Genomic DNA, 54281 nt, shown 5'->3' with positions numbered 1-54281 from the left:
TCCATGTATTTACCATAGACGTCGAGCATGCCGGGGCCATGACCAAGCGAATCGCACTCACCCGCGCGCTGCGCGCGCTCCCGATCCTCGCCCTCGCCGCCGCGGCGAGCGCGACCCTGCCCGCGCCGGACGCCGCGGCGCATACCGATTTCCGCTCCTGCCTCGCCGAGTTGCGCAGCGCCGCCGCCCGCGAGGGCGTGTCCGGCGCGACCTTCGACCGCGCCACGGCGGGCGTCGAGCCGGACATGAGCCTGCTCGAGCTCCTGAACTTCCAGCCCGAGTTCCGCACCGCGATCTGGGACTACATCGCCGGGCTCGTCGACGAGGAGCGCGTCGCCGACGGACGGCGCGCCATGGCGCGCTATCCGAACGCGCTCGCCGTCGCCCAGCAGCGCTGGGGCGTCGACCCGCACGTGATCGCCGCGATCTGGGGCGTCGAGTCGAACTACGGCCGCAACATGGGCAAGCGGCCGCTGATCCAGTCGCTCACCACCCTCTCCTGTCACGGCCGCCGGCAGAGCTTCTTCCGCGGCGAGCTGATGGCCACGCTGAAGATCCTGGAGCGCGGCGAGATCCCGCAGGAGCAGCTCGTCGGCTCCTGGGCCGGCGCCTTCGGGCAGACGCAGTTCATCCCCTCGACCTACCAGCGCATCGCGGTCGACTTCGACGGCGACGGCCGGCGCGACATCGTCGGCTCGACGGTGGACGCGCTCGGCTCGACCGCGAACTACCTCGCGCGCTCGAACTGGCGCGCCGGCGAGCCCTGGGGCTACGAGGTGCGCCTGCCGGCGGGCTTCCCGGAGAGCCGCACCGGGCGCACCAAGCGTCGCGCGCTGTCCGACTTCGCGTCGTGGGGCGTGCGCAAGGTCGACGGCTCGCCGCTGACGGGGCCCGGCCAGGCGGCGCTGCTCGCGCCGGCGGGCGTGAACGGGCCGGCCTGGATCGTCTTCCGAAACTTCGACGCGATCTATTCCTACAACCAGGCGGAGAGCTACGCGCTCGCCATCGCGCTGCTCTCGGATCGCCTCGCCGGCCGCCCCGGCATCCAGACGCCGTGGCCGACGAACGACCCGCCGCTCTCGCGCGAGGAGCGCCGGGAGGTGCAGCGGCGCCTCCTCGCCATGGGCTACGACATCGGCGACGTCGACGGCATCATCGGCTCGAAGACCCGTGCGGCGATCAAGGAGGTCCAGAGCCGGATCGGCCAGGAGCCGACGGGGCGCGCGGGGCTCCTGTTCCTGAACGCGCTGCGCGGGGGCTGAGGGGCGGCTCGCGCATGCCCCGCCCCACCGCCTACGCCATGTGCGGCCTCGCCTTTTCCGGCAAGTCGACCGTCGCGCGCCGGCTCGCCGCGGCGCTCGACCTCGCCCTCATCTCGCTCGACGCGATCAACGACGAGCGCGGCTTCGATGGGGGCGGCGTGATCGACGATTCGGAATGGGAGCGCACGAGCCACCTCGCCATGGATCGGCTCGCGCGCGCCCTCGCCGCCGGACGCTCCGCCCTCGTCGACGATACGTTCGCCATGCGCTTTCTGCGTGACCGCGCCCGGCGCGTCGCCGAGGCGCACGACGCACGCTTCGTGCTCATCCATGTCGAGACGCCGATCGAGACGATCCAGGCCCGGCGCCGACGCAACGACGAGACCCGCGCGCGCATGGCGATCACGGACGCGGTCTTCGACGATCACGTGGCGCGCTTCGAGCCGCCGGGGCCGGACGAGCCGGTGCTGCGGATCGCGAGCGAGGCCGATCTCGCGGCGCTGATCGCCGCCGAGCGCGCCGCGCGCTGATCAGAGCTCGTCGTCGTCCTCCGGCGGGGGCGCCATCGGCTCCGCCGCCTCCGAGATGCCGTCCGCCACGGGCGCGTCCTCCGCCGGGGCGCGCTCGCGCACGTCGACGATCTGGGCGCCGGGGAAGCGCGAGAGGATGCTCTGGACGAGGGGGTGGTTCGCCGCGTCGCGCTTGCGTTCGCGGGCGGCCTCGGCCGCGACCTCGGCGAGCGGCGGGGCGCCCTCCTCGCGGGAGAGCGCGACCATCCAGCGCTTGCCCGTGAGCTCGGCGAGCTTGCGGGAGATCTCGTTGGGCAGGTCGCGCCGGCCGCTGTCGGCGAGAGCGAACTCGAGCCGGCCGTCCTCGTAGTGGACGAGGCGCACGTCGCATTCGAGGGCGCGCTTGAGGCCGATGTCGCGACGCTCGCCGACGAAGGCGACGAGGTCCTCGAACCGCGCGAGCCGGATTGCGGGGGCTGCCTGCGCCGCCGCGGCCGGGCGCGGGGCGGGCGCGGCGCTCGGCTCGGGCCGTGGCTGCGAGGGGACGGCGGAGAGGAGCGCCTTCGCCGCGGGCAGCGGCGCGCGCCCGCCGCCGCCGCCGATGGCGGCCTCGCGCGCCGGCGGCGGCGCGTCGCGCATGGCGCTCGGTCCCGCGCCGCTCGCGCTGCCGCCCGAGGAGGGCGCCGGCGCGCCGCCGCCGGCGGCGATCGCGCCCGAGCCGTCCTTCAGCATGCGCAGGGCCTCGTCCGGCGTCGGCAGATCGGCGGCGTAGGCGAGGCGCACGAGCGCCATCTCGGCCGCCGGCATGGGCCGGGGCGCCTGCGAGACTTCCGGGATCGCCTTGAGCAGGATCTGCCAGGCCCGCGACAGCACGCGCACCGACAGCCGCCCCGCGAAATCCGCGGCGCGGGTGCGCTCCTCCTGCGAGAGCGTCGGGTCCTGGTCGGCCTGGGGGACGAGCTTCATGCGCGTCGTCAGGTGCGTGAACCCGGCGAGCTCCTGGAGCACCATGGCCGGATCGGCGCCGTTGTCGTACTGGTCGCGCAGCTGCGCGAAGGCGGAGGCGACGTCGCCCTTCATCACCGCCTCGAACAGGTCGATGATCTTGGCGCGGTCGGCGAGGCCCAGCATGTCCCGCACCGTCTCGGCCGTGACCACCCCCGCCCCGTGCGCGATGGCCTGGTCGAGCAGCGAGAGCGAATCGCGCACCGAGCCCTCCGCCGCGCGCGCGATGGCGGTGAGCGCCTCGGGCTGCGCCTCCACGCCCTCGAGCCCGCAGATCTTGCCGAGATGCGCGACCAGGGTGTCGCCCGGCACGCGCTTGAGGTCGAAGCGCTGGCAGCGCGAGAGGATGGTGACGGGGACCTTGTGGATCTCGGTCGTGGCGAAGACGAACTTCGCGTGCGGCGGCGGCTCCTCCAGCGTCTTCAGGAACGCGTTGAAGGCCGCGTTCGAGAGCATGTGCACCTCGTCGACGATGTAGACCTTGTAGCGGGCCGACACCGGCGAATAGCGCACCGCGTCCGAGATCTGGCGGATGTTCTCGACGCCGTTGTTGGAGGCCGCGTCGATCTCCAGCACGTCGATGTGCCGGCCCTCGACGATCGCCTCGCAATGGCGGCCCATCGCCTTCAGGTCGATGGTCGGGCCGCCCCCGCCGTCCTCGGGCTCGTAGTTGAGGCCACGCGCCAAAATGCGCGCCGTCGTCGTCTTGCCGACGCCGCGCACGCCGGTGAGCATCCAGGCCTGGGGGATGCGCCCGGTGGCGAAGGCGTTCGAGAGCGTGCGCACCATCGCTTCCTGGCCGATCAGGTCGTCGAAGGAGCGCGGACGGTACTTGCGGGCGAGGACGCGGTAGGGCGCGGGCGCGGCGGACGCGTTCACCGTCGGCGCGGGCTCGAGGCCGGGAAAGGCCGGCTCGTCGGCCGCGGGGGGAAGCGTCTCGGTCTGCGTGTCGTCGGTCATCGTCTCGTCGTCTTCGCGGCGCTGGCGGAGATGGCGCGAGACGCGTGCGAGCCGCGCGGAGAGAAAGAGGTGGGAGGCTGGTCGAGAACCCGTTCGGTCTCGTTAGGGCTGCTTCCTTCCGGACCTGACCCGGTTGGCGAGCGAGACGTCCCTCGCCAACCTCCCGGTTCCGTATATGGACCGGCGGGACGGGGGATGCAAGCCGGGTGACGGGGGATTTCGGCTTCCGAGATCCTGCCTCAATCGGGATCGCTCAGCCAATCCTCGCGGGCGTGGCGGATGCGGACGATCAGCACGCCGTCGGCGTCCAGGACATAGATGACGACGTGCGCGCTGTAGGGGTGGACGCGAACGGGAGGCTCGATCTCCAGGCGCTCGCGCGCGGCTCTCGGATTTTCGCAGAGGAAGCGAAAGATCGCTTCGAGCCCGCGGACATAGGCGTCGGCGTGGTCGTATCCGAACAAGCTCGCGCTGTGGCGATGAATGCGGACGACGTCATCCTCCGCCGCACGCGACAGACGCCAAGCCATCGGCGCTCAGTCTCCAGGCGTGGATGGATCGCGGGCGGCCGCGATCAGCTCCTCGATGGAGCGGTCGCCGACGCCGCTCTCCAACCCCTCCCGGACGAGCTCCTGCATCGCCGCGATCTTGGCCTGCCGCTCCTGATCGCGCCGGATGAGGTCACGGACATAGTCGCTCGCGTTCGCGTAGCGACCGCCGCGCGCCTGCGCTTCGACCCAGTCCTTCATCGGATCGGGCAGGGATACGTTCATGGTCGCCATCGGGTCCTCCGAGCCAGGATGACAGCGCCTTTGGCAAAGCCTGTCAAGAACCGCGGGCCGGCTCCTCACACCCGCCAATACCGCGCCGCGTAGTCGATCACGAAGCGGTCCGGGTCGGCCCCCACCGCCGCCATGGCGCGCAGGATCACGGCGTCGGAGGGCAGGAGCGACAGGGGCACGGCGCGGGCGAGCGCCTCGACGGGGGCCTTGTCGTCGAAGCGGGCGCGGAACAGGTCCTCGTCGGCGAGCGGGGCGATCGAGTTCGTCACGCCCCCGCGGATGACGACGCCGCCGGTGGCCGAGAACAGGATGCCCATGTCGCCGCAGAAGCGCGCGAGGTGCTTGAGGAAATGCTGCACGGTCGCCGCGCAATGCGGGCAGGCGCCGTGGGCGCGGGCGACGAGCTCGGGCGGGTCGTCCTCCACCGCCGCCGGGTCGCGGCCGAAATCGGGGGCGAGCGCCCGGTGGAGCCGCAGCATGCCGGGCCCGGACAGGATCGTCTCCGGCGTGAGCCGGCCGAAATGCCGCTCGATCCGCGCGAAGACGGGCACGTCCTCCTCGTCCAGCGGCCCGAAGCCGATATGCCCCGCCTCGCCCGGCAGCGGCGCCGCGCGCCCGCCGACGACGACGAGCGCCGCCATGCCGAGCCCCGTGCCCGGACCGAGCACGAGCTTCGGCCCCCCGCCCGGCGGCACCGGCCGGCCGATGGGCCGCACGTCGGAGGGCTCGAGCACGGCGAGCGCCAGGGCGGCCGCCTCGAAATCGTTGAGGAGAAGCCCCTGCGCGAGGTCGAAATGCCGGGCGAGGTCGGCCCCGTCGAAGGTCCATTGCGCGTTGGTCAGCCGCGCCTCGCGCCCGAGCACCGGCCCCGCGGCGCACAGGATCACGCTCTTCGCCCGCACGGGGCTCGCGGAGAGCGCCTGCTCGATGGCGTCGTAGGCCGTCGGCGTCTCCTTCGTGCGCAGCCGGCATACGGGCGCGAGCGCCGCCCCCGGCTCCTCGGCGAGCGAGAAGCGGGCGTTGGTGCCGCCGACATCGGCGACGAGGAGGGGATGCGGGACGGGTCTCATGTCCTCTCAACGCGCGAGGCGGGGAAGCGGGTGCGCCCCCCCGGGAGAGGAATAGGCGAGAGGGCGGGGCGGGGGCAACACGGGAGGGGAGAGCGATTCGCTCAACGCCTCAAGCTCGCCAGGATGAGTGGGACGTACAGCACGACCAGAATCATCGGCAGGTACAGCGGGCTCGTTCCGTCGAGGAGGAGGCCGGTCAGCGGCAGGCCGACGATGGTGGTGAGCCCCCAGGTGAGCGCCAGGACGGCGCTGCCGGTCAGCAGCGGGGCGCCGGTGTAGCGGTCCCCCAGCTCCTTTAGCGCCATCGTGTACGTCGCGAACGCCACGCCGCCCCAGACGAACGCGAGTACGGTCAGCAGCGTCGCCGATTCGATCCGTGCCATCGGCACCGAGAGCAGCACCGTCGCGATGGAGAACACGAGAACGACCCGGCGATTGGGGAACCTGTCGGCGAGCGCCCCGATCAGCGGCTGGAAGCAGGCTCCGCCGATGATGATCGCGCCCAGCACGCGGCTGGCCTCGGCGACCTCGAGCCCGCGCGCGCTGCCGAAGATCGGCTTCATCGACATGGCGACGTTGTCGAAGAAGGCGATGCTGGCGAAGCACAGGACGAGGTAGGGCGCCATCAGCGCGAAGCGCAGCATGTCGCGTGCGCCGCCGTCCGACCCGGGCTCGGGCGCGAAAGTGAGGCCGGAGATCGTCGAGCGGAAGGCCAGTAGCGGCAGCGCTGCGGCGACGAGCAGGCCCAGGCTCGTCGCCTGGATCACCAGCGCGTCGCCTGCGGCGAGCGACAGGAGGATCGGCCCGACGCCGTAGCCGGCGATCAGCGCGGTCGTATAGACGCCAAGGATCCGCCCCCGCGCCGCATCGGGCGCCAGCCTGTTGATCCAGGCTTCGCCGACGACGAAGAGCCCATTGATGAAGATGCCGAGCGAGATGCAAAGCGGCATCAGCAGGAACGGGAGCATCGCATCGTCGGCGACGGCGTACCAGGCGTAGAGGGCGGCGAGGGTCGCGAACGAGGCGGTGATCGAGCAGAGCGACAGGACGTACGGCCCCGTCACCAGGGCGATGCGGGGCGTCAGCAGGCTGCCGACGACGAGTCCGATCGGAATCATCGCCGCGTTGAGCCCGACGAACGAGGTGGAGAACCCCCTCGCCTTCAGGAGCACCGTGAGATACGGATAGTTTATCCCCAGCGTCACAGTGAAGACGCTCACGGCTCCGATCACAGCCAAAGCGGGCCCGATTTTGGCGGGCGTTGTCGCCAGTGCCTTGCTCTTCATGGGCGCGCCTCTCCAGCGTTTCGCCTCGTTCGCCGCCTGGAGAAACCGGGAATGCGCGTCTCGAGGAATTTCGCGCAACGTGCCGCCGATCGATGCGCAGGTCAAGCCTCGCTCGCATTCTATCTGTTTTACAATTTGAGATAGGGCCTTCATCACGCGTCGGCCTCAAGCGTCCCCCGCGACCGCCCGCCCCCTTCACAAGTCCCCGCCCCTGCCGTAAGCCGGTCCGCATGACACGCTCCGGCCTCGTCAAGATCTGCGGCCTGAAGACGCCCGAGACGCTGGATGCGGCGCTCGCGGCGGGCGCCGACATGGTCGGGCTCGTGCATTTCCCCAGGAGCCCGCGGCACGTCGAGGTGGACGCCGCCGCCGACCTGGCGGAGCGGGCCCGCGGTCGGGCGGAGATCGTCGCGCTCGTCGTCGATCCGGACGACGAGCTCCTCGCCGCGCTCGCCGAGCGCGTGCGCCCGGACCTGATCCAGCTTCACGGCAAGGAGCCGCCGGAGCGCGTCGCCGCCATCCGGGAGCGCTTCGGGACGCCCGTGATGAAGGCGGTCGGCATCGCCGAGGAGGCGGATCTCGCCCGCGTGCCGCCCTACGCCGCCGTCTGCGACCGGCTCCTGTTCGACGCCAAGCCGCCGAAGACCACGGACGCGCTGCCCGGCGGCAACGGCCTCTCCTTCGACTGGCGCCTCGTCGCGGCCCTTGACCCGGGACGCCCGGCCATGCTGTCAGGTGGGCTCACCCCGGGGAATGTCGGGGCGGCGATCGCGGCGACCCGCATGCGCGCCGTCGACGTCTCCTCCGGGGTGGAATCCGCGCCGGGGGTCAAGGACCCGATCGCCATCGCGGCCTTCACGGCCGCCGCCCGCGCCGCCTGGCGCACGCTCGACGAGGCAGACACGCCGTGACCGCTCCGCAGAAGCCCAATTCCTTCCGCAACGGACCCGACGAGACCGGGCATTTCGGCATGTTCGGCGGCCGCTTCGTCGCCGAGACGCTGATGCCGAACATCCTCGAGCTCGAGGCGGCCTACGAAGCGGCCAAGGCCGACCCGGAGTTCGAGCGCGAGCTGCGGTCCTACGCCAAGCACTATGTCGGCCGGCCGAGCCCGCTCTACTACGCCGAGCGGCTGACCGAGCACGTCCGCGAGACCGCGGGCGCGGACAAGGGCGCCAAGATCTACCTCAAGCGCGACGAGCTCAACCACACCGGCGCGCACAAGGTGAACAACGTGCTCGGCCAGATCCTGCTCGCCCGGCGCATGGGCAAGAAGCGGATCATCGCCGAGACCGGCGCCGGCCAGCACGGCGTCGCGACCGCGACGCTGTGCGCGCGCTTCGGCCTCGAATGCATCGTCTACATGGGCGCCGTCGACGTCGAGCGGCAGCGCCCCAACGTCTTCCGCATGGAGATGCTCGGCGCCACCGTCGTGCCCTGCCATTCCGGCTCGAAGACGCTCAAGGACGCGATGAACGAGGCGCTGCGCGACTGGGTGACCAACGTCGAGACGACGTTCTACTGCATCGGCACCGTGGCCGGCCCCCACCCCTACCCCGCCATGGTGCGCGACTTCCAGTGCGTCATCGGCGACGAGGTGCGCTGGCAGATGCAGGAGGCGGAAGGCCGCCTGCCGGATTCCCTCATCGCCGCCATCGGCGGCGGGTCGAACGCCATCGGCCTGTTCCACCCGTTCCTCGACGACGAGGGCGTCGAGATCTACGGCGTCGAGGCGGCCGGGCGCGGCATCGAGACCGGCGAGCACGCGGCCTCGATCACCGGCGGCAAGCCCGGCGTCCTGCACGGCAACCGCACCTACCTCCTCATGGACGGCGACGGCCAGATCACCGAGGCGCATTCGATCTCGGCGGGCCTCGACTATCCCGGCATCGGCCCGGAGCATTCCTGGCTCGCCGATGTCGGCCGCGTGACCTACATGTCCGCCACCGACCAGGAGGCGCTCGCCGCCTTCCAGCTGATCTCGAAGCTCGAGGGCATCATCCCCGCGCTCGAGCCCTCCCACGCCATCGCCCGGGCGGTGGAGATCGCCGCCGACAAGCCGCGCGACCACCTGATGGTGATCAACTTGTGCGGCCGCGGCGACAAGGACATCTTCACGGTCGCCGAGCACCTGCGGGGCGGGTTGTGAGCGCAGCCTTTCGCAACTTCGTCTTCTGCGCGATCCTCCGTCGTCGGGTGACGAAGGGGGGATGACGATGGCGAACGGGTCCGAGCAGACGTTGCGGGAACTCACCGGCGCGATGGATCAGCTGGGTCGGCACGTGTCGACTGTCATCGGGCAGGTGGATCGCCTCGCGGGCGTGGCCGGGGACGTCGTCGGCGAGGTCCGAGTGGGCTTTCGAGCCATGGACGCCCGGATCGACGGGCTGGAGATTCGCATCCACGACCGCTCCGAAGAGCTGCGCCGGGAGATGAACGAGCGCTTCGCCGCCGTGGGACGCCGCTTCGACGAGGTCGAGCACCGGATGGACCGGCTCGAGACGCAGATGCGGACCCTCCACACCGTCATGAGCCGCGTCGAGCAGAACGTCCTCGACGCCACCCGCTCCGCGCTCCACGCGCACGCCCGCATCGACGGCGTCGAGCGCCGCATCGCCCCCTCGCCCGACAACCCACCGGACCCGTCATGACCGCCCGCATCGAAGCCCGTTTCGCCCGCTGCCGTTCGGAAGGCCGCGCCGCCCTCGTCACCTACGTCATGGCCGGAGACCCGGACCCGGAGACCTCGCTCGAGATCCTGAGGGCGCTGCCGAAGGCCGGCGCCGACATCCTCGAGTTCGGCCTGCCCTTCACCGACCCGATGGCCGACGGCCCGGCGATCCAGGCGGCGGGCCTGCGCGCGCTCCGCAAGGGCCAGACCACGGCGGGAACGCTGGAGCTGGTGCGCCGCTTTCGCGCCGAGGACGCGGACACGCCCGTGATCCTGATGGGCTATTTCAACCCGATCTACCAGTACGGCGTCGACCGCTTCCTCGCCGAGGCAAAGGACGCCGGCGTCGACGGGCTCATCGTCGTCGACCTGCCCCCGGAGGAGGACGCGGAGCTGTGCCTGCCGACGCTCCAGGCCGGCCTCGCCTTCATCCGCCTCGCCACCCCCACCACCGACGACAGGCGCCTGCCGGCGGTGCTCGCGAACACGGCGGGGTTCGTCTACTACGTCTCGATCACCGGGATCACCGGCGCGGCGACGCCGGATTTCGGCAAGGTCGAGACGGCGGTGGCCCGCATCAAGGGCCATACGAACCTGCCGGTCGTCGTCGGCTTCGGCGTCAAGTCCGGCGCCCACGCCGCCGCCATCGCCAAGGGCGCGGACGGGGTCGTCGTCGGCTCGGCGCTGGTCTCGGCGCTCGAGGGCACGCTCGCCGACGGCGCGGCGACGCCCGAGACGGTGCAGACCGTGGCGCGGCTGGTGTCGGAGCTCGCCGAGGGCGTGCGCTCCGTGGCGAAGAGCGCGGCCTGAGGACCGCGCTCACCCGAGCGTCGCGCAGGCCCCCTCCAGCCAGTCGCGCGTCGCCGCATCGACGAGCGGGCCGATCGTCTCCAGCACCCGCGCGTGATAGGCGTCGACGAAGGCGCGCTCCTCCGGCGTCAGCAGGGCGAGGTCGATCAGCTCCCGCGCGTAGGGCGCGAGCGTCAGCGTCTCGAAGCCGTACATCGTGCGCTCGGCCCCGACGACCTCGCGCGCCTCGACCAGGATCAGGTTCTCGATGCGGATGCCGTAGGCGTTCGTCTTGTAGTAGCCCGGCTCGTTGGAGAGGATCATCCCCGGCTCGAGCGGCGTCGTCCCGGTCTTGGCGATGCGCTGCGGCCCCTCGTGCACGGAGAGGAAGCTGCCGACCCCGTGGCCGGTGCCGTGGTCGAAATCGAGCCCCGCCTCCCAGAGCGGCGCGCGGGCGAAGCCGTCGATCTGCGCGCCGGACGCGCCCTTGGGGAACACGGCGCGGGTGATGGCGAGATGCCCCTTGAGCACCCGGGTATAGCGATCCCGCATCTCGTCCGACGGAGCGCCGACGGGCAGCGTGCGGGTGATGTCGGTCGTGCCGTCCTCGTATTGCGCGCCGGAATCGATCAGGAAGAGCTCGCCCGCAGCGAGCGCCCGGTTCGAGGCGCGGCTCACCCGGTAGTGCACGATGGCGCCGTTCGGCCCCGCCCCGGCGATGGTCGGAAAGGAGACGTCGCGCAGCGCGCCGGTGTCGATCCGCTCGGCCTCGAGCCGCTCGACCACGTCGATCTCGGTGAGCCCGCCGGGCGCCGTGCGGGCGAACCAGGCGAGGAAGCGGGCGAAGGCGGCGGCGTCGCGGACATGCGCGGCGCGGGCGCCGTCGATCTCGGCGGCGTTCTTGCGCGCCTTCATCAGCGCGACCGGGTCGGCGCCGACATCCGCCACGCCGCCGGCCTGGGCGACGACGTCGCAGAGCGCCTGCGCCGCCGTGGCGCGGTCGAGCCGGATCTTGCCGCCCCGCGCGGCGAGGTCGGCGAGCGCCTGCGGCAGGGCCGCGGGATCGCGGAAGGCGGCGAGATCGCCCACCGCGTCGCCGGCCTCGTTCGTCACCTTGGCCGGATCGAGGAAGAGCGTGGCGCGCCCCTCGCGCGGCACCAGCGCGTAGCCGAGGGGGAGCGGCGTGTGGGCGACGTCCCCGCCGCGCAGGTTGAAGGCCCAGGCGAGCGCGTGCGGATCGGAGATCACGAGCGCTTCGAGCTTCTCCTTCGCCATGGCCTCGCGGATGCGCCCGAGCTTCGCCTCGCGGCTCTCGCCGGCGAGCGCCTCCGGATGCGGGCGCACCGGCGCCTTCGGCGGGGCGGGACGGTCCGTCCAGATCGCGTCGATCGGGTTCGATCCCGCGGGAACCAGCCGCCCGCCCGCGGCCTCGGCCGCCTTGGCGAGACGCGCGACCGCATCCGCCGTGTGCAGCCACGGATCGTAGGCGAGGACGGCGCCTTCGGGCAGGTTCGCCGCCACCCAGTCCGAGGGGCTGGTCTCGCCGGAATTGAGCACGGCGATCGCGCCGGTGTCGGTCTGCGCCGGGGCCTGGAGCGTGTAGCGGCCGTCGACGAAGAGCGCGGCGCGGTCGGCGAGAACCACCGCCATGCCGGCCGAGCCGGTGAAGCCGGTGAGCCAGGCGAGGCGCTCGGCCGAGGGCGGGACGTATTCCGACTGGTGCTCGTCGGAGCGGGGGACCACGAAGCCGTGCGCGCCGCGGGCGGCGAGCTCGGCGCGCAGGGCCGCGACCCGGCCGGCCACGCGGCTCGGATCGGCGACGTCGTCGAAATCTTGGAAGCGGCTCATGCGAGAAGGCGTACGCGCAAGTGCGCCGGCGCGCAACGGGGCCTGCGCGCGGCCGCGGCGGATCGGCTCCAAACCATGCAGGAAACGGGCAGCTCCGCCCAAGAATAGGGCAGCCCTTGCACCCGATGCATGGCGGCCTTGAGACTTTCGTCGTAGCTAGGACAGGCCTGCTGACCTATATTGCGCTGCAACAACGGACATCGGTCGCACGCCGAACGCGGCGTCGACCCTGAGCAGGAGCCCCGTCCCATGGCCCACGCCATCAACTATCCCCACGTCGCCCGCGACGTCGTCCCCGCCACCGGCGAGACCCGTCCGAGCCTGTTCGCCCGCATCCTGCGCCGCATGCAGGAGGCGCAGATGGCCCGCGCGCGGCGCGAGCTGGCGCTCTACGCGCCGCATCTCGAGGCGCAGATGGAGATGGGCGAGTATCGCAAGCTCGGCCTCTCGAACGACGAGCGCCTGCCCTTCGTGCGCTGATCAGGCGCGCGGCCGCGCCGCCGCCCCGCCGCGCTTCAAGGTGAGCGCCGCCCAGCCCTCGAGGTCGCGGCGCTTCGTCAGCGCGAAGCCCTGAGCCCGGTAGGCCGAGAGCACGCCGGGCACGTCCTGCGCCAGCAGGCCCGACAGGACCAGCGTCCCGCTCGGCGCCACCACCCGCGCGAGCGTGGGCGCGAGCCTGCGCAGCGGCTTCGCCAGGATGTTGGCGAAGACGAGATCGAAGGTCCGCGCCCGGTCCGCCTGCGGCGCGCGCACGCCCGGCCCCACATAGAGGTCGAGCCACGGCGCGACGCCGTTGAGGCGCGCGTTCTCGCGCGCCACCGCGATGGCCACCGGGTCGATGTCCCCCGCCACCACGCGCCGCTTCACCGCCTTCGCCGCCGCGAAGGCGAGGATGCCCGTGCCCGTGCCGACGTCGAGGACGCGGGCCGGGCGGCGGCGCTTGAGCTCGTCGACGAGCGCGAGCAGGCAGCCGCGCGTCGTGCCGTGGTGCCCGGTGCCGAAGGCGAGCGCCGCCTCGATCTCGATGGGGACGTCGTTCGGCTGCACCGCCGCGCGGTCGTGCGACCCGTGCACCAGGAAGCGCCCCGCCCGCACGGGCTTGAGCCCCTCCAGCGAGGCCGCCACCCAGTCCTTCTGGTCGATCGCCTCGAACACGGCCGCGTCGGCGTGCTCGCCGAGAACCGGCCGGATCATGTTCCGCACGGCCGCCTCGTCCGGCGGCGAGGCGAAATAGGCCTCGAGCAGCCAGGTCTTGCCGTCCTGCGCCTCGAAGGCGGCGACGGCGGTCTCGGCGGGGTCGAACATCTCCCCGATCACGTCCGTGGTGGCGCGCGCCGCGCGCTCGCTGGTGGCGAGCCGCATGACGTGGGTGGGGCGGTTGGGGTGCAGGCCTTCGAGCATGGCGCGCGGTGTAGCACCGGCGCGCGCAGGGGGGAAGCGGGACGAGGGTGGGGAGCGCTGTCATCCGCGCGCAAACGCGCTCCGGCCGGGGACGACACCGTGGCGCGTTCCGCCGTCTAATCCGGCCGGCATGCCTGATGGCACGACGGCTCCGGAGGGATACGGCGCCCGACTCTCCAGAGGGATAGGACGGTCGAAAGGCGAGAAGAGGAGAGCGACGACACGTTCGCCCGTCGTCTTCCCGCAGGGAAGGCGGGCCGGGCGCCGCCCGGCCCGGAGGGGCGGTCGCCGCCGCCCTCGTGCCTCAATGCACGCTCACCGCATCGAGATCGTTCGCCTTGGCGTTCATCACGGCCGCCTCGCGGGAGGCGGTGAGCAGGATCGGCGCGCCGGAGGCGGAGAGCAGCGCGTAGAGCTCGAGGCCGGGCTGCAGCTCGGGCGCCTGGGGGAAGAGCTTCTTCACCTCGTCCGACGACATCGCGCGGACATAGGCCACCTCGCCCTCGCCCATCGCGGCGAGCGCTTCGGAAGCGGGGTTCTCGAAATCCTGGAATTGTGTGGTCGTCATGGTCTCGCGCCCTCCTCTCGAGCGGTGCGGAAATCAGCCGGATGTCAGCCTTTGGACGCCTTCAGCGCGATGTCGATCTTGCGGATCACCCGCTCCGGCTCGGGGCGGACGAGGTCGATCGACAGAAGACCGTTCGTCAGGTCGGCGCCGACCACCTCCATGCCGTCGGCGAGGAGGAAGGAGCGCTGGAACTGCCGGGCGGCGATGCCGCGGTGAAGGTAGTGGCGCGTCTTGTCGTCGGTCTGCTTGCCGCGGATGACGAGCTGGCTCTCCTCGAGGGTGACCTCGAGCTGGTCCCGGGTGAACCCCGCGACCGCCAGCGTGATCCGCAGCTTCTCCGGCTCGTCCGCCGTGCGGGGCAGCCGCTCGATGTTGTAGGGCGGATACCCGTCCCCCGCCGCCTTGGCGACGCGATCGAGCGCCTGCTCGATCTCGTCGAAGCCGAGCAGGAACGGATGAGCGAACGGCGACTGACGCGACATGGTCGAAGCCCTTTTGAGAGGCACTTCTGGATGGGGGCCCGCCGAGGCGCGGCCCTTAGGGGAGGAAGATGGGGGGGATGGGGGTGGGGGTCAAGGGATTGGGGTGGTGTGTCGGGTGTGGACGGAACTGCAGCTTTTTGGACGAGTGCGGCTTGCTATCTCCTGCTAGAGCTGCTATTCAGCGCTCGAGACAGCCTTCGGTCGCAGCGCATCTCGTGCGCGCAATGCTGTCTGATGGCCGGCGCGTAGCGGAGGAGCAATGCCGACCGTGCTCCGAATCCATGGTATGAGGGTGATAATCTACACGGACGATCACTCGCCAGCCCATGTCCACGCTTTCGAGCAAGGCGGCGTCGCGGTCGTCGTATTGAATTGCCCAGACGGACCTCCCGAGGTGAGGGAACGTTCGCGAATGCCAAAGCGTCGAGCGGATCGGATCGCTGGTGAACTCGCGCCCTGGGTGCGCCAGCTTTGCAGAGAGTGGGAGACTCTCCATGGCGAGGCCTGACGCCGAGTACGAGGACGACGAATTCGACGAGGCCGCGAGGCGCACGGAGGAACTCCGCGCTGCCGGTTATGCCGTGTCGGCGCACTACGATCACGTGCGAGAGCAGATCGTGGTGTCGCTGAGCGACGGGACGGTCATGCGCATCGATCCGACCCGCACCCGCGCGCTGAACGGCGCCGCGGCGGAGGACCTCGCCGAGATCGAGATCATGGGCGCCGGAGTGATCCTCTACTGGCCGCGGCTGGACGAGGGCGTGTCGCTGTCGGTGATGCGGGAGCGGTTTCCGCCGGAGGGTGGGGTGAGGCGGCATGAAACCGGGCAATGACGATTTCCCTAGGCCGAGCGGCGCTCATTCCTGCGCAGTGGGGGCACTAGGCTCTGGCCCCATAAACGGCAAAGCGGATTTGATCGCTCGAGCGTAGGATGATTCAACCTTCCTGATCGAGGGAGGATTCGATGCGCCGCCATGAGCTGACCGACGAGGAATGGGCGATCATCCAGCCGCTTCTGCCGAACAAGGTGCGCGGCGTGCCCCGGGTGGACGACAGGCGGGTGATCAACGGGATCGTCTGGCGCTTCCGGACGGGTGCGCCCTGGCGCGACGTGCCCGAGCGCTACGGCCCGCGCACGACGCTCTACAACCGCTTCGTCCGATGGCGGAAAGCAGGCGTCTGGGACCGAATTCTGGACGCCGTCTCAGAGGCTTACGACGGCGACATCGTGATGATCGACAGCTCCTGCGTCCGCGTCCACCAGCACGGGGCCGCGGGAAAAAGGGGGATTCGGAGGCCGCCGGAGATGGTCGCATGGGACGTTCCCGCGGCGGCCTGACGACCAAGATCCACGCCCTCGTCGATGCGGAAGGGCGGCCGGTTCGCCTCCTGCTCACCGCAGGGCAGGCAAACGACGCACCGGCCTGCGAGCAGCTCCTTCCGCTCGTCGCGAAAGACGCCATCCTGATCGCCGACCGCGCCTACGACACGAACGCGATCCGCGCGACGGTGACCGAACGCGGCGCCTGGGCGAACATCCCGCCCCGCGCGATCCGAAAGGGCAGCTTCCCGTTCAGCTCCTGGCTCTACCGCCAGCGAAACCTCGTTGAGCGCTTCTTCAATCGCATCAAGCACTTCCGCGGCCTCGCCACGCGCTACGACCGCTCGCCCGACAACTTCCTCGCCGCGCTCAAGCTCGCCGCGATCCGGATTTGGCTTGCCGCGAAATGAGTCCGCATCCTAGATGCCTTCCGTCATCGCCAGAACAAAGCATACCAGGATATCGCTGCTAGCGATTTTTATCGTTGACAGCGATGTGCGAATCGGCGCATAGGAGAATCGTCGTCGTTTCGGCTTAAAGGAGAACCCCGATTTGAGCTGGGGCCGGTTTTGGCCCTGTGGGAGTGCTTCGGCTCTCCCGAAAAAACCCCGCCTCCGACGCCGGGCCCCGCGCCCGCGGTCGGGCCGCGGGCGCGGTCGGTGTCCAGGTTAAAACCGTCGTTTCTGCTTGCTCTGGAGCTAGTCGGGGCCCGTTGGATCGGGTTGCTTCAGAGGAGACACACCAATGTGTGAAAGTCGAAACGACAAGCGACGGGCGCGGAACAGTAAGAGGAAACCTTGGTACCTGCGACGTGTTGTGTGGAAAGTCGTGGTATCGATAGCCCGCTTCATCGCGACGCTCTGGGTCCTCTACTCCGGTTAATCCGGGAGCTGTGATGCGAACCTGGGTATCAGCGAGGTTGCCGCAATGAACGTAAAAATGATTAACGAGAGCCTGCGCCTAGTCAGGTTGTACTGGGGAAAGTCGCAGTCTGAATTGGCTGCGGAACTCAATATCTCCCAGAGCTATCTCTCTGAAATCGAGCGGGGGCACAAAGATGTCACGCTGGAACTACTTTCCAAGTACAGTGACGCTTTACAGGTCAAAATGTCTGATCTCATGTTCTTCGCGGAAGAAGTTGAGAATCAGCCGCCACCAAGCAAGGGCCGCATCTTCATCGCAGGAAAGGCTGTGGAGCTTCTGAAGAGGATGATTCCAGATGAAATCGAGGGATCAAGAGAGATATCCGATTGAATCCTCACCATTCTTCAAATGCCCGCGACAGTCTGATCTTGCCCGGACCCTTGGACTTTCGAAAAAAGATCTTCATAATTTGGTGCGCTGGCGCGAATATAATTATCGTGATTGGGTTGACGATGTAAATGGAAAACGCCGCCGCATCGCAGTTCCTGTCGGTGATTTGCGCCGCGTGCATGAGCGCATACAGAAGCTCCTGGGTCGCGTTATCTTGCCGGAGTATGTCTTCTCGCCGAGGAAGGGCAAGAAGCAGCCGGACAATGCTGCTTTCCATGCGGACGCAAAAGCGTTTTTTCAGTTAGATATTAAGCAGTTCTATCCTTCTACAACAAGGGAGCACGTTTTCCGATTTTGCAAATATCGATTGGGTATGAGCGATGACGTGAGCGGGCAGTTCGCCAAGTTGACGACTTTTGAGGGGCGACTTCCCTTTGGGTCGCCTCTGAGCCCAATCCTCTGCGTTTTAGTTCACATGGACATGTTCGACGAGATCGCCTCATTGTGCACCACAAAGACATGCAAGCTATCGGTGTGGGTTGACGACCTCACTATTTCGGGAGCTAGCATCGACGGTGAACTAATCGCTGGCGTCAAGGCTGCGATAAGGAGAAAAGGCTTCCGTTATCACAAGGTGAAGAAGTCGCGGAGCGAGTACGGCGTCGAGATCACCGGCATCTTCATGAGAAACGGGGATTGCGTCCCGAAGGCAGCATTTCACAGAAAGCTGGCATTGAGGAGGGCCGAATACGACGCAGAGACGTGCCCCGCGAAAAAGATGTCGATACTTCATTCGCTGATCGGGATGAACCGACACGCGCATTTGATTTCCACCCAGGAGTCACCGGTCGCGATTCGGGCCGCTAAGCGGCTTCAGTGGCTAGACGGCGAGCGGCGCAGGCTTGAAGCATTGCTCAGCCGACTGCAGCCCGAAAGAGAAGAGCCGCTCTTCATCCCGGCTTCTCAAGACGTTCCTTGGTAGTCTGGACGACCGCCCTTTCTCCCCCGAAACCGCACCCCCTCCCCCTTCTCCCCCTCCTCCGGCACGAACTCCACCCCGGCCTTCTCCAGCGCGGCCTGCAGCTTGTCGGCCGTGCGCGCCCATGCCGCGAGGGGCCCCGGCTGCAGCTCCAGCCGGGCGATGGTCGGGTGGGAGACGCCGGACTCGCGGGCGAGGTCGCGCTGCTCCCAGCGCAGGAGGGCGCGGGCGGCGCGGAGCTGTTCGCTGGTGATCCGATCTTTCGCCACGCCGCACCCAGAATTTAATAACGGGGTTATTGAACTCTCCCGCGATTGCGAGTATAAGGGTCCTACCACCACCCAAGCAACGGAAGACCCATCATGACCGACGGGGATTGCCCGCTCGCGCGCCTGTGCGCGGAGGCGGAACGGTTGATCGTGCGCCGGAACGCGGCGGAGGAGGCGGAGCTGCGGCTCGACGGGGCGCGGGAAGCGGCCGCGAAGCGGGCGGCGGAGCGGGTGTTCGAGGAGGCGACGCTCTCCCTCGACCACATCGCCGCCCGGGCCAGCGACCACCGCCCGCGCAGCCGCACCGGCGCGCTGTTCTCGATCGCGCTCGCCGCGGCGGAGGCCGAGCTGCTCGCCTTCCCCGATCTCGAGCAGCGCGAGGACCACGCCGCGCGCCTGCGCCGGCGGCTTTACGGCCTGCGGGCTTATCTCGAGGACGGCGTCCTCACTCCCGACGCCGTCTCAAACTTCTACATGTGCGCCGACCGGGACCCGCTGGCGGCGCTGCGCGGGTGAGACCGCGCTCCCCCGCTTGCCGATCGTTCACATCCGAACTACTCCTTTCGTCGAAAGGAGCCCCGTCATGCCCTATCGCGCCCCCGTCTCCGAGATGCTGTTTGCCATGCGCGCCGTCGCCGGCCTCGACGACAAGATCGCGCGCGGGCTCTATCCGGATCTCGGGCCCGATCTCGTGGCGCAGATCCTCGACGCGGCGGCGGAGTTCGCGGGCGAGCGGCTCGATCCGCTCAACCGGCCGGGCGATCTCGCCGGGCTCGGCCGGGACGGCGCGGTCGTGCGCACGCCGCCGGGCTTCGCCGAGGCCTATCGCGACTGGGCGGCCGGGGGCTGGAGCGCGCTCGCGGCCTCGCCGGAGCACGGCGGCCAGGGCCTGCCGACGCTCGTCGCCAGCGCCTGCACCGAGATGTGGAACGCGGCGAACCTCTCCTTCGCGCTCTGCCCGCTCCTCACCATGGGCGCCATCGAGGCGCTGGAGGCGCACGCCGCGCCCGAGCTGAAGGAGCGCTACCTGCCCAGGCTCGTCTCCGGCGAGTGGACGGCGACCATGAACCTCACCGAGCCGCAGGCGGGCTCGGACCTCTCGGCTTTGCGCACCCGCGCCGAGCGCGCGGCCGACGGCTCCTACCGGATCTTCGGCCAGAAGATCTACATCACCTACGGCGAGCACGACTGGACCGACAACATCGTCCATCTGGTTCTCGCCCGCCTGCCCGACGCGCCGCACGGCACGCGCGGCATCTCGCTCTTCCTCGTGCCGAAGATCCTGCCCGACGGGCGGCGCAACGACCTCGCTTGCGCCGGGCTCGAGCACAAGCTCGGCATCCACGCCGCGCCCACCTGCACGATGGCCTACGGCGAGGGCGAGGGCGCGGTGGGCTGGCTCGTCGGCGAGGAGAATCGCGGCCTCGCCTGCATGTTCACAATGATGAACAACGCCCGCCTCGCGGTGGGCGTCCAGGGCGTCGCCCTGGCGGACCGCGCCACCCAGCACGCGCGCGCCTACGCGGCCGAGCGCCGGCAGGGCCGCACGGCGGACTATACCGGGCAGGGCATGGTCGCCATCGCCGGGCACCCGGACGTGCGGCGCATGCTCGCGACCATGCGCGGCCTCACCGATGCCGCGCGCGGCATCTGCTTCCTCACCGCCGCCGCCCTCGACGAGGCGGCCCGCGAGGCGGACCGCGAGGCCCGCAAGGCGGCCTACGAGCGCGCCTCGCTGCTCACGCCGCTGGCCAAGGCCTTCTCCACCGACATCGCGGTGGAGGTCGCCTCGCTCGGCGTTCAGGTGCACGGCGGCATGGGCTTCGTCGAGGAGACCGGCGCGGCGCAGTTCTACCGCGACGCGCGCATCCTGCCGATCTACGAGGGCACGAACGGCATCCAGGCGATCGACCTCGTCCTGCGCAAGCTGCCGCTGTCCGGCGGGGCCACGGTCCGCGCCGAGATCGCCCGCATCCGCAAGGTCGCGACGCGGCTCGTGAAGGAGGCGGACGCGCGCTTCGGTGCGCTCGCCGCACGCCTGCGCGAGGCGACGGCGCGGCTCGACGAGACCACGTCGTGGATGCTCGCCGCGCTCGCGGAGGGGCGGCAGGACGACGCGCTCGCCGGCGCGACGCCCTACCTGCGGCTGTTCTCGCTCGCCCGCGGCGTCGCCTGCCTCGCCGAGGAGGCGCTCGTGGCCCGGGCCGCGCTCGCGGCCGGCGAGACCGACCCGGCGCACGCCGAGCGCATCGCGCTCGCGCGCTACATGGGCGAGGCGCATCTCGGCGAGACGGAGGGCCTCGCCCGCTCCGCCACCGCCGGGATCGACGCGCTGCCCGCCGCCGAAGCGTCCTGAGCGGCGGCACGCCGGGCGCCTCGCCGGCACGGACGGACGGACGGATGCGGCACGCGGAACGGGAGATCGCGCCATGTCGGAGACCATCGCCCTCGTCGCCGGCGCCTCCCGCGGGGTGGGGCTCGGCATCGCGCTCGGGCTGGCGGAGGCCGGCGCGACGGTGATCGTGACGGGCCGCTCCAGCGAGGGCGGGCCGCGCACGGAGGGCCGGCGCGAGACGGTGGAGGGCGCCGCGCGCGCGGTGGAGGCCGCCGGCGGCAGGGGGCACCCTTATGTCTGCGACCACACGAGCGAGCGCGAGGTCGACGGGCTCGTCGCCTGGGCCCTGCGCCGCTTCGGGCGCATCGACGTGGCGATCTCGTCCGTCTGGAGCGGCAACGAGGGCTTCGACGGCGAGACCTTTCCGGACGGATCGCGCTGGGGCACGCCGTTCTGGCGCCGGCCCGCGGGGCTGATGGCGCGCTTCTCGGAGGGCGGCGTGATGCCGGCGCTGCTCCTCGCCCGCGCGGTGGCGCCGCCGATGGTGGCGGCGAAGCGAGGGCTGATCGGCTTCGTCTCGTTCGACACGAGCCGAGGCTATCTCGGCGACGTGTTCTACGACGGCGCGAAGCACGCGCTGAACCGCCTCGCCTTCGCCTGCGCCGAGGAGCTGCGGCCCCACGGCGTGGCGGCGCTGGCGCTCTCGCCGGGGCATGTCGCGACGGAGCGCGTGCACGAGGCCGGCGCGGCGGACGAGGCGACGGAGACGCCCCTCTTCGTCGGCCGCGCCGTGGCGGCGCTCGCCGCGGACCCGGACGTCGCCCGCCATGCGGGCCGGGTCGTCGCGACCGCGGATCTCGCGCGCGCCTACGGCTTCACCGACGTGGACGGGCGCGTGCCCGAGCGCTTCGAGCCGAGCTGACGCGCCGCGCGAAAAGGGGCGCCGGCTCGCGCCGACGCCCCTCGGACCGCCGTGGCGGGCCGCGTCACTGGTCGGTCTGGCCCTGGCCCTGCTGGTTCTGCATGCGCTGGCCGTCGCCCTGGCTCATGCCGCCGGTCGCGCCTGTCGTGTCGCCCGGCTGCATGCCCGGCTGCATGCCCATGCCCTGGTTCATGCCCTGGTTCATGCCCTGTCCCATGCCCTGCTGCATCATGCCCTGCATCAGGCCCGACGGGTTGACCACCATCATCACCATCTCGCCCGACGGCGCGCGGGCGGAGACGAGATAGGCCGCGTCGAGCAGCGTCACCTCCTCGAAACCGGCCTCGTTCAGCGCGTCGCGGACCTGGCCCTGGCTGGCGATACGGCTGCGCAGCTGCTCCTCGGTCATCTCCCCCTGCTGCGCCTGCATCTGCTGCTGGCCCTGCTGCTGACCCTGCGTCTGCGTCGCGTCCTGCTGGGCGAGGGCGGGGAAGGCGGCGGCGCCCGTGAGGGCGAGCGCGGCGATGAGCGTCTTCGTCATTGCGTCTCTCCTGATGCGGTGTTTGCTCGAGAGGTGGCGGCGGACGCATGCCCACCGCGCAACCCCGGCAAGCCGGCCGCGCGGTTTGTGTTCCCCGGTTTCGCGCGGCGCGGGACGGGGTCCTCTCGCCTTGCAATCGTCTCCCATCCGCGGCGCTCCCCTCGGAACGAACGCCCCCGCGCTCCCGTTGGGGGGGCGAAGCGACCGGCGGCGCTCGCCGGTCCCGCGTGCCCGGCACGCACCGAAATTTCGAAAGGAAGGAGTCCGCTCATGCTCAAGCGCACCTCCACGATCGCCATCATCGCCGCCATGGCCGCGGCGCCCGCGATGGCGCAGGACACCACCACGGTCGACCCGGTCTCGCAGGCCGGCACGCTCACGGCCGAGAACGTCGTCTCGCTCGAGGGCTGGGCCTACGACGACCTGTACGCCGGCGGCATGAGCGCCGAGGAGTTCATCGACGAGTACGACGTCTACGGCGCGGCCGGCGAGGACATCGGCGACGTCGAGGACGTGATCGTCGGCGCCGACGGATCCATTCTGGCGGTCGTCGCCGAGATCGGCGGCTTCATCGACATCGGCGACACGCACGTGGCCGTGCCCTGGGGCGAAATCGAGATGAACGCCGCCGAGCAGGCGATCACCATCCCGGTCACCGAGGAGAACGTCGAGAATTACGGCCTGTACGGCGAAGGCTACGCCTTCCGCGAGGACGTGGCCGCGACCGGCTCCGTCGGCGAGGAGGTCGTCGCCGGCCTCGACGACGCCGAGCTCGGCCCGCGCGCCTATCGCGTCTCCGAGGTCATCGGCGACTACGTCCGCATCCGCGACGAGGACGGCGAGACCACCGACGCCGCCGCGGCGGACGACGCCATGATGATGGGCCGTCCGGGCTATCCCGGCCGCGCCGGCTATCGCGACTACGGCTACGTCAACGACGTGATCATCGCCGACGGCCGGGTGCAGGCGGTCGTGGTCAACCCGGACCTCGCCTACGGCCGGGGCTACTACGCCTATCCGTACTACAGCCCGTACAATTACGGCTACGGCCCCTATTACGACCTTCCCTACGGCGAGGACGAGGTCGGCGCGGTCGAGCCGTTCGAGTACGAGCGTATGCGCGGCGAGATGTAACAGCGTTCCCGCGCGACGGTACGAGGGGACCCGGCCCAGGCCGGGTCCCCTTTTTCATGGTGCGCGGGGTGCGCCCTCGCGCGCCTTGACAACACGGCCCTCTCGCCACAGGACAGTGCGGATGACGAAGCCGCCTCTCGAGATCCTCCTGTGCGCCCCCCGCGGCTTCTGCGCGGGGGTGGTGCGCGCCATCGACGCCGTCGAGCAGGCGCTCGCCCAGCGCGGCGCGCCGGTCTACGTCCGCCACGAGATCGTGCACAACAAGTACGTGGTCGAGAGCCTGCGCAAGAAGGGCGCGATCTTCGTGCGTGAGCTGGAGGAGGTGCCGGACGGGGACGCGCCGGTGATCTTCTCCGCCCACGGCGTGCCGAAATCGGTGCCCGAGGAGGCGATGCGCCGGCGCATGCACGCCATCGACGCGACCTGCCCGCTCGTCACCAAGGTGCATCGCGAGGCGCAGGTCCACGCCAAGAAGGGCCGGCACGTGCTGCTCGTCGGCCACGCCGGCCATCCCGAGGTGGTCGGCACGATGGGGCAGCTGCCGCAGGGCTCGATCACGCTGATCGAGACGCTCGACGATGTCGCCGCCTTCGCGCCCGCCGATGCCGAGGCGCTCGCCTTCGTGACGCAGACGACGCTGTCGGTCGACGACACCAGGGAGATCGTCGACGCGCTCAAGGCGCGCTTCCCGGCGATCGTCGGGCCGCACAAGGAGGACATCTGCTACGCGACCACGAACCGCCAGGAGGCGGTGAAGAAGGTCGCGCCGATGGTGGACGCGCTCATCGTCGTCGGCTCGCCCAACTCCTCGAACTCGCAGCGCCTGCGCGAGGTGGCCGAGCGGGCCGGCTGCAAGGTGGCGCGCCTCGCCAACCGCGCCGAGGAGATCGACTGGGAGCTCTTCACCGGCATTCGCCGGCTCGGCATGACCGCCGGCGCCTCCGCGCCGGAGGTGCTCGTCGAGGAGATGATCGACGCCTTCGCCGAGCGCTACGAGGTCACGGTCGAGACCGTGACGACCACGAACGAGGACGTGTTCTTCCCCCTGCCGCGCGGCCTGCGCGGCGAAGCCGCCGAATAGCCGTGGCCGTCTACACCGACGTTCCCGAGGAGGCGCTCGTCGCCTTCGTGGAGGGCTACGACATCGGCGAGGTGCTCTCGTTCAAGGGCATCGCCGAGGGCGTCGAGAACACGAACTACTTCCTGCACACGAGCCGCGGCTCCTACATCCTCACCCTCTACGAGAAGCGGGTGGCGGAGGCGGACCTGCCGTTCTTCCTGGGCCTGATGGAGCATCTCGCCGACCGCGGCATCGTCTGCCCGCAGCCGGTGCGGGACCGGCGCGGGGAGGCGCTCGGCCGGCTCGCCGGGCGCCCCGCGGCGATCGCGACCTTCCTCGAGGGGCTCTCGATCCGCCGGCCGAACCCGAAGCGCTGCGGGGCGCTGGGCGGAGCGCTGGCGCGGCTGCACGAGGCGGGGCGCGACTTCGGCTCGCGCCGCCCGAACGCCCTCTCGCTGCCGGCCTGGCGTCCGCTCTTCGCCCAGGCGGAGGCGCAGGCCGACACCGTCGCACCGGGCCTCGCCGCGCGCAGCCGCGCCGAGCTCGACCATCTGGAGCGGGTCTGGCCGCGGGAGCTGCCCGAGGGCGTGATCCACGCCGATCTCTTCGTCGACAACGTGTTCTTCATCGGCGAGGAGGTCTCGGGGCTGATCGACTTCTACTTCGCCTGCAACGACGTCCTCGCCTACGACCTCGCCATCTGCCTCAACGCCTGGTGCTTCGAGGCGGACGGGTCGTACAACGTCACGAAGAGCCGGGCGCTGATCGCCGGCTACGAGGCGGTGCGGCGGCTCGAGCCCGCCGAGGTCGCCGCGCTGCCGACGCTCTGCCGCGGGGCGGCCCTGCGCTTCCTGCTCACCCGCCTCGTCGACTGGCTGAACGTGCCGCCGGGCGCGCTGGTGCGCCCGAAGGACCCGCTCGAATACGACCGCAAGCTCGCCTTCCACCGCCGCGCCGACACGGCCGCCGATTACGGGCTCGACCGATGACCGCCGAGAGGCCCGCGCCGCGGGTGACGATCTACACCGACGGGGCCTGCAAGGGGAATCCCGGCCCCGGCGGCTGGGGCGCGCTCTTGATCTTCGGCGAGCGCGAGAAGGAGATGCACGGCGGCGAGCGGGTGACGACAAACAACCGGATGGAGCTGATGGCCGCCATCCAGGCCCTCGAGGCGCTCAAGCGCCCGTGCTCCGTCGACCTCTATACCGACAGCCAATACGTGCGAAACGGCATCAGCACCTGGCTCGCCGGCTGGAAGGCCAAGGGCTGGCGCACGGCCTCGAAGCAGCCGGTGAAGAACGAGGACCTCTGGCGCCGCCTCGACGAGGCCCGCAACCGCCACGAGGTGCGCTGGCACTGGGTCAAGGGCCACGCCGACGACCCGCTGAACCATAGGGTCGACGCGCTGGCGAATGCCGGGGTGCCGCGGGGGTGAGGCGTCAGGTCGCCCGCGCGTGAAGAACGCGCCGGGCCCCGTCGGCCAGTCCCGCGACGGGCACCAGCTCGGCGACCTGGCGCATCAGCAGCGCGTCGGCTTCATCGAGAGGTCTGTCGAACACGGCGAAGTGCACGCGGCGAGCCGCCGATGCTCTTTGCGTGTCAGAGAACGCGACGTAGCTCGAAGCGATCGAGACGGGGTGGGGCGCCACCGCGTCGATCAGCAACGTCTCGCCCCGCGGTCCCGTCAGCGCCAGGTCGAAACGGTGCGTCTTCCCGCTCTGTCCGACAACAGGCACTTCGCGCTGAATCTCGACCTCGCGAAAAGCGCTGGCGAGCGCCTCCGTGATCCGTTCCACGAGGCGACGCTCGCTCACCGGACGCCTGTCCAGCGCCATGGTCGCGGCAAAGGCGGCTCCGTTCGCGACGGACAGGATTCCCGACTGCAGCCACTCTGCGGAAGCGATCTCGGCGACGAGAGTCGAGTCGACCACCTGCAGGGAGAAGCGGTCCGCCGCAATGGTAAGCCAGCGCTTGATAGCCGGCTGGTCGCACCCGTGCAGCCATGCTTCGCGATACGCGCCACCGTCGTCGTGAACAAGAAAGCCGTCGCCATGGCCAACGACGTGGATCTCCACGGGGTCGAAGGACGGGTAGAGGCAGTGCGTCGCGATCCGCGCGCCCGAAGTGGTCGGCTCGCAGGAAGCGAGGGGGGCGAGGGCCGACCGGATCTGTTCGCATATCATGGCGTCACCATCACTCGAAGAGCGCCGACTGAGGCGGCACGTCGAAATCGGCCTGCTCGGGAGTTAACCTCAGAGTTGCGGCTTGCGCCAGCCAGCGCAAGGCCTGCGGAAGCCGTCTCATCCGCGCCCCGAGAGGTCGCCGGACCGGCAGGCGCCCGAACCCCGATCGTGCGACGATCTCTCGGTTGTCGCTCCAGCCGTGACTGTGCGACCCGCAGACCGTCGCGGGAAGGCCCAGGTGGGCGGCCGCCAACGGATTCGGCTTGCAGTCACGAGGATCGACGATGTCGACCCGCCAGATCGGCCGGTCACGGAAAATCACCGAGACGCTCGGGCGCGTCCGATCGACGGAAAGGCATCTGAAGCGGAGCGTGGCGCGTCCAAGCCCCGCGCGATCTATCACCGGCCACGTCGCGTCGAGCTCTCCGGGCCGCGTCGAGGGCGTCCAAAGCGGGATCGGATCACCGAGCGTCTTGAGCTCGGCGAGAAACTCGTCGACTTCCTCCAGGTCCTGCACGCTCGGAGCGATCATGTCGCCAAGCTAGAGCAGATTCTCACCACTCGGGTTCATATCCTGCTGCGGTGAAGAAGTTCGCGCATTCCTCTGGCGGGAAGGCTTCGATGGCGTCGGCGACGGCGCTCCAGAGGGCGTCGCGCGTCCGGGCGGCGACCTTCCTGAGCAGGGCCTTCAGCTTGGCGAAGGCGTTCTCGATGGGGTTGAAGTCCGGGCTGTAGGGCGGCAGGAAGCGCAGCTCGGCTCCGGCCGCCTCGATGGCCTCGCGCACGGCGGGGGTCTTGTGGCTGGCGAGGTTGTCCATGATCACCACGTCGCCGGGGCTCAGCGTCGGAACCAGGACCTGCTGGACGTAGGCGAGGAAGCTCGCCGCGTTGATCGCGCCGTCGATCAGCATCGGCGCGTCGATCCCGCCGATCCTGAGCCCGGCCACGAAGGTCGTGGTGCGCCAATGGCCGTGAGGGATGCCGGCGCGCAGGCGCTCGCCTTCGGGGGCGCGGCCCCGCAACCGCGCCATCTTGGTGTTGAGCCAGGTCTCGTCGATGAAGATCAGCCGCTGCGGGTCGAGCTCGGGCTGCTCCTCGAACCAGGCCTCGCGGGCCGCGGCGACGTCGGCGCGGTCCTGCTCGCTGGCGTGGCCGGACTTTTTTTGAACGTCAGGCCGTGGCGGCCGAAGAAGCGGTGCACCGTCGAGGGCGCGAAGCGCTCGCCGTGCTCGCGCTCGAGCCGCTCGGCGATCTCGACGAGGGTGAGATCCGGCGCCTCCTCCACCATCGCGAGGATGACCGGGCCGAGCGCCTCGATCCGCCCGGACCGCGTGTCGCCGCCTTGCGCCCGCGGCGCGACCGAGCCCGTCTCGCGCCGAAGGTTGAACCACTTCACCGCCGCGGACGGCGCGATCCCGAAGCGGTCCGCCGCGGCCCGGCGGCTCATGCCGGCATCGACCGCAGCGAGGACGCGCTGCCTCAGATCCATCGAGAGGGGCTTCGTCATGGCGGCTGGCCTCCTCCGCCAGCCTCTACCGTGAATCACGAACTGGCCTCGAAGGGAATCCCCCGCGCGATTCCATCAGGAAGCGATCTGCTCTAGCACCACGTCGCCGGGGCTCAGCGTCGGAACCAGGACCTGCTGGACGTAGGCGAGGAAGCTCGCCGCGTTGATCGCGCCGTCGATCAGCATCGGCGCGTCGATCCCGCCGATCCTGAGCCCGGCCACGAAGGTCGTGGTGCGCCAATGGCCGTGAGGGATGCCGGCGCGCAGGCGCTCGCCTTCGGGGGCGCGGCCCCGCAACCGCGCCATCTTGGTGTTGAGCCAGGTCTCGTCGATGAAGATCAGCCGCTGCGGGTCGAGCTCGGGCTGCTCCTCGAACCAGGCCTCGCGGGCCGCGGCGACGTCGGCGCGGTCCTGCTCGCTGGCGTGGCCGGACTTTTTTTGAACGTCAGGCCGTGGCGGCCGAAGAAGCGGTGCACCGTCGAGGGCGCGAAGCGCTCGCCGTGCTCGCGCTCGAGCCGCTCGGCGATCTCGACGAGGGTGAGATCCGGCGCCTCCTCCACCATCGCGAGGATGACCGGGCCGAGCGCCTCGATCCGCCCGGACCGCGTGTCGCCGCCTTGCGCCCGCGGCGCGACCGAGCCCGTCTCGCGCCGAAGGTTGAACCACTTCACCGCCGCGGACGGCGCGATCCCGAAGCGGTCCGCCGCGGCCCGGCGGCTCATGCCGGCATCGACCGCAGCGAGGACGCGCTGCCTCAGATCCATCGAGAGGGGCTTCGTCATGGCGGCTGGCCTCCTCCGCCAGCCTCTACCGTGAATCACGAACTGGCCTCGAAGGGAATCCCCCGCGCGATTCCATCAGGAAGCGATCTGCTCTAGCGTCGCAATCTCCATCTGTCACGAGGCGATCTTCGCAACCAAATCACTCCGCAGCGGCCAGCAGCGCCCCCGCCCCCGTCACCCGCACCCGGCTGCGGCCGCCGCCGAGCTTGTCCACCCGGATCTGCACCGGGATGCGCTGGTGCATGGTCTCGACGTGGCTGATGACGCCCACCTTGCGGCCTTGCGCCTGCAGCGTCTCCAGCGCGTCGATGGCGACGTCCAGCGTGGCGGCGTCGAGCGTGCCGAAGCCCTCGTCGATGAACAGCGTGTCGACGAAGGAGCCGCGGCCCTCCAGCGAGCACAGCGCCAGCGCCAGCGCGAGCGAGGTGAGGAAGCGCTCCCCACCGGACAGCGAGCGGGTCGAGCGCCGCTCGTCGCCCAGATCGCGGTCGCGGATCTGCAGCCCGAGATCGCCGCCCTCCCCGCCGGCGCGCTCCAGCCGGTAGCGCGGGGAGAGCGCCTCGAGATGGCGGTTCGCCAGCGCCACCAGATGGTCAAGCGTCACCGACTGCGCGTAGCGGCGGAACTTGGAGCCGTCGGCCGAGCCGATGGCGTCGTTCATCTGCGCCCAGAGCCCGGCGACCGCCGCCGCGGCGGCGATCTCGGCCTCGAGCCGCCCCGCGATCTCGCGGGCGCGGTCGTCCTGCTCGAGCGCGACCCGGCGGGCGACCTCCTCCTCGGCGAGGGCGGCAAGGCTCTCGACCAGGGCCGCACGGTGCTCGGCCAGGGCGGTCGCGTCCTCCTCCGGCGCGCCCGCCGCGAGGGCGTCCGCGAGCGCGGTCTCGCAGTGCTTCAGGGTCGAGGCGGCCTCGCGCACGGCCTCGTCCGCCTGGGCGAGACCCGCGCGCAGAGCCTCGCGCTCCTCCGGCGCGACGGCGAGGAGCGCGAGCGCCTCCTCGCGGGGGAGGCCGCGCGCGGCGAGCGCGGCGGCGAAGGCGGCTTCGGCTTCGGCGAGGCGGGAGGCGGCCTTGGCGCGCGCCGCCTCGGCGCCCTCATCGGCCGCCTGCGCCCCCGCGAGGCGATTGCGGGCGGTCTCGCCCGCCTCGCGCGCCGCGTCGAAGGCCGCACGCGCGGACTTGGCCGCATCGACGTGCCGGCTGCGGTGGACGTCCGTCGCCTCGCCGCCGAGCAAGCCCGCGCGCGCCTCGGCGAGACGCGCCGCCGCCTCGCCTGCTTCCACCGCGTCCGCCGCGGCCTTGGCGGCCGTCGCCGCGGCGGCCTCGGCGCGGGCCTGCGCGGCGGACGCCGCCGGGCGATCGCGGGCGAGGTCTTGCTCCAGAGCCGTGCGCCGCTCGGCCCGCCCGCGATAATCGCGCCCGCGGGTCTCCAGCACGCGGCGCGCCGCCTCGGCGTCGCGGTCGAGATCCTCCGGCGCGATGCCGGCGGCGGCGAGCACGCGGCCCCATTCGCGATCCACCGAGGCCCACCTGTCCTCGAGCTCGGGGACGCGGGCGTCCGCGCGGGCGATCGCCTCGCGCGCCGCACTCGCGTCGCGGTCCAGCGCCGCGCGCTCCCCGCGGCGGCCCTCGATCGCGGCCCCGGCGGCGTCGCGGCGGGCGCGCTCGGCCTCGATGTCCTGGCGGAGCACATCCGCGCTGCGGAGCGTCTCGCGCGCGGCGGCGCGGGCGGTCGCGATCTCGCCGGCGAGCGATGCGAGCGCGGGACCGGCCTCGCGCCACACCTCCGGCGGCGCGGCGAGCCCGAGATCCGGCAGCGCCCGCCAAGCCGCATGCGCCTCGCCGTAGGCCGTCTCCGCCGCGGCGAGCCGCTCGGTCTCGGCGGCGATGGCCACGGCGGCCTCCTTGCCGGTCCGCTCCGCGGCGGCGCCCGAGGCCTTCGCCTCGGCGAGGCGGGCGCGGGCGGCATCCTGCTCGCGGCGAAGCGCGTCGCCTCGGGCGCGGATCTCGGCGACGAAGGCGTCCGGCTCGGAAAGGTGGTCCGGCGCGTGCGGGACGCCGCAGACCGGGCAGGGCTCGCCCGGCACCAGCGCCGCGCGCAGACGCCGGGCCTGCTCCGAGGCCGTCGCCTCCGCGAGCGCCCCGAGCCGCGCCACCTCGTCGGCGCGGGCGTCGAGCCCGTCGATCTCGGCCTGCGCCGCCCGCGCGGCGTCGCGCGCCTGTGCATAGGCCGCCGCCGCCGCCTCCCGGCGGGCGGTCGCCTCGTCGCGGGAGCGGGTCGCGGCTTGCGCCTTCTCGGCGGCGGCGGCGAGCCGGGCGAGGAGGCCGTCGGCGGCCTCGAACCCGTCGGCCCGCGCCTGCGTCGCCGGCGCGCCGAGCGCCTCCAGCGCCGCGAGCCGCTCGGCGATACGCCCGTCGCAGGCGGCGCGGGTCTCGCCGTCGCGCGCATCCGCCTCGTCGAGGGTCGCCCGCGCGGCGGCGAGGCGCTGGAGCGTCGCCTGCGCGGCGTCGCGCTCGGCGCGATGCGCGGCCGCGTCGCGCACGAAGCCGGCCCGGCGGGCGAGCGCGTCCGAGAGCTCGGCGAAACGGGTGGCGAGGGGTTCCAGAGCGGCGTCACGGGCGAGGCCCTCGGCGATCTTCGCCGTCTCCGCCTCCGCGGCGGTGACCCGGGCGGCGAGGTCCTGGGCCGCGGCGGACGTGGCCTCGGCGGCGCGGCGCGCCTCGTCGCGGGCCTGCGCGAGGCGGCTTTCCGCCTCCCGCGCGTCGGCGAGACGCCGGTCGCACGCGTCGGCCTCGGCCCAGGCGGGCTCGAGCGCCGTGACCGCGGCCTCCGCCTCCGTGAGCGCGGCGCGGGAGGACGCCTCCTGCGCCTCCGCTTCGGCCGTCGCCTGCTGCGCCGCCGCGCGGGCCTGCGCCGCCGGCTCGCGCCCGCCCTCCGCCTCGGCGCACGCGGTCTCGGCCTCCCCCACCTTCTCCCACGCCCCGCGCAGCGGCTCGACCCGCTCCAGCGCCGCGAGCCGCGCGCGCTCCGCGCCGAGCGCGTCGGCGGCCGCCTGCGCCAGGGTGAGCGCCTCCCCGGCCGCGTCGCGCTTCACGGTCGCCGCGGCGATCGCCTCGTGGCGGCGCAGGGCCGCCTCGATCGCCTCGCGCGCGGCATTCTCCTCCTGCTTGCGCAGGGCGAGCGCGGCCAGCGCCGCCTGCGCCTCGGCCCGCGCCTCGGGCGCCATCAGGCCGATGCCGTCGCGCTGGCGCTCCAGCGCCTGGAGCGCGTCGCGGGCCTCGCGGTGGCGCTCGTAGGCGCGGCGCGAGAGCGTGGCGTAGATCTCCGTGCCGGTGATCTTCTCGAGCAGCTCCGCTCGCTCCTTGGCGTCGGCGCGCAGGAAGGCGTCGAAATCGCCCTGGGCGAGCAGGACCGTGCGGCGGAACTGGTCGCAGGTGAGGTCGGTGAGGCGCTCCACCTCGGCCTTCACGGTGCGGATGTCCGAGGCCACCGCCTCGACCGTCCCTTCCGGCGCGAGCTTCCACAGCGCCCGCCCGCGCTTCTGCAGCGCGCCGGCCGCACGGCCGCGGGCGCGGTTGAGCTCGCAGCGCACGCGATAGACGGCGCCGTCGCGGGCGGCGAAGTCCACCTCGGCGTAGCCGCGCCCGGCGCCGCGGCGCAGGATCGTGCGCGGGTCGGTGGCGGAGAGCGGGGCGTTGTCGCCGTCGGGAATGGCCTCGTTCGCCCCCTCCGCCTTCACGCGCGGGAACTCGTCGTAGAGCGCGAGGCACAACGCGTCGAGGATGGTCGACTTGCCGGCCCCGGTCTCGCCGGTGATGGCGAAGAGCCCCGCCGCCGCCAGCGGCTCGGTGTCGAAGGCGATCTCGAAAGGCTCGGCCAGGGAGGCGAGGTTCTCGCCGCGGATCGCGAGGATGCGCATGTCAGGCCGCCTCCTCGTCCGCGGCGTCCTCGTCCATGGCGAGGAGGGCCGCGAAGGCCTCCTCGTGCGCGGGCGAGGGCGGCGCGCCGTGCTTTAGCGCGAAGGCCTCGCGAAACACCTCCTCGGGCCTGCGCTCGGCGAGACGCATCGCGACCGGCTCGGCCGCGCCCTCCCCGGTCGCCGCGGGCCGCTCCAGCGTCACCGCGACGAGGCGCAGCGGGAAGCCCTCGGCGATCTCCGCGATCTCCGCCTGGAGCCCCGTCGCGGGCCCCTCGACGGCGACGTTGAGGTAGACGAAGGCGCGCCGCGCGAACGGGGTGGCGGGGTCGAGGTCGAGCGCCGCGAGCGCGGCCTCCACCTCGCCCCGGGACAGCGCGCCGCGCGCGGGGACGCGCAGGACGGGCACGGGGCGCGGCAGCGGCCGGTGCTCGACCTGGACCATCCCGCCCTCGAGCGTGACGAGCGTCGCGCCGTGCTCGTAGCCGCTCTCCGTCTTCGACAGCGGGAAGAGCGCGCCGGAATAGCGGATCGTGTCGCGCCCGACGCGCTGGGGCTTGTGCAGGTGCCCGAGCGCCACGTAGGCGGCCTCCGCGGGGAAGATCTCCGGGGGCACGGCGTGCTCCCCGCCGACCAGGATGCGCCGCTCCGCGCCCTCCGATTCGAGGCCGCCTGCGACGTGCAGGTGCCCGGTGACGACGAGCGGCGTGTCGCCGATGGCCGCCTTCGCCTGCGCGATCATCCCGCGATAGAGCCCGCGCACCCCCGCCACCACGGGCGAGCCCTCGGTCGCGGCGTCGAGCGGCGGCAGGTCGGCGACCCGCGGGAAGGGCACGGCGAGAACCTGCGCGCCGATCGCCCCCGTCGCGTCGCGCACCGGGATCAGGTGCCGGGCGAGGTCGTAGCCGTCGGCGGCGCGGGCGATCGTGCCCGTCACGTGCACGTCGGCCAGGCGATAGAGCCCGCGCGGCGCTTCCAGCCGGCCGGCGGGGTCGTGGTTGCCGGCGACGACGACGATCGCGGCGTGCGGCCGCGCCGCGCGCAAGCGGGCGAGCGTATCGAAATACAGCGTCTGCGCGTCCGCCGAGGGGTTGAGCGTGTCGAACACGTCGCCGGCGACGATCACCGCGTCCACCGCCTCGCGCGCGGCGAGGTCGACGAGCGCGTCGAGCGCGGCGCGGTGCTCTTCCTCGCGCGAGAAGCCGGCGAGCGTCTGCCCGAGATGCCAATCGGCCGTGTGCAGGATCCTGACCATCCGTCCTCCGCGCGCACTCTCACCGGATGGCTGGTGATTCGCCAGGGGCGGATCGCGGCGCCGAGGAAAGGGCTGGGGACGGATGTCTCAGGGCTTCTGGCGCATCACCTCGGGAACGCGGCAATACGGCCGCAGCCAGCGGTGCGTCTCCGGGCAGGTCCATTCGAGGACGGTCATCGTCTCGGAGAAGTCTTTCGACACGTCGTTGCGGAAGATCGGCTCGTGGTGGCTGATCCGATTGCGAAGGTCGGCGATACGCCTCGCCCGGTCCGCGAGATCCGCCCGCGAGCGTTCGGCGGGTAGGTGCGGGAAGGCGAGGCGCAAGTGTTGCGACCAAAGGGCGGGATTGTAGCGCTTTTGCAACAACGCTACCCAAAATCCAAATGACAGGCCGGCGACAATCTGACCGGTCGCGACGGCGACCTGCCTTTTCTGGAGACGCCGACGAACCTGCTCGAGGTCTGCGATCCGCCGCTTGTCCATTGCGTCGAGCAGGGCGAGGAAGCGATCGCTGGACCACCATGCGGCCCCGAATTCCTTAGCCAAAGCAACGCAAATTCGGTTGCGGAGCCCGACCTCGACCGCTTGGATGGGTGTATGGAACGCCTCGCCGAGACGCGCGTTCCAGACATACAAAGCGAGAGCGCGGTGCAGATCATGCCCTGCCGCCGAAAGATAGGTCGCCAGCCGTTCGTGCGACATGGTCGCTCGCAGGGCGTCGGGATCGGGTGAAACCCTTTCTTGATATTCTTCGTGCATAGGTCTATTTCGATCCGGTGAGCCGAGCCTCGTCACTGCGTGCAAACGGGGCCGGACGGATAGAACCCCGCGACAGCCTGACGGCCCTCGCGGGGTTCGTCATTTCTGGCGACGCGTAACGAATCAGCTGCGAGCATATTGCAGGACCACGCCTGCGCAACCTTAACAGAGCTGAACCGAAACGCCGTTATGCCCCCGTCCCCCTTTCCACCCCCCGCCCTCGTCGTCACCGGCGCGACCTCCGGCATCGGCTACGCCATCGCGCGGCTGTTCGTGGAGCGCGGCTGGCGCGTGTTCGGCTCGGCGAGACGCCCGGAGGACGCCGAGCGGCTCGAGCGGGAGCTCGGGCCGGGCTTCCGGGCGCTGCTCTTCGACGTCACCGACGCCGACGCGGTCGCAGAGGCGGCGGAGCGCGTGCGCGGGGCGCTCGACGGGCGGCGGCTCGCGGGGGTGGTCGCCAATGCCGGCATCGGCATCCCGGCGCCGCTCGAGCTGCAATCCGTCGAGGACTGGCGCCACCAGGTCGAGGCCAACCTGATCGGCACGATGATCACGGCCAAGACCTTCCTGCCCCTCGTCGGCACGGACCCGGCGCTCACCGGCCCCAAGGGGCGGATCGTCACCATGTCCTCGCTCGGCGGCAAGCTCGGGCAGCCCTTCGTGACCGCCTACATCGCCTCCAAGTTCGGGATCGAGGGCTTCTCCGAGGCGCTGCGACGCGAGCTCTCGCCCTTCGAGATCCCGGTGATCGTGATGGCGCCCTCCGCGGTGGCGACGCCGGTGTGGGAGAAGGTCGCGCGCCAGGACGTCGGGCGCTTCGACGCGACGCCCTACGGCCCCGCCTTCCGCTCGGCGCTGGGCGGCATGGTGGAGAACGCCCCCAGGCGCGGCCTCTCGGCCGAGGCGGTGGCGCAGGCGACCTTCGAGGCCGTCACCGCGAAGCGCCCGCGGCTGCGCTACGCGCCGGCGGCGAATCCGCTCCTCGAGAGCGTGCTCTTGCCGCTCCTGCCCAAGCGCCTCGTCGACGCGGTGATGCGCCGGCAGATGCGCAAGGCCGGCGAGCGGCGGGGCTGACGCCACCGCGAGAGCCGCAAGCGCGGCCGTTTCACCGTTTCCTTACAAAGACTTAATGTGCGCGTAAGCGCCCCGTCAGCGCGCGCCCGCTAGAACCTCGCGGGACTCCCGGCGTTGGCCCGAGGATTCCCCCACCAGAACGCAGAGGTTTCATGGAAACGAACTCCCCCGACCGCGCGACGCGTCGGCGCGTCGCGTCGCCCCGCACGACGCTCCTCGCCGCCGTCGCCATCGGCGCGCTCGGCGCGACCGGGCTCGGCGCCGGCCACCTCGCGACCGCGACGCCCGTCCAGGCCCAGACCTCGCAGACCCCGTCGGGCGCGCTGACGCTCGAGGCGCCGGACATGCGCGTGCCCTCCTTCGCCGACGTCGTCGAGCGCGTGCGCCCGGCCGTCGTCTCCGTGCGCACCCGCTTCGGCTCCGAGGTCGCCATGACGACCGGGCCGAACATCCCCGGCCTGCCGCCGGGCTTCGAGCCGCCCGAGGGCAGCCCCCTCGAGGAGTTCTTCGAGCGCTTCCGCGGCGGCCGGGGCGAGGGCCCCGCGCCGCGCCGCATGCCGCGCCGGGGCGGCCAGGGCTCGGGCTTCTTCATCTCGGGCGACGGCTATCTCGTCACCAACAACCACGTCGTCGAGAACGCCGAGACGGTCGAGGTCCTGATGGACAACGGCACGTCGCTCGACGCGGAGATCGTCGGCGTCGACCCGAAGACCGACCTCGCGCTGCTCAAGGTCGAGGAGCGGAACGAGCCCTTCGCCTATGTCGAGTTCGCCCCCGCCGCGCCGCGCGTCGGCGACTGGGTGGTCGCCATCGGCAACCCGTTCGGGCTCGGCGGCACCGTCACCGCCGGCATCGTCTCGGCGCGCGGGCGCGACATCGGCGCCGGCCCCTACGACGACTTCCTGCAGATCGACGCGCCGGTGAACCAGGGCAATTCCGGCGGCCCGGCCTTCGACCAGTCCGGCCAGGTGATCGGCGTCAACACCGCCATCTCCTCGCCGACCGGCGGCAACGTCGGCATCGCCTTCGCGATCCCCTCCGAGACGGTCCAGCGCATCGTCGCGCAGCTGCGCGAGACGGGCGAGGTCGAGCGCGGCTTCCTCGGCGTGCAGATCCAGCCGGTGAGCGAGGACATCGCCGCCGGCGTCGGCCTCGACGAGGCCGAGGGCGCCATCGTCGGCCAGGTGACCCCGGACAGCCCCGCGGCCGAGGCCGGCTTCGAGGTCGGCGACATCGTCCTCGCCGTGAACGGCGACACGATCGAGGACGCCCGCGACCTGTCGCGCACCATCGCCTTCATGGATCCGGGCGAGACCGTCGAGGTCACCGTGTTCCGCGACGGCGAGCGCCGGACCGTCGAGGTCACGATCGGCCGCATGCCGAGCGAGCCGGTGGTCACCGCCGCCCGCGAGCCGGAGGCGGAGGACTTCAACGATCTCGGCCTGAAGCTCGCCCCCGTGGAGGGCGACATGGAGGGCGTCGCGGTCGTCGAGATCGACCCCGAGGGGCCGGGCTTCGAGAAGGGCCTCGCCGAGGGCGACGTCATCGCCGAGGTCGGCGGCGAGCCCGTGGCGAATCCGGACGAGGTCGACGCCGCGCTGGCGCAGGCCGAGGAGGAGGGCCGCGAGGCGGTGCTGGTGCGCATCGAGCGCGACGGCGCCTCCCGCTTCATCGCCTTCCGCCTGCCGATCGGCTGACCCGCCGACCCGGCGCGAGACGAACGAGAGCCGGCGCGTCCGAGAGGGCGCGCCGGCTTTTTCGTATCCGCAAGCCCTGTGCAAGCTTGACGTCCTAGACCTCTCCTCGTCGCGAACAGGAGGCGAGGCACCCATGCGGGAGAGAGGCACACCGAGACTGGTCGCGGCGCTCGCGCTGGCGGCGGCGCTCGTCCCCGCGGCGGCGCCCGCGCAGAGCGCCGACCCGGACGCGACCGCGCCCGTCGTGACCGTCCAGCCGGAGGACGTCGCCCTCTACTGCGACGCGATCCGCGACGCCGCGCACGAGGCCCGCACGACCTGGCAGGCGCGCGCGCTGCTCGAGATCGAGGCGCGCATCGAGGCCCGCCTCGCCGACCTGGAGCGCCTGCGCGCCGAGACCGAGGCGGCGCTGGCCCGGCGCGAGGAGCATCTGCGCCAGGCCGAGGAGGGGATCGTCGCGATCTACGCCCGCATGCGCCCCGACGCCGCCGCCGCCCAGCTCGCCGCCCTCGATTCCGAGATGGCCTCGGCCGTCCTCGCCAAGCTCGCGCCGCGCCAGGCCAGCGCCATCCTCAACGAGATGGAGCCCGGCCGCGCCGCCCAGCTCGCCCGCGTCGCCACCGACACCGCCCGCGACGCCGACGATCAGCCCCAGGAGCAATCGCTATGATCCGCGCAGTTCCCACGATCCGCACGGCCCTCGCGCGCAGCCTCGCCCTCCTCGCCGCCACCACGCTCGCCGCCTGCTCCTCGACGCTCGGCGAGATCAACCAGGCGCCGGGCTTCACCCCCGTCGGGGCCGGCCTCACCACGGCGCACGCGGCGCTGCCGGTGTCGCAGCCGGCGGCGCAGGGGCCGGGCGCCTATCATTCGCTGTGGAGCGACCGGCGCGAGAACCTCTTCGCCGACAGCCGCGCCATGACGGTCGGCGACGTGATCACGGTGCGCATCGCCATCGACGACGAGGCGAGCCTCGACAACGAATCCCGTCGCTCCCGCGATTCCGGTGTCGGCTTCGGGCTCGGCTTCGGCTTCGGCATCGACGGCGCGGGAACGAGCGGCGATTTCGGCGCGGACCTCTCCACCAACTCGCAGAGCCGCGGGCGCGGCTCGGTGGGGCGCGCGGAGCGCATCGTGGTCTCCGTCGCGGCCGTGGTCACCAACGTGCTGCCGAACGGCAACCTGCTGATCTCCGGCTCGCAGGAGGTGCGGGTGAACTACGAGATGCGCGTGCTCTCGGTCGCCGGCATCGTGCGCCCGCGCGACATCTCGCCCCGCAACACCATCCGCTACGACCAGATCGCCGAGGCGCGCATCTCCTACGGCGGCGCGGGCCGGGTCACCGAGGTGCAGCAGCCCGGCTGGGGCCAGCAGCTCTACGACCGCGTCACGCCGTTCTGAGGCCGCCCCTTCTCCCCGCACCCCGACGAGCGACCCCGATGAAGGCTCTCCCCGCTCCCGCCCGCGTCGACGGCGACGCCCTGCCCTCCGCCCGCGGCCGGCGTGCGACGGGGAACGCGGACGGCGCCTCCGGCGCCGGCTTCGCCGCGGCGCTCGTGCTGCTCACCGGTCTCGCCGTCGCCACCGGCGCCGGCCTCGGCCTCACGCTCGGCGAGATCCGCCTGCCCGAGCCGGACGACGCCGTCGTCTCCGCCGTCGAGGCGCGCTACGGCGAGGGCGTCTCGCTGGTGCGGATGGAGCCCGTCGTCGCCAACCTGCGCGAGCCCTCCGACACCTGGGTGCGCGTCGACGCGGCGCTGATCCTCGAGGGCGTCGAGCCCGAGGCGGCGGGGACCCTCGCCGCCGAGATCGCCGGCGACACGCTCGCCTGGCTGCGCACCCTGCCGCTGGCGCGGCTCGAGGGCGCGAGCGGCCTCGCCTTCCTGCGCGAGGACCTCGCCGAGCGCGCGCACACCCGCTCGGACGGGCGCGTGCGCGAGGTCGTCATCGAGACCCTGGTGGTGCAATGAGCCGGCGGCGCGCCCTCCTCCTCGGCCTTCCGCTCGGCCTCGCCGGCCTCGCGCTCCTCGCCGGCCCGGCGGCGGCGCAGTCGGGCTTCGACCTCGCGAGCCTGCTGCCGGAGGGCGAGGGCTCGACGACGGGCCGCATCGTCCAGCTCGTCGCGCTGCTCACGGTGCTCTCGATCGCGCCGGGGCTGATGATCATGGTCACGAGCTTCGTGCGCTTCGTCGTCGCCCTCTCCTTCCTGCGCGCCGGCATGGGCCTGCAATCGACGCCGGCGAACCTCGTCCTGATCTCGCTCGCCCTGTTCATGACCTTCTACGTCATGGCGCCGACCTTCGACCGCGCCTGGGCGGAGGGCATCGAGCCGCTGATCGCCGAGGAGATCGGCGAGGAGGAAGCCTTCGAGCGCACGGTGGAGCCGTTCCGGGAGTTCATGCTCGCCCACGTGCGCGAGGAGGACCTCGCCATGTTCCAGGAGCTGGCGCAGGCGAGCTTCGTCTCGGAGGCGGTGGCGCAGGAGGGCGCGATGCAGGGCGCGATGGAGGGCGCGACGGCGCTCGCCGGGGAGGACGAGACGGTCGACCTGCGCACCCTCATCCCCGCCTTCATGATCTCCGAGCTGCGCCGCGGCTTCGAGATCGGCTTCATCATCGCCCTGCCCTTCCTCGTCATCGACATCATGGTGGCGACGATCGTCATGTCGATGGGCATGATGATGATGCCGCCCACCGTCATCTCGCTGCCGTTCAAGATCCTGTTCTTCGTGCTGATCGACGGATGGAACATCCTCATCGGCGGGCTGGTGCGGTCCTACTTCTAGATGATCGCGCCCGGATTCCGTAAATTCGCGCCCCCACGAAGCCTGCTTGCTGCAACGCAGCAGTTGGGTCATTAAGAGTTCCTGAATTAAGCTCCATTTACGAAGTATCCTCGCTGCTCCTCTCCGCAATTTCGATTTGTATAGCGCGCCGTTCACGCGGGTCTCCCATCCTTGCGAGACGCCGGGCCTCGCCGCCCGGAGGGCTCGCACGCCGCCTCGGAGACCGATCATGTCCTTCCTCGCGCGCTTCCGGATCACGACGAAGATCCTGTCCGTCATCGCCGTCCTCGGCCTCGTCGCCGTGATCATCTCCGGCGTCGCCGTCACCTCGCTCGGCTCGCTGTCGCGCGCCACCGACACGATGAACGCCTATTCCGAGCGCGCGCTGCTCGCGGCGCGCATGAACACCTCCATGCTGGCGGTGGGGCGCGAGCAGTTCCGCCTCGTCTCCGACCCGCGGCCGCAGGCGCGCGACGAGGCCAAGGCGGCGCTCGAGCAGGAGCTCGCGACGCTGGAGGAGCGCCTCGCCGCGCTCGAAGCGGTGGCGACCGACGCCGAGCGCACCGCGCTCGCGGCCGTGCGCGCCGACGTCGTCGCCTACGAGCGCGGGCTCGAGATCCTCTTCGCCGCCGCCGCCGCGGTGACGAGCGTCGATGCGAGCGCGGAGGTGGAGGCGTTGCGCCGGGCCGCCGCCGCGAACTCCGTCATCGCCGACGACCTGCGCGACCACGCCCGCGCATTGGCGGAGGGCCTCTCCGACCGCGTCGCCGCGGCGTCCGACGCCGCCACGGCCGAGTATCACGCCTCGACGGCGATCATCCTCGTCGTCGCGGGCATCGGGATCGCGGCCGGCCTCGCGGTCGGCGCCGCGATCGCGCATCTGGGCATCGGCAGGCCGCTGCGCGCCATCGTCGACATCCTCAAGCGCCTCGCCGACGCCGAATACCAGATCGCGGTGCCCGGAACGGAGCGCGGCGACGAGGTCGGCGACGTCGCCCGCGCGGCGCTGACCTTCAAGGAGAACGGCCTCGAGGCCGAGCGCCTGCGCGCCGAGACGGCGGACCAGCAGGCCGCCCGCGAGCGCCGCCAGAAGGCGATCGACGCCGCGATCGCCCGCTTCGAGAAGGCGGCGGACGCCGTCACCGCCACCCTCGACAAGTCCTCCTCCGAGCTCTCCGAGAGCGCCCGGGCCATGTCGGCCACGGCGGAGGAGACGACGAACCAGGCGACCGCCGTCGCCGCGGCCTCCGAGCAGGCGGCCTCCAACGTCGAGAACGTCGCCGCGTCCTCCACCGAGCTCGCCTCGACCGTGCAGGAGGTCGGCCGGCAGGTCTCGGAAACCGCGACGCTCGCCGGCGGCGCTGCCGACCAGGCCGGCGTCACGGTGCAGAAGGTCGGCCGCCTCACCGACGCCGCCCAGCGCATCGGCGACATCGTCGGGCTGATCCAGCAGATCGCCGAGCAGACCAATCTCCTCGCGCTCAACGCCACGATCGAGGCGGCGCGCGCCGGCGAGGCCGGCAAGGGCTTCGCGGTGGTCGCCGCCGAGGTGAAGTCGCTCGCCGCGCAGACCGCCAAGGCGACGGACGAGATCGCCGAGCAGATCCGCGGCATCCAGGACGTCACCGGCGACGCCGCCGCCTCGATCGAGCAGATCGCCGAGGCGATCCGCACGCTCAACAGCTACGCCTCGGGCATCGCCGCGGCCGTCGAGGAGCAGAACGTCGCGACGCAGGAGATCGCCCGCAACGTGGCCGAGGCCTCGGCGGGCACCAACGAGGTCTCCTCCAACATCGTCGGCGTGCGCCAGGCCGCGGCGACGACGGGCTCCGCCGCCGAGCAGATTCTCGGCTCCGCCGAGAGCCTCGACGCCCAGGCGGGCGAGCTGCGCGCGCGGGTGACGGAGTTTCTCCAGGCCGTGCGGGCCGCCTGACGCAGCGATCGCCCGCGACCCGCGCCGGCGCCGTCGTGGAAAGTCCGCGTCGGCGCCGCGCGCATGCATGCAACATCTTCGATCTTGCGTATGGAAATGCCGCTCTGGGTCATGGACTTCGACACGTTTTACGCTCTAGAATCGCACGTGGAGCAATTGGAGATGAAACCGTGCGACACCAGGGCGTGCCTGCGAACCATCTGAAGCGTTTGTGGGCGGAAGGCCGCTGCGCGCTCGGCGTCTTCGCCACCATACCGAGCGTCGAGGTGATCCAGATCCTCGCCGCCACGGGTCTCGACTTCGTGCTGATCGACATGGAGCACGCGCCCATCGGCCCCGCCGAGGCGAGCCGGATGATCGCCGCGACGAACGGCACCGGGCTCACGCCGCTCGTGCGCGTGCCGGCTCTGTCCGCGCAGGCCGCCAAGGCGCCGCTCGATTTCGGCGCGATGGGGATCTGCTTCCCCTTCGTGAGCACGCCCGCGGACGCGGAGACGGCCGTGCGCGCCGTGCGCTATCCGCCGGACGGCGATCGCGGCTGGGGCCCGTTCTACGCCCCGATGCGCTGGGACCTCTCCATGCGGGCCTACCAGGACGCCGCCGACGCCGAGATCCTGACCATGGCGACCCTCGAATCACCCGCGGCCCTGGAGACCCTCGACGCGATCCTCGCCACGCCCGGCCTGGATTGCGCCTGCCTGGGGCTCGGCGATCTCGCCACCGCGCTCGGGCATCGCGGCCGCGTCGACCACCCGCAGGTCCGCGCGGCGGCGGCGCGCATGGAGCGCGCGGCGCGCGACACACCGGTCGCGCTCGGCGGCGCCGCGGCAAGCGCCGAGGAGGCGAACGCCATGATCGCTCGCGGTTACCGGCTCCTCTCGCTCGGCTTCGACTGGGCCCTGCTGCAGCGCGGCATCGAGGGTGCGGTGGCGGGCGTCGCACGTTGAGGCGATTCGGGCCAGGGCGCGGCGTCGCCCGGCATGCCGCTAAGGAATGGCCCGCCGCGACAGCGCATCCAGGCTCCGAAGAAGTCATTGTGCAATGCACAAAGTATTGTGAAGTCCTGCCTTCGCCCTTCTCGGCAATCATTTCACACTTCACTACATGTACAACGAATGTCTAGGCCCGGCAAAGGGTTTGCGCTCTAGCTGCCCGCACTGGCCTGCGCTATCGTTCTTAATATGTGCATGAACAAGACTGGGCACTTACCCAGCTTCTGTACATGGCGTCAGGACCTTCTGGGAGGAAACGGATGAGCAAGTTCACCATCGACCGACGCGGCCTGATCAAGAGCACGGCGGCCATCGGCGCCGGCCTCGCGATGCCGCACGTGTTCACGCGCAACGCCAACGCCTTCACCAACGAGCCGACCGGCTCCACCGTCACCCTCGGCTTCAACGTCCCGCAGAGCGGCCCCTACGCCGACGAGGGCCTCGAGCAGCTGCGCGCCTACCAGCTCGCCGTCGAGCACCTCAACGGCGAGGGCGACGGCGGCATGCTGAACACGTTCTCGTCCAAGGCGCTGTCGGGCAACGGCATCCTCGGCAAGAAGGTGCAGTACGTCACCGGCGACACGCAGACGAAGACCGACGCCGCCCGCGCCTCCGCGCGCTCCATGATCGAGAAGGACGGCGTCGTCATGATCACCGGCGGGTCCTCGTCCGGCCCCGCGGTGGCCGTGCAGGCGCTCTGCCAGGAGGCCGGCGTGATCTTCATGGCGGGCCTCACGCACGCCAACGACACCACCGGCAAGGACCGCAAGGCCAACGGCTTCCGGCACTTCTTCAACTCCTACATGTCCGGCGCCGCGCTCGCGCCGGTGCTGAAGAACGCCTACGGCGCCGACCGCAACGCCTACTACATCACCGCCGACTACAATTGGGGCTACACGACCGAGCAGGCGATCCGCGAGGCCACCGAGGCCGTCGGCTGGAACACGGTCGAGACCGTGCTCACCCCGCTGACCGCGACCGACTTCTCGTCCTACATCGCGCCGGTGCTGAACTCCGACGCCGACGTGCTGGTCCTGGTGCACTACGGCGGCAACATGGTGAATTCGCTCACCAACGCCGTGCAGTTCGGCCTGCGCGAGCGCCAGAAGAACGGCAAGCAGTTCGAGATCGTCGTGCCGCTCTACTCCGAGCTGATGGCCAAGGGCGCCGGCGCCAACATGAAGGGCATCTTCGGCTCCCAGAACTGGGACTGGAAGCTCGAGAACGTGTTCGGCGAGAAGTATTCCGGCACCAACGCCTTCGTGCGCTCCTACGGCGAGAAGTACGGCGTCCCGCCGGGCCAGGCCGCACACACCGGCTACGTGCAGGCTCTTCTCTATGCCGACGCCGTCGAGCGCGCCGGGTCGTTCAACCCCTGCGCCGTCGTCGAGGCGCTGGAGGACTTCGAGTTCGACGGGCTGGGCAACGGCCCGACGCTCTATCGCGGCGCCGACCACCAGTGCTTCAAGGACGTGGTCGTCGTGAAGGGCAAGGAGAACCCGGAGAACGAGTTCGACCTCGTCGAGATCGTCGAGATGACGCCGACGGAGCAGGTCACCTACGACCCCGACCATCCGCAGTTCGCCGGCGGCGAACTCGGCAGCTGCAACGCGGGCGCCTGATCGTCCGACGCGACGTCGATCCGGTCCGGCCGCGCCCCGCGCGCGGCCGGACCCCTGTTCCGGCCCGCCGCCCCGCGGCGGCGCAGCGCGCGACGAAAGCTCCCCATGGACGCGATCATCCTCCAGATCCTCAACGGGCTCGACAAGGGCTCGGCCTACGCGCTCATCGCGCTCGGGCTGACGCTCATCTTCGGCACGCTCGGCGTCGTGAACTTCGCCCACGGGGCGCTGTTCATGCTCGGCGCCTTCTGCGCCGTGACGCTGTCGCGCCTGCTCGCCATCTCCCACGAGACCGTCGATCCGACGCGAACGGACTTCCTTGGCAACCCCCTCAAGGTCCAGACGCCCTATGTCGAGGAGTGGTTCGGACCGGAGATCGGCCAGACGATCATCGAATGGTCGGTGCCGCTCGGCATCCTGTTCGCGATCCCGATCATGATCGCGGCCGGCCTCGCCATGGAGCGCGGGCTGATCCGCTACTTCTACAAGCGCCCGCACGCCGACCAGATCCTGGTCACCTTCGGCCTCGCGATCGTGCTCCAGGAGATCGTCAAGTACTTCTTCGGGGCGAACCCGATCCCCACCCCCGCGCCTCCGGCGCTCGTCGGCTCGCTCGACTTCGGCGTGCTGATCGGCTTCGATGCGGGGCAGATCATCTATCCCTACTGGCGGCTGATCTACTTCATCTTCGCCGCGATCCTGATCGGCGGGGTGTTCGCCTTCCTGCAATTCACCACGTTCGGCATGGTGGTGCGCGCCGGCATGGCCGACCGCGAGACGGTGGGGCTGCTCGGCATCAACATCGACAAGCGCTTCACCATCATGTTCGCCATCGCCGCGGTGGTGGCCGGCCTCGCCGGGGTGATGTACGCGCCGATCAACTCGCCGAACTACCACATGGGCATGGACTTCCTGGTCCTGTCCTTCGTCGTGGTCGTCGTCGGCGGCATGGGCTCGCTCGGCGGCGCGGTGCTCGCGGGGTTCGTGCTCGGCATCCTCGAGAGCTTCGCCTCGATGCCGCAGGTCACGAGCGTGATCCCGGGCATCAACCAGATCGTGATCTACCTCGTCGCGATCATCATCCTTCTCACGCGGCCGCGCGGTCTCCTGGGCCGCAAGGGCGTCATGGAGTAGGCCGCCATGCTCGGACTGAACAAGAAGGACACCTCGCTGTTCCTGATCGTGCTGGGGATGACGCTCTTCGCGCCCTTCATCCTCAACCCGTTCCCGGTCGATTCGGATCTCGCGCAGTTCAACGCCGGCTATCCGGACCTGATGCAGCGCTTCCTGATCTTCGGGATCTTCGCCATCGGCTTCAACATCCTGTTCGGGCTCACCGGCTACCTGTCGTTCGGCCACGCGGCCTTCCTCGGGGTCGGCTCCTATGCCGGCGTGTGGATGATGAAGCTGCTCACGATGAACGTCGTGCCGGCGATCGTCGTCTCGGTGATCGTCGCCGGCCTGTTCTCGCTGTTCGTCGGCTGGATCTCGCTCAGGCGCTCGGGCATCTACTTCTCGATCCTCACCCTCGCCTTCGCGCAGATGTCCTTCGCGCTGGCCTATTCCGTGCTCACCCCCGTCACCGGCGGCGAGACCGGCCTGCAGCTCTCGCTGTCGGATCCCCGCGTGCTCGGCGTCGGCGCCACGCCCGAGGGCTCGATCCCGCTGACGAACTTCTTCGGCCTCGAGATGCGCGACAGCTGGGAGCCGGCGCTCGGCGGGTGGCTGTTCACCTTCAACGCCGGGTACTATCTGTGCGCCGTGCTGATGCTGGTGGCCTTCTACGTGGCGATCCGCATCTTCCGCTCGCCCTTCGGCATGATGCTCAAGGCGGTCAAGTCGAACCAGCAGCGCATGCAGTACACGGGCCTCAACCCGAAGCCCTACACGCTCGCGGCCTTCGTCATCTCGGGCATGTATGCCGGCCTCGCCGGCGGCCTGATGGTGTCGATGGACCCGCTGGCGGGCGCCGAGCGCATGTTCTGGACGGCGTCGGGCGAGGTCGTGCTGATGACCATCCTCGGCGGCGCCGGCACGCTGATCGGCCCGGTGCTCGGCGCCGGCTTCATCAAGTACATGGAGAACATCGTCTCCAAGATCAACGAAGGCATCCTGCACGCCTGGTTCGCCTTCCTGCCGGACGGGCTGGAGGACTTCGTCGTCGCCGTCTTCTATCCCTTCGTCGGCAAGGGCTGGCACCTGACGCTGGGCATCATGTTCATGCTCGTCGTCATCTTCCTGCCGGGCGGCATCGTCGAGGGCGGCCAGCGCATCGGGCGGCTGTTCCGCCGGCGCCCGGCCGAGCCGAAGGGGCGCCCGGTGGGCGCGCCCTCCTCCAGCGCCGCGGAGTGAGCGTCATGGGCATTCTCGAGGTCAAGAACGTCAACAAGTCCTTCGGCGGCCTCAAGGCCCTTCGCGAGGTCAATCTCGACGTCGCGAAGGGCTCGGTCCACGCCATCATCGGGCCGAACGGGGCGGGCAAGTCGACCCTGCTCAACACGCTGATCGCCAAGCTCACGCCGGACACCGGCTCCGTCGTGTTCGACGGCCGGCCGCTGGTGGGCATGACGCCGCACGAGATCAACCAGATCGGCGTCTCGCGCGTGTTCCAGACGCCGGAGATCTTCGGGGAGCTCTCGCTCCTCGAGAACGTGATGATCCCGGCCTTCGCGCGCCGGGACGGCGCCTTCGGGCTGCACGCCTGGAACCAGGTGGTGCGGGAGCGGGACATCCGCGACCGGGCCATGGCGCTCCTCGCCGACCTGAAGCTCGACGGCAAGGCGCATGTCGAGGCCCAGCACCTCTCGCGCGGCGACAAGCGCCGGCTCGAGCTCGCCATGTGCCTCGTCCAGGAGCCCAAGCTCCTCCTGCTCGACGAGCCCACCGCCGGCATGTCCCGCGCCGACACCAACCGCACCATCGACCTCCTCAAGGAGATCTCGACGCGCGGCATCACCATGGTCGTCATCGAGCACGACATGCACGTCGTGTTCTCGCTGGCGGAGAAGATCTCGGTGCTCGCCCAGGGCGCCATCATCGCCGAGGACGTGCCCGAGAAGATCAAGGGCAATCCGAAGGTCCAGGAAGCCTATCTCGGGGGAGCGCATCTATGAGCGACACGACCGCAGCCGCCGCCCGCCCCTCGCCGGCGCCGGAGGCCCGGCCGGGCGCGGCGGAGCCGAAGATCCACCCCGCCAGCGCCAACCTCATCGGCGACGAGGTGTTCGCGGGCGCCGCGCCGAAGCCGCGCAACCTCGCCGAGCACGCCTATTTCTCGGTGTGGGACCTGCACGCCTATTACGGCGAGAGCTACATCGTGCAGGGCGTCTCCTTCCAGGTGCGCGAGGGCGAGATCCTGGCGCTGCTCGGCCGCAACGGCGCCGGCAAGACCTCGACGCTGCGCGCCATCGCCCGCGTCGACGAGCCGGAGGTGCGCCACGGCGAGATCTGGCTCGACCACAAGCCGGTCCACGAGATGAAGTCCTACGGGGCGGCGCAGAACGGCATCGGCCTCGTGCCGGAGGACCGGCGCATCATCCAGGGCCTCACGGTCGAGGAGAATCTTCAGCTCGCCCAGATCGCGCCGCCCAAGGGCTGGTCGATCGAGCGCATCTACGATCTCTTCCCCCGCCTCGGCGAGCGCCGCAAGCAGGAGGGCACGACGCTGTCGGGCGGCGAGCAGCAGATGCTCGCCATCGGCCGCACGCTCGCGCGCGACGTCAAGCTGCTGCTGCTGGACGAGCCCTACGAGGGCCTCGCGCCGGTCATCGTGCAGGAGATCGAGCGCACGCTGGAGGAGATCAAGCGGCTGGGCATGACGACCATCATCGTCGAGCAGAACGCCATCGCCGCCCTCCACCTCGCCGACCGGGCGATCATCCTCGATATGGGCGAGATCGTCTTCGACGGCACGGCGAAGGAGGTGCTCGACAATGTCGAGCTGAGGCAGGAATATCTGGCGATCTGAGGCGCGCCGCGGCGCCCCGCCGACCGGGAGGCGCCGCACATGCCCGACGAGACCTCCGGCGAAGCGCTCGCATACGTCGATCCCACGAAGGAGGCCTTCGCCGCCTTCCGCGAGGCCGACCGGGCAGGGCCGATCCACATGCTCAACCTCGTGCGCTTCCGGGCGCGCGCCGCCTATCCGGACGGCCGCGCCGCCACGGGCGCGGAGGCCTACGCCGCCTACGGCCGGGAGAGCTTCCCGGTCTTCTCCCGGCTCGGCGGGCGCATCGTCTGGCGCGGGCGCTTCGAGCAGACGCTGATCGGCCCCGCCGACGAGCGCTGGGACGCCTGCTTCATCGCGGAGTATCCCTCCGTCGCCGCCTTCGTGGCGATGATCCGCGACCGCGCGTATCGCGAGGCGGTGAAGCACCGCCAGGCGGCCGTGGCCGACTCGCGCCTGATCCGCCTCGCGCCGGCGGAGGCGGGCGCGGGGTTCGGCGGCGCGGGCTGAGGCGCGATCCCCGCAGCAGCCGGCGGAACCTGAACCGCCGCTCGGCCATCGTAGAGGCATGGATCTCTACATGGTTCTCCTGGCGATCTTCGGCGCGATCGTCCTCCTCACCGCCTGGACACCGATGCTCCTCGAGGAGCTGCCCCTGTCCCTGCCGATCGTGTGCATCGCGATCGGGATGGCGCTCGCCTCCTCGCCGCTCCATACGGTGCTGGCCGTCAACCCGCTCGAGAGCCGCGAGGCGACGGAGCGGCTGACCGAATTCGTCGTCATCGTCTCGCTGATGGGCGCGGGCCTGAAGCTCCACCGCCCGCCGGGCTTTCGGCGATGGGGCGCGACCTGGCGGCTGCTCGGGATCTCCATGCCGCTCACCATCGCGGCGATCACGCTGATCGGCTGGGGCTTCCTCGGGCTCGGCCTGCCGGCGGCGCTGCTGCTCGGCGCGGCGTTGGCGCCGACCGATCCCGTCCTCGCCTCGGACGTGCAGGTCGGCCCGCCGCGATCCGGCGCGGACGACGAGACCCGCTTCGCGCTGACCTCCGAGGCCGGGCTCAACGACGGCCTCGCCTTCCCGTTCGTCTATCTCGCCATCGCCATGGCCGGCGTGCAGGCGACGGGCGAGCCCTTCCTCGCCGACTGGCTGCGCCACGACGTCGTCTGGAAGCTCTCCGTCGGGGCGCTCGCGGGCTGGCTCGGCGGGCGCGCCGTCGGCTGGCTGATGTTCCGCCTGCCCGACCGCGCCCGCATCTCCCGAACCGGCGACGGCTTCGTCGCGCTCGGCATCACCGGCCTCGTCTATGGCGGGACGGAGCTCCTCGACGGCTACGGCTTCCTCGCGGTCTTCGTCGCCGGCGTGTCGGTGCGGGCCATGGAGCGCCGCCACGCCTATCACGAGAAGCTGCACGAGTTCGCCGAGCAGATCGAACGCCTCCTGATGATGGCGCTCCTCGTCTTCTTCGGCGCGGCGATCGCGGAAGGCTCGATCTTCGGCGCCCTCGACTGGCGGGTGGTCGTCGCCTCCCTGGCCATCCTGTTCCTGGTCCGGCCGCTCTCAGGCTGGATCGGCCTGATCGGCCACCCCGCGCCGGCGGAGGCGCGGGCCGCGACCGCCTTCTTCGGCATTCGCGGCCTCGGCTCGTTCTACTATCTCGCCTATGCGCTCGGCGAGGCCGAGTTCGAGCGCCCGGGCGCGCTCTGGGTCACCGTCTGCTGCGTCGTGCTGCTCTCGATCGTGCTGCACGGAACGACGGTGACGCCCGTCATGCGCCGGCTCGACGGGCGTCGCGCGCGCAACCCGGCGCGGGCGACGCCGCCACCCGCGACACGCGCCGCATCGCGGGCGCGGCGCGACGAGACCGCGCCGTGAGCGCCGCTCACTCCGCCGCGATGGGGGGGCGCGTCTCCGGCGGGATCGGGCAGGCATAGGGGCTCTCCGCCAGCCGCGCCGCGTGGTCGGCGGCGGCGGCGCGGCGCAGGGCCTCGTCGCGCATCAGCCGGCAGGCGAGGCTCGCCATGGCCTTGGCCGCATGCGCCATGCCCTTGTGCGCAGCGGGCGCCTTGCCCTGCGCCGTCATCTGCCAGGTGTGCAGCGGCGTGCCGATGGCGCAGGTCGCGACGCGCGCCTGCACGGTGGGCGTCGCCCAGCTCACGTCGCCGACGTCGGTCGAGCCCATGCCGCCGAGGAACGGCCGGTCCAGCGGCAGCACGAAGTCGCACAGCGGCAGATCGTAGTCGGGCGCGCGGCCCATGTCGCGGAAGGCGGCCGCGATGTCCCCGCGCGAGAGGGTCTCGCGGATCGCCTCGGCGAAGGCGCGGTCCGCGGCGTCGAAGGGTACGGGGCCGAGGCCCTCGAGCACGCCCTGGAGCGCCTCCTCGAGCGGACGGTTGCCGATCAGGTTCGACACCGCCGAATGCACCTTGGCCTCCACCCGCGTGCCCGTCATCAGGGCCGCCCCGTCGGCGATGGCGCGCACGCGCTCGACCAGCTCGGACAGGCCGCCGAGATCGCGGGCGCGGATCAGCTGGCGCACCGTGGCGCGCGCCGGCACCACGTTGGGCGCCGTGCCGCCGGCGTCGAGATAGGCGTAGTGGATGCGCGCCTCGTCGGGCATGTGCTCGCGCAGATAGTTGACGGCGATGTTCATCAGCTCCACCGCATCGAGCGCGCTGCGGCCGAGCTCCGGCGCGGCGGCGGCATGGGACGCCTTGCCGTGGAAGGTGAAGTCGATGCGCGTGTTGGCGAGCGAGCGCGCCGGGTCGACGCCGGTATGCGAATAGGGATGCCAGCTGATCGCGGCGTCGACGTCGGCGAAGAGCCCGTCGCGGACCATGTAGGTCTTGGCCGCGCCGCCTTCCTCCGCCGGGCAGCCGTAATAGCGCACGCGGCCGGGGATCCCCTCCGCTTCCAGCCAGTCGCGCACGGCGGTGGCGGCGAGGATCGCGGCCGAGCCCAGGAGATTGTGGCCGCAGCCGTGGCCGTGGCCGCCTTCCTCCACCGGCGCGTGCTCGGCGAGGCCGGCCTGCTGGCTGAGCGCGGGGAGCGCGTCGTACTCGCCGAGAATGGCGATCACCGGCCCGCCCGCGCCCCACTCGCCGACGACGGCGGTGGGGATGCCGGCGGCGTTCTCGGTCACCCGGAAGCCCTGGGCGCGCAGCATCGCGGTGTGCTCGGCCACCGCGCGGCGCTCGGTATAGGCGATCTCCGGCGCATCGAAGATCCGATCGGCCAGAGCCTCGAAATCCTCGCGCTTGGCGTCGACGAGATCCCAGGCGGGATCGGCGTTTCTCATGTCCATGCTCGTCTCCTCGGCCGCGCCGCGCAGCGCCGGGGCGTGGGCGCGAGCGCGGGCGGGTCGTCGCACTTGCCAAAGGAGAACTGCGCTGGCAAGGGCCGGCGCCGCCGCGACCGGATGGGCATCGGCCCACGCCGCCGGCACGATGGGGTGCGGCTCAGCCGGCCGCCTTCGGCCCGCCGAGGCCCGCGGGCGGCCGAGCGCGGCTCGCGACGAGGCGCGCCATCTCCGCCGCCTCGGGCGTGCCTTCCCCGCCGAGGCCCGCGAGGACGCCCTCGCGATCGCGATCGGTCTTGTTCTGGCTGACCTTCCAGACGCCGGAGAGCGCGGTGATCTCGATCTCGAAGCCGATCAGCCCCCGCAATTGCCGCTCGACATAGTCCTCGGGCGCATCGGAGACGGCCCACGGCTTCGCGCGCCCGGCCTCGCTCCGGTCGGTGAGCGCGCCGAGGTGCGCGCGCAGCCACGCGGCATCCGTCTGCAGCCGCAGCCGCCCGCGGGCGTGGACCACGGCGTAGTTCCAGGTCGGCACGACCTTGCCGTGCTCCTGCTTCGACGGGTACCACGCGGGCGAGATGTAGCGTTGCGGGCCCTGGAAGACGGCGAGCACGTCGATCGGGTCCGCGCAGCGGGACAGCGGGTTCTTCGCGGCGACGTGGCCGCGCAGCCGGCCCGGCCCGCCCTCCTCGGCGTGCAGCACGAGCGGGACGTGATCGGCGCACAGGCCGTCCTCCTGCATCGTGACCAGCGTCGCGAACGGCCGCTCGCTGATCAGCGCGTGCATGACCTCGACGCGGTCCTCCCGAAACGTGCTCGGCTGAAACATGCGGATCCCCCGAGGCTGCGAGAGCCCGCCGAGGCAGGCGGCCGGCCTCCGTCGTGCGGCGCTTCGTCCAGCACGCGTATACAGCGGACGAGGCCGTCCGGACAAGTACGGAGTGCATGGCTCGCGTCCCGCACGTACCGTCCTCGGACCCGATCCTAGGGCGCCCGATCCGCGCGACGGATGCGATAGCGCAGCACGCCACAATCGTCCGGGGGCGGTTCCTCGCGACGATAGCCCGCCTTCTCCAGCACCCGCGCCGACATGCGGTTCTCCGGATGCACGACGGCGTGGATCGCCGAGAGCTCCGGCCGCCGGGCGAAGACGAGGTTCGTGTACAGCGCGACGACCTCGCTGCCGATGCCCTTGCCCCAATGCGGCGCGCCGAGCCAGTAGCTGATCTCCGCCTGCGTGGCGGGCCGGGCGTCGGGGTCGAAGGCGAGGCGGACCTGCCCGACGGCGACGCCGTCGCGCTCGATCGCCCGCACCTCGTGATGCGCGCCCGCGTTCGAGATCTCGATCAGGTCACGGGCGATCGCCTCCGACAGGGGCGCCGGATAGTCCTCCGGAAGATGCTGCCACACGCGGGGGTCGTCGAGGAGCGCGACGAAGGCGGGAACGTCGTCGAGGCTCCACGGCCGCAGAACGAGGCGTTCTCGCGCGATGGATGCGCGCGGCGGCGTGCGCGGCGCGCCGGGCCGGCCGTCCGGCGCGGGTGCGTCGTCGATGTCGTCCAGGCAGGCCTGGGCGACCCATCCCTGCTGCACGGGATCGTAGGCGAGCGGCACCCCGCGCGCGCGACAGGCGGCGAGCGCTCCGGCGCTCAGCCGGCCCGCCGATCGCGGCCTGCGGAGGTCGAAGACGTCCCCGTCGGTGGGGGACACGAGAGAGGCGGGCCGATTCGTCATCCTCAACTCCATGCGGCTTTCGTCGGGAGCGACGCGGTGACTCGGTCGTCGTGAGGTCTGGCGCGAAGCCGCGCCCGCCGGCTCGCCCGATGGCGTGCGCGGACACCGCACAAGCAGGCGCGGGGACGTCCGGGCCTCGCCGGCATGCGCGAAAGCTTCGTGTCGCGACGGACTTTCCCAAAAACGATGGCTGCACGAAAGTGTATTTGATCGACCACGCGATCTTGCGACAAACCACACAGAATATTCGTAGTTATCGGCCAGGATTATTCATCGAAAGACGACCGGCCGAAGGCGGTCGAAGTTCGTCTTGGCGCGCATGCGCATTGACCCCCGAGATCCTTGCGGCAAG

56 protein-coding genes and 1 other RNA gene are annotated in these 54281 nt (G+C 71.2%); 34 read left to right on the top strand and 23 right to left on the bottom strand.

Annotation, left to right across the window (positions count from 1 at the left end):
• The first annotated feature begins 38 nt into the window (after positions 1 to 38).
• Both ABL310_RS02765 and ABL310_RS02760 read left to right on the top strand, forming a co-directional pair.
• The gene (locus ABL310_RS02765) at positions 39 to 1262 is read left to right on the top strand and encodes a lytic murein transglycosylase (RefSeq protein WP_349370193.1); all 1224 of its coding nucleotides are present in this window, start codon (positions 39 to 41) and stop codon (positions 1260 to 1262) included.
• Between the two features lie 14 nt (positions 1263 to 1276).
• Complete coding sequence (locus tag ABL310_RS02760; protein ID WP_349370192.1) at positions 1277 to 1792, top strand: ATP-binding protein; 516 nt, start codon at positions 1277 to 1279, stop codon at positions 1790 to 1792.
• Here ABL310_RS02760 and ABL310_RS02755 read toward each other — a convergent pair whose 3' ends face one another.
• The 6 genes from ABL310_RS02755 to ABL310_RS02730 all read right to left on the bottom strand — a co-directional run bounded on the left by ABL310_RS02755 (position 1793) and on the right by ABL310_RS02730 (position 6874).
• Positions 1793 to 3736, bottom strand: a complete 1944-nt coding sequence (locus ABL310_RS02755; RefSeq protein WP_349370191.1) for a DNA polymerase III subunit gamma/tau — start codon at positions 3734 to 3736, stop codon at positions 1793 to 1795.
• Between the two features lie 68 nt (positions 3737 to 3804).
• An RNA gene (gene ffs, locus ABL310_RS02750) (signal recognition particle sRNA small type) lies at positions 3805 to 3901 on the bottom strand.
• Positions 3902 to 3975: 74 nt separating this feature from the next.
• Positions 3976 to 4266, bottom strand: a complete 291-nt coding sequence (locus ABL310_RS02745) for a type II toxin-antitoxin system RelE/ParE family toxin (protein WP_349370190.1) — start codon at positions 4264 to 4266, stop codon at positions 3976 to 3978.
• A 6-nt stretch (positions 4267 to 4272) separates the two neighbouring features.
• Entirely contained in the window at positions 4273 to 4518 is a 246-nt protein-coding gene (locus ABL310_RS02740; protein WP_349370189.1) for a type II toxin-antitoxin system ParD family antitoxin, read from the bottom strand.
• 65 nt (positions 4519 to 4583) lie between these two features.
• The gene (locus ABL310_RS02735; RefSeq protein ID WP_349370188.1) at positions 4584 to 5588 is read right to left on the bottom strand and encodes a glucokinase; all 1005 of its coding nucleotides are present in this window, start codon (positions 5586 to 5588) and stop codon (positions 4584 to 4586) included.
• Positions 5589 to 5689: 101 nt separating this feature from the next.
• Positions 5690 to 6874 (bottom strand): MFS transporter, encoded by a 1185-nt coding sequence (locus ABL310_RS02730; RefSeq protein ID WP_349370187.1) that lies wholly within the window; start codon positions 6872 to 6874, stop codon positions 5690 to 5692.
• 230 nt (positions 6875 to 7104) lie between these two features.
• Here ABL310_RS02730 and ABL310_RS02725 point away from each other — a divergent pair, with 230 nt between their 5' ends.
• The 4 genes from ABL310_RS02725 to trpA all read left to right on the top strand — a co-directional run bounded on the left by ABL310_RS02725 (position 7105) and on the right by trpA (position 10355).
• Positions 7105 to 7785, top strand: coding sequence for a phosphoribosylanthranilate isomerase (locus ABL310_RS02725; protein ID WP_349370186.1), 681 nt, complete (start codon positions 7105 to 7107; stop codon positions 7783 to 7785).
• Between the two features lie 59 nt (positions 7786 to 7844).
• Positions 7845 to 9023 (top strand): tryptophan synthase subunit beta, encoded by a 1179-nt coding sequence (gene trpB, locus ABL310_RS02720; RefSeq protein ID WP_374730421.1) that lies wholly within the window; start codon positions 7845 to 7847, stop codon positions 9021 to 9023.
• Between the two features lie 61 nt (positions 9024 to 9084).
• The gene (locus ABL310_RS02715; RefSeq protein ID WP_349370184.1) at positions 9085 to 9525 is read left to right on the top strand and encodes a hypothetical protein; all 441 of its coding nucleotides are present in this window, start codon (positions 9085 to 9087) and stop codon (positions 9523 to 9525) included.
• Entirely contained in the window at positions 9522 to 10355 is an 834-nt protein-coding gene (gene trpA / locus ABL310_RS02710; RefSeq protein ID WP_349370183.1) for a tryptophan synthase subunit alpha, read from the top strand. The genes ABL310_RS02715 and trpA overlap by 4 nt, the downstream gene beginning before the upstream one ends.
• Before the next feature lie 9 nt (positions 10356 to 10364).
• Here the strand turns inward: trpA and ABL310_RS02705 are convergent, their stop codons facing one another.
• Positions 10365 to 12182, bottom strand: coding sequence for an aminopeptidase P family protein (locus tag ABL310_RS02705; protein WP_349370182.1), 1818 nt, complete (start codon positions 12180 to 12182; stop codon positions 10365 to 10367).
• A 249-nt stretch (positions 12183 to 12431) separates the two neighbouring features.
• Here ABL310_RS02705 and ABL310_RS02700 point away from each other — a divergent pair, with 249 nt between their 5' ends.
• The gene (locus ABL310_RS02700) at positions 12432 to 12662 is read left to right on the top strand and encodes a hypothetical protein (protein WP_349370181.1); all 231 of its coding nucleotides are present in this window, start codon (positions 12432 to 12434) and stop codon (positions 12660 to 12662) included.
• Here ABL310_RS02700 and ABL310_RS02695 read toward each other — a convergent pair whose 3' ends face one another.
• From ABL310_RS02695 to ABL310_RS02685, 3 genes are all read right to left on the bottom strand, one after another.
• On the bottom strand, positions 12663 to 13583 hold the full coding sequence (locus ABL310_RS02695) for a 50S ribosomal protein L11 methyltransferase (protein ID WP_349370180.1): 921 nt from the start codon (positions 13581 to 13583) through the stop codon (positions 12663 to 12665).
• Between the two features lie 304 nt (positions 13584 to 13887).
• Positions 13888 to 14151, bottom strand: coding sequence for a DUF1150 domain-containing protein (locus ABL310_RS02690; RefSeq protein WP_349370179.1), 264 nt, complete (start codon positions 14149 to 14151; stop codon positions 13888 to 13890).
• Positions 14152 to 14195: 44 nt separating this feature from the next.
• The gene (locus ABL310_RS02685) at positions 14196 to 14633 is read right to left on the bottom strand and encodes an Hsp20 family protein (RefSeq protein ID WP_349370178.1); all 438 of its coding nucleotides are present in this window, start codon (positions 14631 to 14633) and stop codon (positions 14196 to 14198) included.
• Between the two features lie 259 nt (positions 14634 to 14892).
• On the opposite strand from ABL310_RS02685, the gene ABL310_RS02680 reads away from it, so the two are divergent.
• From ABL310_RS02680 to ABL310_RS02660, 5 genes are all read left to right on the top strand, one after another.
• A complete protein-coding gene (locus ABL310_RS02680; RefSeq protein ID WP_349370177.1) occupies positions 14893 to 15141 on the top strand; it encodes a DUF4160 domain-containing protein in 249 nt (82 codons plus the stop codon).
• Complete coding sequence (locus tag ABL310_RS02675) at positions 15128 to 15466, top strand: DUF2442 domain-containing protein (RefSeq protein WP_349370176.1); 339 nt, start codon at positions 15128 to 15130, stop codon at positions 15464 to 15466. Before ABL310_RS02680 ends, ABL310_RS02675 begins: the two co-directional genes overlap by 14 nt.
• A gap of 131 nt (positions 15467 to 15597) precedes the next feature.
• Positions 15598 to 16364, top strand: a protein-coding gene (locus ABL310_RS02670; protein WP_349368304.1) for an IS5 family transposase whose coding sequence is annotated in 2 segments (ribosomal slippage) — positions 15598 to 15907 and positions 15907 to 16364 — 768 coding nt in all. Because the reading frame shifts where the segments join, the coding sequence is not laid out codon by codon here.
• 529 nt (positions 16365 to 16893) lie between these two features.
• Positions 16894 to 17208 carry a helix-turn-helix transcriptional regulator gene (locus tag ABL310_RS02665; RefSeq protein ID WP_349370175.1) on the top strand — a complete coding sequence of 105 codons (315 nt, stop codon included), beginning with the start codon at positions 16894 to 16896 and terminating at the stop codon, positions 17206 to 17208.
• Positions 17174 to 18190 (top strand): reverse transcriptase family protein, encoded by a 1017-nt coding sequence (locus ABL310_RS02660; protein ID WP_349370174.1) that lies wholly within the window; start codon positions 17174 to 17176, stop codon positions 18188 to 18190. Before ABL310_RS02665 ends, ABL310_RS02660 begins: the two co-directional genes overlap by 35 nt.
• On the opposite strand, the gene ABL310_RS02655 is transcribed toward ABL310_RS02660, so the two are convergent.
• Entirely contained in the window at positions 18172 to 18456 is a 285-nt protein-coding gene (locus ABL310_RS02655) for a helix-turn-helix domain-containing protein (protein WP_349370173.1), read from the bottom strand. The genes ABL310_RS02660 and ABL310_RS02655 overlap by 19 nt on opposite strands.
• 93 nt (positions 18457 to 18549) lie before the next feature.
• Between ABL310_RS02655 and ABL310_RS02650 the strand changes: the two genes are divergently transcribed.
• The 3 genes from ABL310_RS02650 (at position 18550) to ABL310_RS02640 (ending at position 21713) form a co-directional block, all read left to right on the top strand.
• Entirely contained in the window at positions 18550 to 18972 is a 423-nt protein-coding gene (locus ABL310_RS02650) for a hypothetical protein (RefSeq protein WP_349370172.1), read from the top strand.
• A gap of 67 nt (positions 18973 to 19039) precedes the next feature.
• Complete coding sequence (locus ABL310_RS02645; RefSeq protein ID WP_349370171.1) at positions 19040 to 20812, top strand: acyl-CoA dehydrogenase; 1773 nt, start codon at positions 19040 to 19042, stop codon at positions 20810 to 20812.
• Positions 20813 to 20885: 73 nt separating this feature from the next.
• Positions 20886 to 21713: an SDR family NAD(P)-dependent oxidoreductase gene (locus tag ABL310_RS02640; RefSeq protein ID WP_349370170.1), complete on the top strand. Its 828-nt coding sequence runs from the start codon at positions 20886 to 20888 to the stop codon at positions 21711 to 21713.
• 64 nt (positions 21714 to 21777) lie between these two features.
• Here ABL310_RS02640 and ABL310_RS02635 read toward each other — a convergent pair whose 3' ends face one another.
• Positions 21778 to 22254: a hypothetical protein gene (locus ABL310_RS02635; RefSeq protein ID WP_349370169.1), complete on the bottom strand. Its 477-nt coding sequence runs from the start codon at positions 22252 to 22254 to the stop codon at positions 21778 to 21780.
• Between the two features lie 270 nt (positions 22255 to 22524).
• Here ABL310_RS02635 and ABL310_RS02630 point away from each other — a divergent pair, with 270 nt between their 5' ends.
• From ABL310_RS02630 to rnhA, 4 genes are all read left to right on the top strand, one after another.
• The gene (locus tag ABL310_RS02630) at positions 22525 to 23388 is read left to right on the top strand and encodes a PRC-barrel domain-containing protein (RefSeq protein WP_349370168.1); all 864 of its coding nucleotides are present in this window, start codon (positions 22525 to 22527) and stop codon (positions 23386 to 23388) included.
• A 121-nt stretch (positions 23389 to 23509) separates the two neighbouring features.
• On the top strand, positions 23510 to 24469 hold the full coding sequence (gene ispH / locus ABL310_RS02625) for a 4-hydroxy-3-methylbut-2-enyl diphosphate reductase (protein ID WP_349370167.1): 960 nt from the start codon (positions 23510 to 23512) through the stop codon (positions 24467 to 24469).
• 2 nt (positions 24470 to 24471) lie between these two features.
• Entirely contained in the window at positions 24472 to 25437 is a 966-nt protein-coding gene (locus ABL310_RS02620; RefSeq protein ID WP_349370166.1) for a homoserine kinase, read from the top strand.
• Positions 25434 to 25883, top strand: a complete 450-nt coding sequence (gene rnhA / locus ABL310_RS02615; protein WP_349370165.1) for a ribonuclease HI — start codon at positions 25434 to 25436, stop codon at positions 25881 to 25883. Before ABL310_RS02620 ends, rnhA begins: the two co-directional genes overlap by 4 nt.
• Positions 25884 to 25887: 4 nt before the next feature.
• Here the strand turns inward: rnhA and ABL310_RS02610 are convergent, their stop codons facing one another.
• The 8 genes from ABL310_RS02610 to ABL310_RS02575 all read right to left on the bottom strand — a co-directional run bounded on the left by ABL310_RS02610 (position 25888) and on the right by ABL310_RS02575 (position 34847).
• Entirely contained in the window at positions 25888 to 26631 is a 744-nt protein-coding gene (locus ABL310_RS02610; RefSeq protein WP_349370164.1) for a hypothetical protein, read from the bottom strand.
• A gap of 10 nt (positions 26632 to 26641) precedes the next feature.
• A complete protein-coding gene (locus tag ABL310_RS02605; protein ID WP_349370163.1) occupies positions 26642 to 27163 on the bottom strand; it encodes a hypothetical protein in 522 nt (173 codons plus the stop codon).
• 22 nt (positions 27164 to 27185) lie between these two features.
• Positions 27186 to 28138 (bottom strand): IS630 family transposase gene (locus tag ABL310_RS02600; protein WP_349368028.1). Its coding sequence is split into 2 segments (ribosomal slippage): positions 27186 to 27796 and positions 27796 to 28138, totalling 954 coding nucleotides; the frame shifts between segments, so codons are not numbered across the junction.
• Positions 28139 to 28213: 75 nt separating this feature from the next.
• Positions 28214 to 28444 carry a transposase gene (locus tag ABL310_RS02595; protein WP_349370162.1) on the bottom strand — a complete coding sequence of 77 codons (231 nt, stop codon included), beginning with the start codon at positions 28442 to 28444 and terminating at the stop codon, positions 28214 to 28216.
• Positions 28445 to 28476: 32 nt separating this feature from the next.
• Positions 28477 to 28920, bottom strand: a complete 444-nt coding sequence (locus tag ABL310_RS02590; RefSeq protein ID WP_349370161.1) for a hypothetical protein — start codon at positions 28918 to 28920, stop codon at positions 28477 to 28479.
• Positions 28921 to 29059: 139 nt separating this feature from the next.
• Positions 29060 to 32836 (bottom strand): AAA family ATPase, encoded by a 3777-nt coding sequence (locus tag ABL310_RS02585; RefSeq protein WP_349370160.1) that lies wholly within the window; start codon positions 32834 to 32836, stop codon positions 29060 to 29062.
• 1 nt (position 32837) lies between these two features.
• On the bottom strand, positions 32838 to 34088 hold the full coding sequence (locus tag ABL310_RS02580) for an exonuclease SbcCD subunit D (protein ID WP_349370159.1): 1251 nt from the start codon (positions 34086 to 34088) through the stop codon (positions 32838 to 32840).
• 87 nt (positions 34089 to 34175) lie between these two features.
• The gene (locus ABL310_RS02575) at positions 34176 to 34847 is read right to left on the bottom strand and encodes a hypothetical protein (RefSeq protein WP_349370158.1); all 672 of its coding nucleotides are present in this window, start codon (positions 34845 to 34847) and stop codon (positions 34176 to 34178) included.
• Positions 34848 to 35036: 189 nt separating this feature from the next.
• On the opposite strand from ABL310_RS02575, the gene ABL310_RS02570 reads away from it, so the two are divergent.
• From ABL310_RS02570 to ABL310_RS02500, 15 genes are all read left to right on the top strand, one after another.
• Complete coding sequence (locus ABL310_RS02570) at positions 35037 to 35921, top strand: SDR family NAD(P)-dependent oxidoreductase (protein ID WP_349370157.1); 885 nt, start codon at positions 35037 to 35039, stop codon at positions 35919 to 35921.
• A gap of 152 nt (positions 35922 to 36073) precedes the next feature.
• Entirely contained in the window at positions 36074 to 37618 is a 1545-nt protein-coding gene (locus ABL310_RS02565) for a Do family serine endopeptidase (RefSeq protein ID WP_349370156.1), read from the top strand.
• Positions 37619 to 37751: 133 nt separating this feature from the next.
• Positions 37752 to 38288 carry a hypothetical protein gene (locus ABL310_RS02560; RefSeq protein WP_349370155.1) on the top strand — a complete coding sequence of 179 codons (537 nt, stop codon included), beginning with the start codon at positions 37752 to 37754 and terminating at the stop codon, positions 38286 to 38288.
• Complete coding sequence (flgH, locus tag ABL310_RS02555; RefSeq protein ID WP_349370154.1) at positions 38285 to 39019, top strand: flagellar basal body L-ring protein FlgH; 735 nt, start codon at positions 38285 to 38287, stop codon at positions 39017 to 39019. Before ABL310_RS02560 ends, flgH begins: the two co-directional genes overlap by 4 nt.
• Before the next feature lie 38 nt (positions 39020 to 39057).
• On the top strand, positions 39058 to 39588 hold the full coding sequence (locus tag ABL310_RS02550; protein ID WP_349370153.1) for a flagellar basal body-associated FliL family protein: 531 nt from the start codon (positions 39058 to 39060) through the stop codon (positions 39586 to 39588).
• A complete protein-coding gene (fliP, locus tag ABL310_RS02545; protein WP_349370152.1) occupies positions 39585 to 40403 on the top strand; it encodes a flagellar type III secretion system pore protein FliP in 819 nt (272 codons plus the stop codon). Before ABL310_RS02550 ends, fliP begins: the two co-directional genes overlap by 4 nt.
• A gap of 229 nt (positions 40404 to 40632) precedes the next feature.
• Positions 40633 to 42336 (top strand): methyl-accepting chemotaxis protein, encoded by a 1704-nt coding sequence (locus ABL310_RS02540; protein ID WP_349370151.1) that lies wholly within the window; start codon positions 40633 to 40635, stop codon positions 42334 to 42336.
• A 185-nt stretch (positions 42337 to 42521) separates the two neighbouring features.
• A complete protein-coding gene (locus ABL310_RS02535; RefSeq protein ID WP_349370150.1) occupies positions 42522 to 43283 on the top strand; it encodes an aldolase/citrate lyase family protein in 762 nt (253 codons plus the stop codon).
• 305 nt (positions 43284 to 43588) lie between these two features.
• Positions 43589 to 44950 (top strand): substrate-binding protein, encoded by a 1362-nt coding sequence (locus ABL310_RS02530; RefSeq protein ID WP_349370149.1) that lies wholly within the window; start codon positions 43589 to 43591, stop codon positions 44948 to 44950.
• 105 nt (positions 44951 to 45055) lie between these two features.
• Complete coding sequence (locus ABL310_RS02525; protein ID WP_349370148.1) at positions 45056 to 46084, top strand: branched-chain amino acid ABC transporter permease; 1029 nt, start codon at positions 45056 to 45058, stop codon at positions 46082 to 46084.
• Positions 46085 to 46090: 6 nt separating this feature from the next.
• Positions 46091 to 47302: a branched-chain amino acid ABC transporter permease gene (locus ABL310_RS02520; protein WP_349370147.1), complete on the top strand. Its 1212-nt coding sequence runs from the start codon at positions 46091 to 46093 to the stop codon at positions 47300 to 47302.
• A 5-nt stretch (positions 47303 to 47307) separates the two neighbouring features.
• Complete coding sequence (locus tag ABL310_RS02515; protein WP_349370146.1) at positions 47308 to 48063, top strand: ABC transporter ATP-binding protein; 756 nt, start codon at positions 47308 to 47310, stop codon at positions 48061 to 48063.
• Positions 48060 to 48917 (top strand): ABC transporter ATP-binding protein, encoded by an 858-nt coding sequence (locus ABL310_RS02510; RefSeq protein WP_349370145.1) that lies wholly within the window; start codon positions 48060 to 48062, stop codon positions 48915 to 48917. The genes ABL310_RS02515 and ABL310_RS02510 overlap by 4 nt, the downstream gene beginning before the upstream one ends.
• 39 nt (positions 48918 to 48956) lie before the next feature.
• On the top strand, positions 48957 to 49406 hold the full coding sequence (locus ABL310_RS02505) for a DUF1330 domain-containing protein (RefSeq protein ID WP_349370144.1): 450 nt from the start codon (positions 48957 to 48959) through the stop codon (positions 49404 to 49406).
• Between the two features lie 58 nt (positions 49407 to 49464).
• Positions 49465 to 50772, top strand: a complete 1308-nt coding sequence (locus ABL310_RS02500) for a cation:proton antiporter (RefSeq protein WP_349370143.1) — start codon at positions 49465 to 49467, stop codon at positions 50770 to 50772.
• A 7-nt stretch (positions 50773 to 50779) separates the two neighbouring features.
• On the opposite strand, the gene ABL310_RS02495 is transcribed toward ABL310_RS02500, so the two are convergent.
• The 3 genes from ABL310_RS02495 to ABL310_RS02485 all read right to left on the bottom strand — a co-directional run bounded on the left by ABL310_RS02495 (position 50780) and on the right by ABL310_RS02485 (position 53929).
• A complete protein-coding gene (locus tag ABL310_RS02495) occupies positions 50780 to 52201 on the bottom strand; it encodes an amidohydrolase (protein WP_349370142.1) in 1422 nt (473 codons plus the stop codon).
• Positions 52202 to 52355: 154 nt separating this feature from the next.
• Complete coding sequence (locus ABL310_RS02490; RefSeq protein WP_349370141.1) at positions 52356 to 53024, bottom strand: FMN-binding negative transcriptional regulator; 669 nt, start codon at positions 53022 to 53024, stop codon at positions 52356 to 52358.
• 155 nt (positions 53025 to 53179) lie between these two features.
• Positions 53180 to 53929, bottom strand: a complete 750-nt coding sequence (locus tag ABL310_RS02485; RefSeq protein ID WP_349370140.1) for a GNAT family N-acetyltransferase — start codon at positions 53927 to 53929, stop codon at positions 53180 to 53182.
• Positions 53930 to 54281 lie beyond the last annotated feature (352 nt).

It is taken from the genome of Salinarimonas sp. (assembly GCF_040111675.1).
In the GTDB taxonomy this organism is placed as follows: Bacteria; Pseudomonadota; Alphaproteobacteria; order Rhizobiales; family Beijerinckiaceae; genus Salinarimonas.
The sequence above is the reverse complement of the archived record's forward strand: the minus strand, read 5'-3'. Positions and strand labels throughout refer to the sequence as shown.

Bases quoted from the DNA above. Each gene is read 5' to 3' on its own strand.
- ABL310_RS02765 (WP_349370193.1), top strand. From the start codon at position 39: ATGACCAAGCGAATCGCACTCACCCGCGCGCTGCGCGCGCTCCCGATC.
- ABL310_RS02760 (WP_349370192.1), top strand. From the start codon at position 1,277: ATGCCCCGCCCCACCGCCTACGCCATGTGCGGCCTCGCCTTTTCCGGC.
- ABL310_RS02755 (WP_349370191.1), bottom strand. From the start codon at position 3,736: ATGACCGACGACACGCAGACCGAGACGCTTCCCCCCGCGGCCGACGAG.
- ABL310_RS02745 (WP_349370190.1), bottom strand. From the start codon at position 4,266: ATGGCTTGGCGTCTGTCGCGTGCGGCGGAGGATGACGTCGTCCGCATT.
- ABL310_RS02740 (WP_349370189.1), bottom strand. From the start codon at position 4,518: ATGGCGACCATGAACGTATCCCTGCCCGATCCGATGAAGGACTGGGTC.
- ABL310_RS02735 (WP_349370188.1), bottom strand. From the start codon at position 5,588: ATGAGACCCGTCCCGCATCCCCTCCTCGTCGCCGATGTCGGCGGCACC.
- ABL310_RS02730 (WP_349370187.1), bottom strand. From the start codon at position 6,874: ATGAAGAGCAAGGCACTGGCGACAACGCCCGCCAAAATCGGGCCCGCT.
- ABL310_RS02725 (WP_349370186.1), top strand. From the start codon at position 7,105: ATGACACGCTCCGGCCTCGTCAAGATCTGCGGCCTGAAGACGCCCGAG.
- trpB (WP_374730421.1), top strand. From the start codon at position 7,845: ATGTTCGGCGGCCGCTTCGTCGCCGAGACGCTGATGCCGAACATCCTC.
- ABL310_RS02715 (WP_349370184.1), top strand. From the start codon at position 9,085: ATGACGATGGCGAACGGGTCCGAGCAGACGTTGCGGGAACTCACCGGC.
- trpA (WP_349370183.1), top strand. From the start codon at position 9,522: ATGACCGCCCGCATCGAAGCCCGTTTCGCCCGCTGCCGTTCGGAAGGC.
- ABL310_RS02705 (WP_349370182.1), bottom strand. From the start codon at position 12,182: ATGAGCCGCTTCCAAGATTTCGACGACGTCGCCGATCCGAGCCGCGTG.
- ABL310_RS02700 (WP_349370181.1), top strand. From the start codon at position 12,432: ATGGCCCACGCCATCAACTATCCCCACGTCGCCCGCGACGTCGTCCCC.
- ABL310_RS02695 (WP_349370180.1), bottom strand. From the start codon at position 13,583: ATGCTCGAAGGCCTGCACCCCAACCGCCCCACCCACGTCATGCGGCTC.
- ABL310_RS02690 (WP_349370179.1), bottom strand. From the start codon at position 14,151: ATGACGACCACACAATTCCAGGATTTCGAGAACCCCGCTTCCGAAGCG.
- ABL310_RS02685 (WP_349370178.1), bottom strand. From the start codon at position 14,633: ATGTCGCGTCAGTCGCCGTTCGCTCATCCGTTCCTGCTCGGCTTCGAC.
- ABL310_RS02680 (WP_349370177.1), top strand. From the start codon at position 14,893: ATGCCGACCGTGCTCCGAATCCATGGTATGAGGGTGATAATCTACACG.
- ABL310_RS02675 (WP_349370176.1), top strand. From the start codon at position 15,128: ATGGCGAGGCCTGACGCCGAGTACGAGGACGACGAATTCGACGAGGCC.
- ABL310_RS02665 (WP_349370175.1), top strand. From the start codon at position 16,894: ATGATTAACGAGAGCCTGCGCCTAGTCAGGTTGTACTGGGGAAAGTCG.
- ABL310_RS02660 (WP_349370174.1), top strand. From the start codon at position 17,174: ATGAAATCGAGGGATCAAGAGAGATATCCGATTGAATCCTCACCATTC.
- ABL310_RS02650 (WP_349370172.1), top strand. From the start codon at position 18,550: ATGACCGACGGGGATTGCCCGCTCGCGCGCCTGTGCGCGGAGGCGGAA.
- ABL310_RS02645 (WP_349370171.1), top strand. From the start codon at position 19,040: ATGCCCTATCGCGCCCCCGTCTCCGAGATGCTGTTTGCCATGCGCGCC.
- ABL310_RS02640 (WP_349370170.1), top strand. From the start codon at position 20,886: ATGTCGGAGACCATCGCCCTCGTCGCCGGCGCCTCCCGCGGGGTGGGG.
- ABL310_RS02635 (WP_349370169.1), bottom strand. From the start codon at position 22,254: ATGACGAAGACGCTCATCGCCGCGCTCGCCCTCACGGGCGCCGCCGCC.
- ABL310_RS02630 (WP_349370168.1), top strand. From the start codon at position 22,525: ATGCTCAAGCGCACCTCCACGATCGCCATCATCGCCGCCATGGCCGCG.
- ispH (WP_349370167.1), top strand. From the start codon at position 23,510: ATGACGAAGCCGCCTCTCGAGATCCTCCTGTGCGCCCCCCGCGGCTTC.
- rnhA (WP_349370165.1), top strand. From the start codon at position 25,434: ATGACCGCCGAGAGGCCCGCGCCGCGGGTGACGATCTACACCGACGGG.
- ABL310_RS02610 (WP_349370164.1), bottom strand. From the start codon at position 26,631: ATGATATGCGAACAGATCCGGTCGGCCCTCGCCCCCCTCGCTTCCTGC.
- ABL310_RS02605 (WP_349370163.1), bottom strand. From the start codon at position 27,163: ATGATCGCTCCGAGCGTGCAGGACCTGGAGGAAGTCGACGAGTTTCTC.
- ABL310_RS02595 (WP_349370162.1), bottom strand. From the start codon at position 28,444: ATGGCGCGGTTGCGGGGCCGCGCCCCCGAAGGCGAGCGCCTGCGCGCC.
- ABL310_RS02590 (WP_349370161.1), bottom strand. From the start codon at position 28,920: ATGACGAAGCCCCTCTCGATGGATCTGAGGCAGCGCGTCCTCGCTGCG.
- ABL310_RS02585 (WP_349370160.1), bottom strand. From the start codon at position 32,836: ATGCGCATCCTCGCGATCCGCGGCGAGAACCTCGCCTCCCTGGCCGAG.
- ABL310_RS02580 (WP_349370159.1), bottom strand. From the start codon at position 34,088: ATGGTCAGGATCCTGCACACGGCCGATTGGCATCTCGGGCAGACGCTC.
- ABL310_RS02575 (WP_349370158.1), bottom strand. From the start codon at position 34,847: ATGCACGAAGAATATCAAGAAAGGGTTTCACCCGATCCCGACGCCCTG.
- ABL310_RS02570 (WP_349370157.1), top strand. From the start codon at position 35,037: ATGCCCCCGTCCCCCTTTCCACCCCCCGCCCTCGTCGTCACCGGCGCG.
- ABL310_RS02565 (WP_349370156.1), top strand. From the start codon at position 36,074: ATGGAAACGAACTCCCCCGACCGCGCGACGCGTCGGCGCGTCGCGTCG.
- ABL310_RS02560 (WP_349370155.1), top strand. From the start codon at position 37,752: ATGCGGGAGAGAGGCACACCGAGACTGGTCGCGGCGCTCGCGCTGGCG.
- flgH (WP_349370154.1), top strand. From the start codon at position 38,285: ATGATCCGCGCAGTTCCCACGATCCGCACGGCCCTCGCGCGCAGCCTC.
- ABL310_RS02550 (WP_349370153.1), top strand. From the start codon at position 39,058: ATGAAGGCTCTCCCCGCTCCCGCCCGCGTCGACGGCGACGCCCTGCCC.
- fliP (WP_349370152.1), top strand. From the start codon at position 39,585: ATGAGCCGGCGGCGCGCCCTCCTCCTCGGCCTTCCGCTCGGCCTCGCC.
- ABL310_RS02540 (WP_349370151.1), top strand. From the start codon at position 40,633: ATGTCCTTCCTCGCGCGCTTCCGGATCACGACGAAGATCCTGTCCGTC.
- ABL310_RS02530 (WP_349370149.1), top strand. From the start codon at position 43,589: ATGAGCAAGTTCACCATCGACCGACGCGGCCTGATCAAGAGCACGGCG.
- ABL310_RS02525 (WP_349370148.1), top strand. From the start codon at position 45,056: ATGGACGCGATCATCCTCCAGATCCTCAACGGGCTCGACAAGGGCTCG.
- ABL310_RS02520 (WP_349370147.1), top strand. From the start codon at position 46,091: ATGCTCGGACTGAACAAGAAGGACACCTCGCTGTTCCTGATCGTGCTG.
- ABL310_RS02515 (WP_349370146.1), top strand. From the start codon at position 47,308: ATGGGCATTCTCGAGGTCAAGAACGTCAACAAGTCCTTCGGCGGCCTC.
- ABL310_RS02510 (WP_349370145.1), top strand. From the start codon at position 48,060: ATGAGCGACACGACCGCAGCCGCCGCCCGCCCCTCGCCGGCGCCGGAG.
- ABL310_RS02505 (WP_349370144.1), top strand. From the start codon at position 48,957: ATGCCCGACGAGACCTCCGGCGAAGCGCTCGCATACGTCGATCCCACG.
- ABL310_RS02500 (WP_349370143.1), top strand. From the start codon at position 49,465: ATGGATCTCTACATGGTTCTCCTGGCGATCTTCGGCGCGATCGTCCTC.
- ABL310_RS02495 (WP_349370142.1), bottom strand. From the start codon at position 52,201: ATGGACATGAGAAACGCCGATCCCGCCTGGGATCTCGTCGACGCCAAG.
- ABL310_RS02490 (WP_349370141.1), bottom strand. From the start codon at position 53,024: ATGTTTCAGCCGAGCACGTTTCGGGAGGACCGCGTCGAGGTCATGCAC.
- ABL310_RS02485 (WP_349370140.1), bottom strand. From the start codon at position 53,929: ATGACGAATCGGCCCGCCTCTCTCGTGTCCCCCACCGACGGGGACGTC.